Source organism: Ruegeria sp. BHSA123, assembly GCF_059613425.1.
In genome coordinates, this window is the sequence record NZ_JBXWSL010000022.1 from 1 (window position 1) to 45,989 (window position 45,989).

Here is a 45,989-nt window from a genome sequence, read left to right on the forward strand (position 1 = left end):
ACCGGTGATCATGTTCTTGACGTAGTCGGCGTGGCCGGGGCAGTCGACATGCGCATAGTGGCGCGCGTCGGTCTCGTATTCCACATGCGCGGTCGAGATGGTGATGCCGCGGGCTTTCTCTTCCGGCGCGCCGTCAATCTGGTCATACGCCTTGAAGTCACCAAAATACTTGGTGATCGCTGCGGTCAGCGTCGTCTTACCATGGTCAACATGCCCAATCGTGCCGATGTTGACGTGCGGTTTTGTACGCTCAAACTTTTCCTTTGCCATGATGGCCTCCTTTTTCTGTAATGAAGGGAGCCCCGGAACGGCGCTCCCTCAAATCGTCGCTTATGCGTATTTCGCCTGGATCTCGTCCGAGATGTTCTGCGGAACCGGATCGTAGTGGTCGAACTGCATGGTGAACTGGGCACGGCCCGACGACATCGAACGCAGGGTGTTGATGTAGCCGAACATGTTCGCCAGCGGAACAAACGCGTCGATCGCGATTGCGTTGCCGCGGGATTCCTGACCCGACACCTGGCCCCGACGCGAAGTCAGGTCACCGATGATACCGCCGGTGTATTCTTCCGGGGTGATCACTTCGACCTTCATGATCGGTTCCAGCAGCTTCGCGCCAGCTTTGCGCATGCCTTCACGCATACACATACGGGCCGCGATTTCGAATGCCAGAACGCTCGAGTCGACGTCGTGGAACTTACCGTCCAGCAGGGCAACCTTGAAGTCGATCACCGGGAAGCCAGCCAGAGGGCCGCTGTCCATGACCGAGTTGATGCCTTTTTCAACACCGGGGATGTATTCCTTCGGAACGGCACCACCAACGATGCGGCTTTCGAACGAGTAACCTTCGCCTGCCTCGGTGGGCTGGATCTCCAGCTTGACTTCAGCGAACTGACCCGAACCACCCGACTGTTTCTTGTGGGTGTAGGTGTGTTCGACCGGCATCGAGATGGTTTCACGATAAGCCACCTGAGGCGCACCGATGTTGGCTTCGACCTTGAACTCGCGCTTGAGACGGTCCACCAGGATGTCCAGGTGAAGTTCGCCCATGCCCTTCATGATGGTCTGACCCGATTCCAGGTCGGTTTCCACGCGGAAGGACGGGTCTTCGGCGGCCAGACGGGCCAGACCCTGAGACATCTTTTCCTGGTCGCCCTTGGTTTTGGGCTCGACCGCGATCTCGATCACCGGATCGGGGAAGGTCATGGTTTCCAGAACCACCGGATCCTTCGGATCGCAGAGGGTGTCACCGGTGGTGGTGTCTTTCAGACCCGCCAGCGCGATGATGTCGCCTGCAAACGCTTCTTCGATCTCTTCCCGGTTGTTGGAGTGCATCATCATCATGCGACCGATGCGCTCTTTCTTGCCTTTGGTCGAGTTCAGGATCGAGTCGCCCTTCTGCATGGTGCCCGAGTAAACGCGGGTGAAGGTCAGCGAACCGACGAAGGGGTCGTTCATGATTTTGAACGCCAGACCCGAGAAGGCCATGTCGTCATCGGCACGACGTGCGATGTTACGAACTTCTTCCTCGTCGCCGGGTTTGAAGCCCATGTAATCAACAACGTCCAGCGGGCTGGGCAGGTAGTCGATCACAGCGTTGAGCAGCGGCTGAACGCCTTTGTTCTTGAACGCCGAGCCACCCAGAACCGGAACGAAATGCAGCGCCAGCGTGCCTTTGCGCAGCAGTTTGCGCAGGGTCGGAACGTCGGGCTCTTCGCCTTCCAGATAGGCCATCATCGCGTCGTCGTCTTCTTCGACGGCCGCTTCGATCATCTTGCCGCGCCATTCGTCAGCCATGTCTTTCAGGCTGTCACGGATCGGAGCTTTGACCCAGCTTGCACCAAGGTCTTCGCCCTGCCACAGCCACTCTTCCATGGTGACGAGGTCAACCAGGCCTTCCAGCTCGGTTTCGGCACCGATCGGAATACCAACCGGAACAGCACGTGCGCCGGTGCGGTCTTCGATCATGCGAACGCAGTTGAAGAAGTCTGCGCCGATCTTGTCCATCTTGTTGACGAAAACCATACGCGGAACCTTGTAGCGGTCAGCCTGACGCCACACGGTTTCGGTCTGGGGTTCAACACCGGCGTTTGCGTCCAGAACGCAGACGGCACCGTCGAGAACCGCCAGCGAGCGTTCAACTTCGATGGTGAAGTCAACGTGGCCGGGGGTGTCGATGATGTTCAGGCGGTGCTTAGGCGTGTCAGCATTCTGACCGTCTTCGGTGCGTTCCCAGAAGGTGGTAGTTGCAGCCGAAGTGATGGTGATGCCGCGTTCCTGCTCCTGCTCCATCCAGTCCATGGTGGCTGCACCATCGTGCACCTCACCGATGTTGTGGGATTTACCAGTGTAATACAGGATACGCTCCGAGCAGGTGGTCTTACCTGCGTCGATGTGCGCCATGATACCGAAGTTACGGTATAGTTCGAGCGGATATTCGCGTGCCATTTGGATAAGCCTCTGGGATTACCAACGGTAATGGCTGAAGGCTTTGTTCGCCTCGGCCATCTTGTGGGTGTCTTCGCGCTTCTTCACGGCGGTACCGCGGGACTGTACAGCGTCCAGCAGCTCACCGGCGAGGCGTTCTTCCATGGTGTTTTCATTGCGGCCGCGCGCAGCGGTGATCAGCCAGCGGATGGCCAGTGCTTCGCGGCGCTCGGGGCGGACTTCGACCGGAACCTGATAGGTTGCACCACCAACCCGGCGCGAGCGAACCTCGACCGACGGTTTGATGTTGTCGAGTGCTTCGTGGAACACTTCGACGGGCGCGCGCTTGATCTTGCTTTCGACGCGGTCAAAGGCGTTGTAGACGATGCGCTCGGCGACCGACTTCTTGCCGTCGATCATCAGGTTGTTCATGAATTTGGTCAGAACCTTATCGCCAAACTTGGCGTCAGGCAGGACTTCGCGTTTTTCGGCGGCGTGACGACGTGACATATCAGCCTCTCCTTCTTACTTGGGACGCTTCGCGCCGTATTTCGAACGGCGTTGCTTACGGTCTTTGACGCCCTGAGTATCCAGAACACCGCGCAGGATGTGGTAACGCACACCGGGAAGGTCTTTCACACGGCCGCCACGGATCAGAACAACCGAGTGTTCCTGAAGGTTGTGGCTTTCACCGGGGATGTACGAGATGACCTCGAACCCGTTGGTCAGGCGCACTTTGGCAACCTTACGCATAGCCGAGTTCGGTTTCTTCGGTGTGGTGGTGTAAACACGTGTGCAGACGCCGCGTTTCTGCGGGCACTGCTCCAGGTGCATGGACTTCGAGCGTTTTACTTTGGGCTGCCGCGGTTTGCGGATCAGCTGTTGAATAGTTGGCATTCCGGTTTCTTCCCCGTTTGCAACACACATGACATGCACGCAACTGGCGTGCGGCTAACTTCGCTGCGCTGATGCGTCCACAAGCGCAAAACCCACGAGCGTTCCCATTCCGAGGTGAACGTCGCGGTTGTTTCTCAGAGGGCGCGAACTGCAAAATTGTCCGGGCCTTGACCAGCTCATTACTGGAATCGGCTATGGGGCGGCCCCCGGCACCGAGATGACGCGCGTAATAGGGGGAGTCGGCCCGAGTGTCAACAGCACGATACCGGTTGCCCGGAAATTGGCTGATCCGGGCCGTGCCTATATGGGTGCGCAGGCTCAACCGGGTTCATAAAACCGCCCTGCACCAGAAGCGCCAATGTTAAGCTGAACCCGAAACCGGAGGCCGGGTTTCGCCTTCGGATGACCAGTGTTCAGAGCTTTGTCACGCAGGTTCACGCCGCTTCCCGACGCGCGCGTTCCCGGAACAGCGTAAACAGTCCGGCGGCCACGATCAGTGTCGCACCCAGCATGGTCAGGCCGTCGGGCCATTCATCGAATACGGCCCAGCCCAACCCCAGGGCCCAGATCAGGCTGGAATAGCGAAACGGCGCGATGAACCCGACATCGCCCTGACGCATGACCATGACGCTGAACAGATAGCCCATCAGGACGAACACGGCCGCCGCTGCAACCAAAGAACCCGCAGCGCCGGAAACCGGAACCCATCCTTCGAACACCGAAGCAATCGCGGCGGCCACCGTGATGGAAAGAGACGTCGCCAGTGTCACCACCATTGAAGGAACTTGGGGCGACATGCGTCGCGTCACCAGATCGCGAACCGTGATCGAAGCCACTGCGATCAGCGCGTAGATGGAATACAGGCTGAAGCCGTCAGGACCGGGTCTGACGATCAGAACCATGCCGCCAAAACCAATGGCAATCGCCAATATGCGCCGCCAGCCGACCTGTTCGGAAAAGACCAGCGCCGCGCCCAGCGTCACGGTCAGGGGCAGCGCCTGCAGAATGGCCGTCACATTGGCAAGCGGCATGTTCTTGAGCGCTGTCAGGAAAAAGAAGGTGGCCGACAGTTCGGTCAGGCTGCGCAGCGCAACCAGCCACCGGTCGTGGTTTGAGAAATTGAGGTGCAGCGCCCCCAGATAGCGGGCAAGACCGTAGACAAGGAAAACGGCCAGTACGCCCCGCATGGCCACCAGTTGGAACAAAGGCAGTTCCCGAAGCGCGACCTTGACCAAAGTGTCGTTCAGGGTGAAGGCCGCCATGCTGCCCATCATCAGCAAGGCACCTTTGGTGTTTGGGTTCATGTCAGATATGGCCCTGCGCAAAGTGATCGGGCCATTGGCCCAATCGGACAGCCGCCTGTCAACGCATCAAATCAGATCAACGCAAGAATTGCGCTCTGACGCGTGCGGAGCGTGTCGAAACCGCCCGCTGTGCCCGTATCAAAGACCGGATACCCGACCGCCTCCGATACCTTCCACAGCCACCCCGGCGCTGAGCGTGTGCGTTGCAATCAACCCACCGGACATGTCCAGAACGCCAAGCTGGTTGCCGTTCTGAAGCGCAACATAAAGCTCGCGGCGTTTGGAGTTGATGCCAAGGCCAAAGCGTTCGATCTGCACCGCTGCGCCGACCGATGGATTGGTCGCGCGGATCGTCCTTAGAACCGTGCCGTTCAAATCCACCTCGGCGATCAGGCGATTGCGGATGAACAGCACATAAAGCGTGCCGGTCGTTTCATCAAAGGCCAGCCCGCCAATCGGCCCCTGTGGCTGGCTGAGGGTTATGTTGCGCACGAATTGCCCGTCGCGGGTCAGTTCCGCGATCATCACCCCGTTCGGATGGTCGAGGAACAGATGCCCATCGCCTCCCCGAATGGCCAGCCCGCATTCTTTTATGGGGAACTCGTCAGGTGTGATGCCACCGCATCCGGCCGGAACCCGCTGTGCCGCAAAGGTACGCAGGACACGGCCATTTCGGTCAAGCTCCTGTAGCTGGGTACCGGGAAGATTGCGCAGAAAGATCCGCCTTCTCGGCTCATCATAAGCCAGCCCGACGATCGAGCCGGATATCGGGATCAGGCGCGTCGTGCCGTTCGGGATCACGATCTCGCGCGATGGCTGGCCCGGCGGCATCCCTACATAGGCATAATCCGTGCAGGCGGCCATCAGGCCCAGACCGAAAACCGAAAATACGCGCGACAGCTTTGTGACAGCTCTCATCATCCACCCCCGTCACCTGTGTGAATTCAAGGCGGATGGTAGCACAGTTTAGGCTAAATCAGAAAAACCCTGCTGTTATTGCAGGTCTCATACAGCAAGCGCGATATGCCAGTGGTCTGTAACTGCCCTAAGTGTGGCGCGCGTTTCAACCCTGCAAAAACAAAAGGCCCCGCGAAATCGCGGGGCCTTCCTTAACTTGTCAATCGGGCGATTACTCGCGGCTTTCGGGTGTTTCCACCAGAACATCCAGCTCATCCCCGACCAGATCATCATCCATGATCGGCGCAGCCAGGGCAGCGGCCGCTTCGGCCTCTTCCCGGCGGGCTTCGATCACCACATTGTCGCGCGACTGCGCGATGTGGCGGACGGCCTGTGTGGCCCCACCTGTACCGGCAGGGATCAGGCGACCAACGATGACGTTCTCTTTCAAACCAACCAGCTTGTCCTTTTTGCCCTGCACGGACGCTTCGGTCAGTACGCGGGTGGTTTCCTGGAACGACGCGGCCGAGATGAACGAACGCGTTTGCAGCGAGGCCTTGGTGATCCCCAGAAGGATCGGCTCGCCCTGTGCCGGACGACCACCGCGAGCGATGGTCTTTTCGTTGGCTGCGTCGAACTCCTGCTTGTCGACATGTTCGCCTTTCAGCAGGGTGGTGTCGCCTGAATCCAGGATCTCCCACTTCTGCAGCATCTGGCGCACGATGACTTCGATGTGCTTGTCGTTGATCTTCACGCCTTGCAGACGATACACATCCTGCACTTCGTCGATCATGTAGTTCGCCAGCGCCTCGACACCCATGATGGACAGGATGTCATGCGGAGCCGGGTTACCGTCCATGATGTAGTCGCCCTTCTGTACGAAGTCGCCTTCGACAACAGGGATGTGCTTGCCCTTGGGTACCATGTACTCGATGGGCTCCAGTGACTCGTCAGCCGGTTCGATGGTGATGCGGCGCTTGTTCTTGTAGTCGCGGCCAAAGCGCACGTAACCATCGGCTTCTGCGATGATCGCGTGATCTTTCGGACGGCGGGCTTCGAACAGTTCGGCCACACGCGGCAGACCACCGGTGATGTCCTTGGTCTTGGCACCTTCACGCGGAATACGCGCAACAACGTCACCGGCTTCGATCTTCTGGCCATCTTCGACCGACAGGATCGCATCCACCGACATCGGATAGTGAACCGGGTTGCCCGCATCGTTGCGGACCGGTTCGCCATCGTCACCGACCAGAATGATCTCGGGCTTCAGGTCGCTGCCACGGGGGGCCGCGCGCCAGTCAATCACGATCTTCTGGGTCATGCCTGTTGCTTCGTCGGTCTCGTCACGGACGGCAAGGCCCGAAACCAGGTCGACGTATTTGGTGGTACCGGCTTTCTCGGCGATGATCGGCAGGGTGTAGGGATCCCATTCGAACAGCTTGTCGCCACGGGACACTTTCGCGCCTTCCTTGACGAACAGCTTGGAGCCGTATCCCAGCTTGTGGTTGGCACGCTCTTCGCCGTGATCGTCCTTGATCACCAGCTTCATGTTCCGGCCCATGACGAGGCTTTCGCCTGCGGCATTGACCAGGATCTGCGGGTTCTCGAAGGATACGTTGCCGGCTTGGCTTGCTTCCTGGAACGACTGCTGACCACCTTGCGCAACACCGCCGATGTGGAAAGTCCGCATCGTCAGCTGTGTACCGGGTTCACCGATGGACTGGGCGGCGATGATGCCGACAGCCTCACCCGTGTTCACCATGGTACCGCGAGCAAGGTCACGACCGTAACAGGTGGCACAGACGCCTTCCTCGGACTCGCAGGTCAGAGGCGAGCGGATACGGGTCGACTGAACGCCAGCCTCATCGATGATGTCCGCCATCCGTTCGTCGATCAGCTGACCCGCGGCTACGAGCACCTCTTCCGTGCCCGGACGCAGGATGTCATCGGCAGCCACGCGGCCCAGAATACGCTCGGCCAGAGAGGCGACAACTTCACCGTCGTTGACCGCAGCTTCGGCCGTGATCGCGCGTTCAGTGCCGCAGTCGATCTCGCGAACGATGCAGTCCTGTGCCACGTCCACCAGACGACGGGTCAGGTAACCCGAGTTCGCGGTTTTCAGAGCGGTATCCGACAGACCTTTACGGGCACCGTGGGTCGAGTTGAAGTATTCAAGAACGGTCAGACCTTCCTTGAAGTTCGAGATGATCGGCGTCTCGATGATGTCACCGTTCGGCTTGGCCATCAGGCCCCGCATACCGCCCAGCTGTTTCATCTGAGTGACCGAGCCCCGCGCACCGGAGTGAGCCATCATGTAAACCGAGTTCGGCTCCATGTCCGACCCGTCTTCGGCCTTGGCGACGTTCGAGATGGTGCTCATCATCGCTTCGGTCACGCGGTCGTTACACTTCGACCAGGCATCGACAACCTTGTTGTACTTTTCGCCCTGAGTGATCAGGCCGTCCATGTACTGCTGTTCGAAATCTTTCACCTGATCGCGGGTGTCATCAACGATGCCCCACTTGTCATCAGGAATGACCATGTCGTCCTTGCCGAACGAGATGCCCGCCCTGAACGCTTCTTTGAAGCCCATCGACATGATCTGGTCACAGAAGATAACCGACTCTTTCTGACCGCAGTAGCGGTAGACGGTGTCGATCACCTGCTGCACTTCTTTCTTCCGCAGCAGGCGGTTGACCAGATCGAACGGCGCCTTGTTGTTCATCGGCAGCAGGGCCCCCAGACGCAGACGGCCCGGAGTGGTTTCATAGCGCTTCTGAACTTCGTTGCCTTCTTCGTCGATCTGCGTGATCCGCGCGGTAATTTTGGTGTGCAGATGCACCTCACCCGCGTCCAGCGCGTGCTGAACTTCGTCGATCGAACCAAAGACCTTGCCTTCGCCCGGCATGCCGGCACGTTCCAGCGACACATAGTACAGGCCCAGGATCATGTCCTGCGACGGAACGATAATCGGCGCGCCGTTTGCAGGCGACAGAACGTTGTTCGTCGACATCATCAGAACGCGGGCTTCCAGCTGTGCCTCAAGGCTCAGCGGGACGTGAACGGCCATCTGGTCGCCGTCGAAGTCGGCGTTGAAGGCCGAACAGACCAGGGGGTGCAGCTGAATGGCTTTGCCTTCGATCAGAACCGGTTCGAACGCCTGAATGCCAAGACGGTGCAGCGTCGGCGCACGGTTCAGCATGACAGGGTGTTCGCGGATCACCTCGTCGAGGATATCCCACACTTCGGGACGCTCTTTCTCGACCAGCTTCTTCGCCTGTTTCACGGTCGAAGACAGACCCTTGGCTTCAAGGCGCGAGTAGATGAACGGCTTGAACAGTTCCAGCGCCATCTTCTTGGGCAGGCCACACTGGTGCAGCTTGAGTTCCGGACCAGTCACGATGACCGAACGACCCGAGAAGTCGACGCGTTTCCCCAGAAGGTTCTGACGGAAGCGGCCCTGCTTGCCTTTCAGCATGTCCGACAGCGATTTCAGCGGGCGCTTGTTGGCGCCGGTGATCACGCGGCCACGACGGCCGTTGTCAAACAGAGCGTCCACGGATTCCTGCAACATCCGCTTTTCGTTGCGGACGATGATGTCAGGCGCACGCAGTTCGATCAGACGCTTGAGGCGGTTGTTCCGGTTGATCACGCGTCGATACAGATCGTTCAGATCCGAGGTCGCAAAGCGGCCACCATCCAGCGGAACCAGGGGGCGCAGTTCCGGCGGGATGACCGGGATCACGGTCATGACCATCCATTCGGGACGGTTGCCCGACTCGAGGAAGGATTCAACAACCTTCAGACGCTTGATGATCTTCTTGGGCTTCAGTTCGCCTGTGGCTTCGGCCAGATCAGCGCGCAGCTGCTCGGCTTCGGCTTCCAGATCGATCTGGGCCAGCATCTCACGGATGGCTTCGGCACCGATATTGGCGGTGAACGCGTCCATGCCAAAGGCATCCTGCGCATCCATGTACTCTTCTTCGGTCAGCATCTGGCCGTAGGTCAGGTCGGTCAGACCGGGCTCGATAACGACGTAGTTTTCAAAGTACAGAACGCGTTCCAGATCGCGCAGCGTCATGTCCAGCATCAGACCGATGCGGGACGGCAGCGATTTCAGGAACCAGATGTGTGCAACGGGCGCGGCCAGTTCGATGTGGCCCATACGCTCGCGGCGGACTTTTTGCAGGGTGACTTCCACGCCGCATTTTTCGCAGACAACGCCGCGATACTTCATCCGTTTATATTTGCCGCACAGACATTCGTAATCTTTGATCGGGCCAAAGATACGTGCACAGAACAGACCGTCACGTTCAGGCTTGAACGTCCGGTAGTTGATGGTTTCGGGTTTCTTGATCTCACCATAGGACCAAGACAGGATCCGTTCGGGCGACGCCAGCGAGACTTTGATTTCGTCAAAGACCTTCGGGGGCGTCAGCGGGTTGAACGGGTTGTTGGTGATTTCCTGGTTCATTTTGATACCTCAAATTTTGCGGAAGGGGGGACGGGAGGAAGGGCCGAGGCCCTTACTCCTCAACCTCCGCATCCAGGAGTTCCATATTCAGGCCGAGGCCGCGGACTTCTTTCACCAGAACGTTGAACGATTCCGGTACGCCCGCTTCAAAGTTATCCTCGCCCTTGACGATCGACTCATAGACCTTGGTCCGGCCGGCGACGTCATCCGATTTCACCGTCAGCATCTCTTGCAGGGTGTAGGCGGCGCCGTAAGCTTCCAGAGCCCAGACTTCCATCTCACCAAAGCGCTGGCCACCGAACTGCGCCTTACCACCCAGCGGCTGCTGGGTCACCAGGCTGTACGGCCCGGTCGAACGCGCGTGGATCTTGTCGTCCACCAGGTGGTGCAGTTTCAGCAGGTACTTGATGCCCACGGTGACCGGACGTGCAAATTGCTCACCCGTACGACCGTCGAACAGGATCGACTGACCGCTCTGTGAGAAACCGGCACGCACCAGCGCGTCGTTGACGTCAGCCTCTTTGGCACCGTCAAAGACCGGGGTTGCGATCGGAACACCGCGGGTCACGTTGCCCGCTGCCTCAATCAGCGTCTCCTCGTCCATGCCAGTGATGCCTTCTTCGTAGACATCTTCGCCATAGGCCAGCTTCATCGCCTCGCGCACCGGGGTCAGGTCGCCGGAACGGCGGTATTCACCCAGAGCTTCATCGATGTTCAGACCCAGACCGCGTGCAGCCCAACCCATGTGGGTTTCAAGGATCTGACCAACGTTCATACGCGAAGGCACACCCAACGGGTTCAGACAGAAGTCAACCGGGGTACCATCGGCCAGGAACGGCATGTCTTCCATCGGAACAACCTTGGAGATCACACCTTTGTTCCCGTGACGACCGGCCATCTTGTCGCCCGGCTGCAACTTGCGCTTCACGGCGATGAAGACTTTGACCATCTTCATCACACCCGGCGGCAGGTCGTCGCCACGGCGGACTTTCTCGACCTTATCCTCGAAACGGGCATCCAGAGCGCGCTTTTGCACTTCGTACTGCTCGTTCAGGGCCTCGACGATCTGTGCGTCCTGCTCGTCTTCCAGAGCCAGCTGCCACCATTGACCACGGGTCAGGGTGTCCAGCAGCTCCTCGGTGATCACCGACCCTGCCTTGACACCTTTCGGGCCTTTGACCGCAGTTTTACCCAGGATCAGACCTTGCAGACGCGCATAGATGTTGCGGTCAAGGATCGCCAGCTCGTCGTCCCGGTCACGGGCCAGACGTTCGACTTCCTCACGCTCGATCTGCAGCGCACGCTCGTCTTTCTCGACGCCGTGACGGTTGAAGACGCGCACCTCGACGACCGTACCGTAATCGCCCGGCTTCACGCGCAGCGAGGTGTCGCGCACGTCAGATGCTTTTTCGCCAAAGATGGCGCGCAGCAGCTTTTCTTCCGGGGTCATCGGGCTTTCGCCCTTCGGAGTGATCTTGCCGACCAGAATATCGCCCGGCTCGACATCCGCACCGATGTAAACGATGCCCGCCTCGTCGAGGTTGCGCAGCGCTTCTTCACCGACGTTCGGAATGTCGCGGGTGATCTCTTCCGGGCCCAGCTTGGTGTCACGGGCGGCGACTTCGAATTCCTCGATATGGACCGAGGTAAAGACGTCATCACGCGCGATACGTTCTGAGATCAGGATCGAGTCTTCGTAGTTGTAGCCGTTCCACGGCATGAACGCGACGACCACGTTCTTGCCAAGGGCCAGTTCACCCATATCGGTCGACGGACCGTCGGCAATGACCTCGCCCTTCTGGACGGTGTCACCCACCTTTATCAGCGGACGCTGGTTGATGCAGGTGTTCTGGTTCGAACGCTGGAATTTGCGCAGACGATAGATGTCAACGCCAGCGTCGCCCAGTTCCAGATCCTCGGTGGCGCGGATAACGATACGCTGGGCATCGACCTGGTCGATGATACCGGCGCGTTTCGCCTGGATCGCAGCGCCCGAGTCGATCGCAACCTTTTCCTCGATGCCCGTCCCGACCAGCGGTGCCTCGGCCCGCAGCAGCGGAACCGCCTGACGTTGCATGTTCGAGCCCATCAGAGCGCGGTTGGCGTCGTCATTTTCAAGGAACGGGATCAGCGATGCAGCAACCGAGACCAGCTGCTTCGGCGACACGTCGATCAGGTCCACATTCTCGCGCGGGGCAAGGGTGTAGTCGCCTGCCTGACGGGTCGAAACCAGATCGTTGATGAACTTGCCGTTCTTGTCCAGTGTCGCGTTCGCCTGCGCCACGGTATGACGCATTTCCTCGGTCGCGGACATGTAGTGAACCTCATCAGTCACCTCGGCGTTCTTGACAACGCGGTAAGGTGTTTCGATGAAGCCATACTTGTTCACGCGGGCAAAGGTGGCCAGCGAGTTGATCAGACCAATATTCGGGCCTTCCGGCGTTTCAATCGGGCACATCCGTCCATAGTGGGTCGGGTGCACGTCGCGTACCTCAAAGCCCGCACGTTCACGCGTCAGACCACCGGGGCCAAGCGCCGAGAGACGGCGTTTGTGGGTGACTTCCGACAGCGGGTTGGTCTGGTCCATGAACTGCGACAGCTGCGACGAGCCGAAGAATTCGCGCACAGCAGCAGCAGCCGGTTTCGCGTTGATCAGGTCCTGCGGCATGACGGTGTCGATCTCGACCGACGACATACGCTCTTTGATCGCGCGCTCCATACGCAGCAGACCGACGCGGTACTGGTTTTCCATTAGTTCGCCGACCGAACGCACACGACGGTTGCCGAGGTGGTCGATGTCGTCCACGTCGCCCTTGCCATCGCGCAGTTCGACCAGAGCCTTGACGCAGGCCACGATGTCTTCGCGGCGCAGGGTGCGCAGGGTATCCGGTGCGTCCAGAGCCAGGCGCATGTTCATCTTCACGCGGCCAACAGCGGACAGGTCATACCGCTCGCTGTCGAAGAACAGGGTGTCGAACAGGGCCGACGCCGCTTCGACGGTGGGCGGCTCACCTGGACGCATGACGCGGTAGATATCCATGAGCGCGGTTTCACGGCCCATATTCTTATCTGCGGCCATGGTGTTGCGCATGTAGGGACCAACATTGACGTTGTCGATGTCGAGAACCGGGATATCGGTGATGCCCGCGTCGATCAGTTCCTTCGCGGTACCGCCGATCAGGTCGCCATCCTTGTCATATTCCAGCGTCAGTTCGTCACCGGCTTCGACATAGATCGCGCCGTTTTCTTCGTTGATGATGTCTTTGGCGACAAACTTGCCAACGATGTGATCGAACGGAACCAGCAGTTCGGTGACGGTGCCCTCGTCGATCAGCTTCTTGACCGCGCGCGGGGTGACTTTCTTGCCTGCCTCGGCAATCACCTCACCTGATTTTGCGTCGATCAGGTCATAGGTCGGACGGGTGCCGCGAACACGCTCGGGGAAGAACGGCGTGACCCAGCCCTTCTTCTTTTCCAGCTTGTAGGAAACGGTGTTGTAATACGCGTCCATTATCGCTTCCTGATCCATACCCAGCGCATAAAGCAGGGTTGTCACAGGCAGTTTGCGGCGGCGGTCGATACGGGCGAACACGATATCCTTGGCGTCGAACTCGAAGTCCAGCCAGCTTCCGCGATACGGGATGATGCGGCAGGCAAACAGCAGCTTGCCCGAGGAATGGGTTTTACCCTTGTCGTGATCAAAGAACACGCCGGGCGAACGGTGCATCTGGGAGACGATTACACGCTCGGTGCCGTTGACGACAAAGGTGCCGTTCGGGGTCATCAGGGGCATGTCGCCCATGAAGACATCCTGTTCTTTGATGTCTTTTACCGATTTCGCGCCGGTGTCCTCATCAACATCGAACACGATCAGGCGCAGTGTAACCTTCAGCGGTGCGCTGTAGGTCATGTCGCGCTGCATGCACTCTTCGACATCGTATTTGGGTTTTTCCAGATCGTATTTCACGAACTCCAGAACGGAGGTTTCGTTGAAATCCTTGATCGGGAAAACCGACTGGAACACGCCTTTGATGCCTTCGCCGTCTGTGGGCTGTTCTGCATCGCCGGAGCGCAGGAAAAGATCATAAGAAGATTTCTGTACCTCAATGAGGTTCGGCATCTCCAGCACTTCGCGGATTTTGCCGTAATATTTACGAAGACGTTTCTGGCCAAGGAACGTTTGAGCCATGTCAGATGTCACCTTTCGATGTTCTCAGCGGGCAAAGACACCGTCGGGCCCCGGCATCTTGCACAATCGAGACAACACGTCCGGATCAATTCGTGGCCACCGTCCCGAAGGCGGCCTCCCGATCCGAAAACCGTGTCTTAGAAAACTCCCCATTCTGTGAGGCCCTTTCTAAGACAGGTTCGGCTGGACCCGGATTTCTCCGGATCCAGCCAAAATTTTCGGCGCATCAGCGATGCGCCTGAGACCAGGCTTAGGCCAGCTCGACTTCGGCGCCAGCTGCTTCCAGCTTGGCTTTGACGTCTTCGGCTTCGTCTTTCGACACGCCTTCTTTGATCTTGCCGCCAGCTTCGACCAGTTCCTTGGCTTCTTTCAGGCCCAGACCGGTGATGCCGCGAACTTCTTTGATCACGTTGATTTTCGAAGCGCCGGCGTTCTTCAGAACGACGTCGAATTCGGTTTTTTCTTCCTCAGCTGCGCCACCGGCGTCGCCACCAGCTGCTGCGACCATTACGGCGCCGCCAGCTGCGGGCTCGATGCCGTATTCGTCTTTGAGGATGGTTTTCAGTTCTTGTGCTTCCAGCAGGGTCAGACCCACGATGCTTTCTGCGAGTGCTTTCAGATCAGCCATTTTATCAGCTCTTTCCGTTTACAATGTGTGTTCCAACGTCAGGGTAGGTACCCTACGCAGATCATTCAGTGCCAACCGCTTACGCAGCTTCCGCCTTCTCTTCGATGGTGGAAAGGATGCTTGCGATATTGCTTGCAGGTGCGCCAATCGCGCCAGCGATGTTCGAAGCAGGTGCGCCAATGCAGCCCACGATCGAAGCAATAAGCTCCTCGCGAGACGGCATTTTCGAAACGGCTTCAACGCCTTTGCGGTCCAGAGCGTTCTCGCCCATAGCACCGCCGAGGATTTCAAATTTCTTGTTATCCTTGGCGAAGTCCTCGGCCACCTTGGCTGCTGCCACGGGGTCCTCGGAATAGGTCAGAACGGTCATCCCTGTCAGCAGGTCGGCCATGCTTGCACACGGCTTACCCTCGAGGGCGATTTTGGCGAGCCTGTTCTTGGCAACACGCACGGAGCCACCCGCGTCACGGGCACGTGCGCGAAGGTCCTGCATCTCGGCAACTGTCAGACCGGCGTAGTGAGCAACCACTACGACGCCAGAGCTTTCGAAGATTTGGCCGAGTTCCTCGACCACTTTCTCTTTCTGGGCTCTATCCACAGTTCTCTCCAAGTTAGGGGTGAGATCTCACCCCGGCTCATATTTGCCGCGGCTTGCGCCCCGGCGTTCAGGTCCGTTGTTACGGGATTGGCCAAAATTCGCCCGAGGGTGGGACCCTCAGAATTCTTTGGTCTTACCCGTCTCAGGCAGGGAATTAAGGGGCCATATGGCACCACCCACCGTCTTGGACGAAACAAAATAAAGCGCACGACGAATCGCACGCTTTATTCCGCAGGTCTACTTAGGACAGATGGCCGGGGTTTCCAAGAGGTAAATTGTGATAAATCAAACGCAACAAGGGATGACCAAGACAACAAGATAAAGTGCGCTGACGAGCAATTGATTAGGTCGAATTACAGGGTTGAGCGCAAAATAGTTCGTGACATTGTTCCAACTTCAAGACTATAACCCGACAATTTTTCTCAGAAACAAGACGAAGCAAAAAAAATGTGTAGAATTGCCGCCTATTGCGGACCAAGTATTCCGCTTGAAAACATCGTCATCCGGCCCCAGCATTCATTGCTGGAGCAAAGCCAGCACGCGGCCGAGGCAAAGCTTGCCGTCAATGGCGATGGCTTCGGTATGGCATGGTACGCGGATCAGGATCGTCCCGGCCTGTACAGGGATGTCCTGCCCGCGTGGTCGGATGGTAACCTGGTCGATCTTTGCAGGATGATAAAATCCTCGCTGTTTTTGGCCCATGTCCGCGCGTCGACATTCGGCGAAGTGTCGCGCGCAAACTGCCACCCTTTTACATTTGGCAAATGGTCCTTCATGCACAATGGTCAGATCGGAGAGTTCGGGCGTTTGCGCAGACGGCTAGAATCCTCACTGCCGGACGAGCTTTATGCGGCGCGGCGCGGGTCGACGGATTCAGAGCTTCTGTTTCTGCTGCTGCTGGCCAACGGGCTGGATGATGCGCCGCAGGACGCTGTTGTCGCAACTCTGCGTCAGATCGATGCGCTTGACAGTCATCGGACGCAACCGGATCGCATGGCCGTCGCCTTTTCGGATGGACAGAGCCTGTATGCGTTTCGATATTCCAGCGACCAGCGCAGCCCGTCCCTGTATTTCGGGGAAGGGCTGGACCACGGCGGCAAGGTCATTGCATCCGAACCTCTGGACAAGGGCACAGGAAAATGGACGCCCATTGAAGACCGGAGTTTCTTTACCCTGACCGGCGAAACAGCCAGCCATACCGCGTTGCCGTTCAGCTAATCGAAAACGGGCGGTCCGATTGGACCGCCCGCAACATTGCTTTGGCGTGGATCAGGCTTATTCGCCCGAAGCTTCTGCCACATCAACGGTCACACCGGGGCCCATGGTCGAGCTCAGCGCGATTTTCTTCATGTAGGTGCCTTTGGCGCCCGACGGCTTGGCCCGGGCAACAGCCGAGACGAAGGCGCGAATGTTTTCGGCCAGCTTGGCGTCATCGAACGATGCTTTGCCAACGCCTGCGTGCACAACGCCGCCTTTTTCCGCCTTGAACTGAACTTCACCGCCTTTGGCTGCTTCCACGGCTGCTTTCACATCCATGGTCACGGTGCCAACCTTGGGGTTCGGCATCAGGTTACGGGGGCCCAGAACCTTACCCAGACGACCGACGATCGGCATCATGTCCGGGGTTGCAATGCAACGATCGAATTCGATGGTGCCGCCCTGAATGGTTTCCATCAGGTCTTCTGCGCCAACGATATCCGCGCCTGCTTCTTTCGCTTCGTCAGCCTTCGCGCCACGTGCGAACACAGCAACGCGCATGTCTTTGCCTGTGCCGTTCGGCAGGCCGACAACGCCGCGCACCATCTGGTCTGCGTGACGGGTGTCAACGCCCAGGTTCATTGCGATTTCAATGGTCTCGTCGAATTTCGAAGTTGCATTGGCTTTGACCAGAGCAACAGCTTCGTCCACCGACAGGTTTTCCTTGCCAACGACGGCTTCGCGCGCAGCGCGGGTACGTTTACCGAGTTTTGCCATCTTACTTCACCTCGATGCCCATGGAGCGGGCCGAGCCCAGGATGATCTGCATTGCGCCTTCGATGTCGTTGGCGTTCAGATCTTTCATTTTGGCTTCGGCGATTTCACGAACCTGCTTCGAGGTCACGGTTGCGATCGTTTCACGACCGGGATTCTCCGCTCCACGAGGGCGGTTCCGCTTGCCAACCGGCTTCAGACCAGCTGCTTTTTTCAGGTAATAAGACGCCGGCGGCGTCTTGATGTCCATGGTGAAGGACTTGTCCTGATAGTAGGTGATCACGGTCGGGCACGGCGCGCCGGGCTCCATATCTGCGGTCTTGGCGTTGAACGCCTTGCAGAATTCCATGATGTTGATGCCGCGCTGACCCAGCGCCGGACCAACCGGCGGCGACGGGTTCGCCTGACCTGCAGGAACCTGCAGTTTCATTGTACCAGCAAGCTTCTTGGCCATTTGGTTTTCCTTTCAACTAAGGTGAAACGCGTCTCACCCAGATTATGTTGCGTGGTCCGGCCCGGGATCGCGATCCCGGTAACCTCCCACGAGAGAATCTCGCCCGAAGACGATGGGGCGGCGTTTACAGGGGATCATGGGGGTTGGCAAGTGGCCCGCCATTCAATTCGGGATCACCGAATCGAGTTTCAAATCGATAAACACCGGCGTCGACGCGCCATGGCGGGAAATTGCTGGTCATTCCGGTCAAACCCAGGAAATCCCAGGTGGCCTGTAAAACGAGGTTTCGCGCTATATTAAGGGTTTATTTTGCTTGAAAAAACCGGAGCGAACCCGGCGCCCGACCGACAGACTGCTGTGGCTTCGTTCCTTGCGCCGCATAAATAACCGCGCCATGCTGTGGCTGTGCTATTATCGGGGAAAACAAATTTGTTCGGAGGTTCGTCATGATTATTCGTTTATTAACTATGCTTGTCGCCGCACTGTCTTTTGCGGCGTCCGTTCCCCAGACCGCACGGGCCGATGCGGGCGACTTCATCGGCGGCGCTGTCGTTGGCGGGGTCGTCGGATACGCGATCGGCAAGGACCAGCAAAAGAAAAAGTCCCGGTCTTCAAGCCAGACCTACCGGTCAGGCATTCCGTCCACCTCGCAAGGGGCGCAGACACAGACCGCGCTCAACTATTTCGGCTATAATGCCGGGCGTGTCGATGGGCAGGTCGGGCATGGGACCCGGTCGGCGATCGAACGCTATCAGGTGTCCATGGGCTATCCTGTGAATGGCTATGACTTCCAGCCCTATCAGTATGACTTTCTGATGCAGGCCTATTACTGGGCGACAAGCGGTGGGCAGGCGGCAACCCAGCTTTCGGGTCAACCGCTTTTGATGGCCTATCGGCAACAGGTGCAAACCGGCTCTGCCTTGGCGGCGGCGCCTCAGACCCAGGCCCCGGCCATCCCGGTTATCACGCCTCAACAGGCCGAACCCGCAACAAGCGCCGCTGAAGCTACGACAGCCAGCCTGCCGAGCCTGTTTTCCGGCGGTACCGGAGGCCCATCGTTAGCCAATCGGTGCAGCGGGGTCATGCTGCAAACGTCGACCAATGGCGGCTATACGAACCTGTCGAACATGTCCGATCCTGACTTTGCGCTCAGCGAGCAATTCTGCCTTGCCCGCAGCTATGCGATGGCACAGGGTGAAGAACTGATGCAGGACATCCAGGGCCTTACACCCGATCAGGTCGCAGCCCAGTGCGCCGCCTATGGCGACATGCTGGCACCGCAAGTTGACGCGCTGTCTATCAACTCGAAATCAGAGGCTGAAACCCAGGTGCGCAAGCTTGCCTTGGATTCGGGTCTAAGCCCTGCTGATCTTGCCGCGACCAGCAAGGTCTGCCTTGCGATGGGATATCGTCAGGACAACATGGATACCGCGGTTGGCTCCGCGCTGATGCTGGTTGCCATGGGTGAACCCGCATACGGAGAACTGGTCGGTCACCACCTGCGCGAAGGCTTTGGTGTCCAGGCGCGCCGCGACCTTGCGATGCAGTGGTATGATGCAAGCCTTTCGGCGCTGGATTCCGGGTCGCAGGCGGTTTTCCTGCCATCCCAGACCGACCGCCCGCAGCTTTTGCGCGCAGCCATGGTTCAGTCGCAGTAAGCCCATTTGAAAACTGTATCGGCCCGTGTAGGGCTGAAACTGAAAACGCCGCGATGCTTTGACATCGCGGCGTTTCGAATTTCTCTGGCAGAACGCTTAGCTTTGCTTGGTGACCTGCGTGAAGTCCAGCTCGACCGGGGTTTCGCGGCCAAAAATCGACACCGAAACCTTCAGCTTTTGCGCTTCGTCGTCCACGCCTTCGACCATGCCGTCGAAATCCTCGAACGGGCCGTCGTTGACCTTGACCTTTTCGCCGATCTCGAAGGTGATCATCAGCTTGGGCGCTTCTTCGCCTTCCTGAACGCGGTTGAGGATCTGGTTCACCTCGGCGTCGCGCATCGGCATCGGGCGACCCTGCGGACCCAGAAAACCGGTGACGCGGTTGATCGAGTTGATCAGATGATAGCCCTGATCCGACATTTCCATATGCACCAGCACGTAACCCGGCATAAAGCGGCGTTCGGTGGTGACCTTCTTGCCCCGGCGCACTTCGATCACCTCTTCGGTGGGCACCAGAACTTCGTCGATATCGTTCTCAAGGCCCTGTTCAGCCACCGACGTGCGGATCTGCTCTGCGATCTTCTTTTCGAAATTCGAAAGAACGCTGACCGAGTACCACCGTTTCGCCATGAACCTGTCGTCCTTGTTTGTCTTCGGGGCATCACATCTTGCGGACACACCCGTCATTTAAATCCTGTCACGTCATCCGGAATAAAAAGCGGCGCGCGGCCCGAATCGCCACACGCCCATTCCGAATATGCGTCACCTACTCTGACATCGCGCGAGGTGCAAGGGGCAGTCGTATTTGCCCCCGCCTGAACCGGCTTAGCCGAAAGCGCCCAGAACCAGCTGAAGGCCGCCCCGGATACCCAGATCGACCAAAGCAAAAAACACAGCTGTCAGCGCCGCCATGATGAAGACCATGACCGTGGTCAACAGCACTTCGCGCCGGGTCGGCCAGACGACCTTGGAAACTTCGGCACGGACTTGCTGAATGAACTGGATCGGGTTGGTGGTGGCCATTTGGCGTGTTCTCTCTGCTTGCGGATGGGCCGGACATAGCCGGGCATTGCGGCAATTTCAAGGGCGCTTGGATGAACTCTGCGCATATCGGGCGATTGGTCAGGGTTTGGGTTTGTCGTCCCACTCGTCACTCAGGATGCGGCGCGCGTCGCCATCGGGGTCTTCGTACTGATTGGAACGAACGGTATAGATAAAGGCGACCAGACCAACGCCCCCCAGAAACAGGGATATCGGGATCAGATAGGCAAGCACTTCCATCAGGGTTACCTCAGCCGCAATGCGTTCAGCGATACGGTAATTGACGAGGTCGACATCGCCAAGGCCGCGATCAGCGGTGTTGCCAGTCCGATCACGGCCAGCGGAACGGCAATCACGTTGTAAACGGTTGCGATCTGGAAGTTCTCGCGGATGCGACGGGTGGCCTTGATGGCCGTATCGCAGGCATCCGCAATGGGCAGAAGGTCATTGCCCAGAAGAACGATGTCCGAGGCAACCCGCGCCGCATCCAACGCCGAGGCCGGAGAGATCGACACATGTGCCGCCGCCAATGCAGCCGTGTCGTTCAGGCCGTCCCCCACCATCAGAACTTTGCGGCCCTGATCCCTGAGGTCCTGAATGCGCTGTGCCTTGTCCTGCGGCAAAGCCTCGGCGACCCAATCCGTTATTCCCAGCTTCTCGGCCAAAGATTGCACGGCGCCCTTCGAATCCCCCGAGATCAATAGCACATGCTTGCCTGACGCCCGCAACGCTTCCACCGCCTCGGCCGCGCCTGGGCGCAACGCGTCCGAGAAGCGGAACGCCAAGGGCGCATCGTCGCCAATTGCAAGCCAGGCAGACGTTTCCGCGCCCTGCTGTGCGCCGAGCCATGCGGCCCGGCCCAAACGAACGCGTTGACCGCGGTATTCCCCTTGGGTGCCGTATCCCGGCACTTCGGTTATGTCCCGAACATTTGCAGGCTTGATCCCGGCCTGTCGCGCGGCTTTGGCCAATGAAACGGACAAGGGATGCGCAGAGGCCTCGGTCAGGGCCAGCGCAACCTCGACCTGCGCGCGGGCGTGATCGCCAAGATTGACCAGTTCCGGCGCACCCGAGGTCAGCGTGCCCGTCTTGTCGAACACCACGGTGTCGGTCTCGGACAACCGTTCGAGCGCGGTTGCGTGCTTGATCAGCATACCCTTGCGGAACAATCGGCCCGAGGCAGCGGTGGTCACTGCCGGAACAGCCAGACCCAAGGCGCAGGGACAGGTGATGATCAGAACCGCCGCGGCGATGTTCAGAGCGGTGCGCAAATCGCCCGAATAGATGTACCACCCCACAAAGCTGAGCGCCGAAAGGATGTGGACACCGGGCGCATAAAGCTTGGCGGCCTTGTCGGCCAGCGAGGTATAGCGGGACCGCCCCGATTCAGCGATGGCCACCAGATCCGCCATCCGGTGCAGCGACGTATCCTGACCCACTGCTGTGGCGCGCAGGGTTAGTGGACCTGTCAGGTTGACCTCGCCCGCGCTGACCAGCTGGCCGGCTTCGGCAAACACCGGCAGGGTTTCCCCCGTCAACAGCGAACGGTCCAGTTCGGATTGGCCAGACACAATCTGACCGTCCACCGGCATTCGGCCACCGGGGCGCACAAGGATCAGATCACCAACCTTCAGATCGGCCACCGCAACTTCGGCCTCTAGCCCGTCCACGATGCGGATGGCGCGCGGCACTTCCAGAGCGGTAAGCTCTTCTGCCGCGGATCGGGCTGCGGCGCGGGTGCGGTAGTCCAGATATCGGCCCGCCAGCAGGAAGAATGTCAGGGTCAGCGCGGCATCGAAATAGGCATGCTCTCCGCTCAGTGCGGTCTCCCACAGGGATGTGACCAGCGCCAGCAGGATCGCCAGCGTGATCGGCACATCCATGTTCAGCCGCCGCACCCGCAGGGCGCTCCAAGCGTTGGCAAAGAACGGTTGCGCCGAAAAGGCAATGGCGGGCAGCGCGATTGCAGCGGAAATCCAGTGGAACATGTCGCGCGTCGCGTCTGTTGCGCCGGACCAGACCGACACCGACAACAGCATCACGTTCATGGAAGCAAACCCGGCGACGGCCAGTCGCATCAGCAGGTCACGTCCCGCCTTGTCCGCCTGTGTTGCCGACAAAGCGCCGGTGTCAAGCTCGTGCGCTTCGAAACCTGCCCGTTCAAGCACCGGGATCAGATCGGCCGCTCGGGTTTCCGGCGCGGCTTTGATCATCGCCCGTTTCAGAGTCAGGTTGACCCGCGCGTCTTCGACACCGGGATGGGCGTTCAGTTCACGTTCGACCGTCGTGATACAGGCCGAGCAGTGGATGCCCGGCAAGGACAAGGCAATCTGCACATCTTCCGGAATCGGGCGCGCGGGTTCTGCTGGTGCTGCCAGACACCCCGGGCAGGCCGCCGTACCGGATGAAAGCTGCGCCGTCATCGGCTACCCTTTCACATACAGCGGAACGCGCTGCGAAAACTCGGCACCATTGCCGTCACGCGCGACCAGCCGGATATTCCAGTTGCCCTTGCCCAGCGTGGCCGGAGTGGCATAGGCCGCGCCGTCAAAGGTGAAATCCGGTGCGAAATCGTCCCGCACATGGGTTGCGCGGCCAACCACCGCCTGCAATTCGCTGACCTGAACCGGTGCGCCGGTCGCGTCCGTAATATGCAGGATCAGAAGACCACCTTTGGTTTCTGCCCGAACCGTCCAGCCCAATGCCTGCTGCTCTTTCAGGCGATCGTTGAACTCCTGGCTGGCAACGTAGGAATTCTTGACCTCCAGCCCCGGAAACGTCTTCACCGCATTATAAGCCAGCACGAGGTTCACCGCGATGATCACGCCAAAGGCACCGACAAACACCGCCAAAGCGTGCTTTCCGGTGAATTTACGTTCGGCCATGATCAGTTCCCCCGTCCGTTGAACGTAGTGTCTTTGTAAGCACGTTCGCCGCTGCTGAGGTCTTCGACCCAGATCCGCACTGGCGTCGCTTCTGCTGCCGCCGGACCGCTGTCACGGGATGCCACGATATATACACGGGTCAATTGTGCCGTATCCGCCGTGACATTCACAGTATCTATCTTGGTTCCCTCAATTTCCAATCGCATCGACGGATCGCCCGCCAGAGACAATTTGAACAGGCGGTCCTCACCGTGCTTGTTGCGCAGCCTGACGTCATAGGTGTTTCGAATGGTGCCATCCGACAGGGTGACAAAGGTCGGGTTCCGCACGGGTGCTACGGTCAGATCGATGTCAGAGCGAATGAACAGGGCGAACAGCAGCGCAACCCCCACCAGTGACCACAACGAGGTGTACAGGATCGTACGGGGCCGGAAGATGTGTTTCCAGACATTCTTGGGCGGTTGTCCCGAGCGTTCGCGCGGCTCGTCGCTGAGCGCCATATAATCGATCAGCCCGCGCGGTTTGCCGATCTTGGCCATCATGTCGTCACACGCGTCGATACACAGGGCACAGGTGATACATTCAAGCTGCTGGCCATCGCGGATATCGATTCCGACAGGGCAGACATTCACGCAGGCCATGCAGTCGATACAATCCCCCAACTCGGAATCAGCTGTCCGCTTGCCTTTGCCGCGCGGCTCACCACGCCATTCGCGGTATCCCACGACCAGCGTGTCTTCATCCATCATCGCGGCCTGAATGCGCGGCCAAGGACACGCGTAGATACAAATCTGTTCGCGGGCGAACCCGCCGAAAAAGAAGGTCGTGCCAGTCAGAACCAGCATCGTCGTGTAAGCGACGGGATGCGCGTTGCCCGTCACAAGATCGCGGAGCAACGTCGGCGCATCCGCAAAATAAAACACCCAGGCACCGCCGGTGGCCAGGCCGATCAGGAACCAGGTCATCCATTTCGTCAACCGGAGCCGAGCCTTGCGGAAATCCAGCTTTTCCTGACGATGCAGGCGCAATCGGGCGTTTCTGTCGCCTTCGATCCAGCGCTCGACCAGAATGAAAAGGTCAGTCCAGACCGTTTGCGGGCAGGCATACCCGCACCAGACCCGCCCCAGCGCAGATGTGAATAGAAACAGACCCAGCCCCGCCATGATCAGCAGGCCCGCCACGAAATAGAATTCGTGCGGCCAGATTTCGATCCAGAAGAAATAGAAGCGCCGGTTTGCCAAATCCAGCAGGACGGCCTGATCCGGCAAGCTGGGGCCGCGATCCCATCTGATCCAGGGCGTTACATAGTAAATGCCCAGTGTCACGATAAGGATGATCCATTTCAGGTTCCGAAATGGCCCAGAAACGCGCCTTGGAAAGATCGGTTCTCGTGCGGCGTATAGGCTGGGGGTGGGGTTGGAATCGCTCACAGGCTGGCTCCGGTACTGGCTCTTCTGAGTGTGTGTTCTTCCAGATCACGCGCATAGCAACTTTGACATGGGTCAAAACGCGCATCGTACAGACACCTTTTATCACATTTCCCGTGCCTGACGCCTCAACCACGTCACAAAAGTTCTGACAGCTGGTCTAAGTGGCGAATTTGGCGTCACAATATGGTATCCGCGCGTATCCGGCTCTGCATAAAGCTCAACGATGCGACCGGCCTTGATGTCAGGCTCGACGAAATGTCGCACCGTGACAGTGACCCCCTGCCCGGCCCGCAGACCGTCCAGTACCAGGTTTCCCGGCAGCTCGGTCCGGCCCGCACCGCGTTCAGGACCGGCACCATGTTCGGCCAGCCAGGTCGTCGCCTCGGTGGTGCCGATTTCCTCGAGCCAGGGCAGTTGGGCCAACTCGGTCGGCGTCCATGACGTCTTTTCACCCAGCAGTTTCGGAGCGGCGACGATGACCACCGGCGACTGCAACAGCATCTCTGATTGCACACCGGTCCAACCGCCGGGGCCGTACCGAATGGCAATGTCGATCCCACCCGGTCGCAGTTCAACAACTTCGGCAGTGGGATCGAGGATCAGGTTCACCTCGGGATGGGTTTCGCGAAAAGCCGGTAGACGCGGCATCAGCCAAGAGGCCGCAAAAGAGGATGTCAGCGACACGTGGACCGGGCGGTCCTGACCAGACCGCACCAAATCCCCCACTGCCGCCTCGATCGCGCCAAACCCAAGTTGCAGGGCTCGGGCCAGATGTTCACCATCGGCGGTTAGGGTCAGGGCCTTGCCTGTTCGATCAAGCAAGGCAGCACCCAGATGGTTCTCAAGTACGCGCAACTGCTGGCTAATCGCCGCATGGCTTACGTTCAACGCAGCACCAGCTTCGACGACATTGCGTTTTTCAGCAAATGCCGCAAACGCCCTCAGCGCGGCCAATGGGGGAAGCGACAACCAATTCATATGTAACCCTGACTTACACTATGGAATGGTATTTGAGTCGCATTCAGCACTTCAAAGGTCAATCTTTATTGCAGAGATACCCTTGCAGAGGAGACCAACCATGCTGACCGTTTTTGCCAGATCTTTCATGACCGCAACCCGGATCAATGCGCCGCATATTCGCGATGTGCCAAAACCGGGTCGCCACAAACGCCGTTGGCTGCCGGAAGGTCATTGGTGGATTAAAAACCCGCGCGAGGTGGATCCGAACAACTTTTGACGCAGGTAACAGTAAACCTGAATCTGGACCACAGGTTTAAGTGGCCTTATTGTGGGAAAAAAGCACCGGCTGTTCAGGAAACGCGCGAACAGATGGAACAGCCGGTGCCCCAGCCTTCGGGCGGCGAACCGCCCGAAGGTGTTCTTTAGATCTTACTGACCGCCGCCCAACTGGTGGACATAGGCAGATACGGCGCGAATCTGCGCCTCGGTCAGGCGGGTATCCCAGTTCGGCATGACACCAAAGCGGCTGTAAGTTACGGTTTCCGTCAGCATTTCTTCACTGCCACCGTAAAGCCAGATCGCGTCAGTCAGGTTCGGCGCACCCTGGAAGATATCGCCTGTGCCATCCTCGCCGTGGCAGGCCGCACAGTTGTCTTCGAAGACAACTTTACCTGCCTGCGCTGCCGCATCGTCGGTCTGGGCATTGCTCAGCGACATGACGTACTGGACCACCTGCGTGATTTCCTCATGTTCGAGGATTTCGCCAAATGCCGGCATCTCGGAATAGCGCGCATCGGCGCTTTCTTCGTTCCGGATACCGTAGCTGACGGTGTAAACGATATCGTCCAGCGTTCCGCCCCACAGCCAGGCATCATCCAACAGGTTCGGGAAACCCGGCGCACCCTGCGCACCCGAACCATGGCATTGTGCGCACCAGGTCCGGAACACCGCACCTCCCGAGTTCACGGCATATTGCTGCAGTTCTGCATCCTTGGCGATGTCTTCCAGCGAAGTTTCCACCAGCTTGGCGTTCCAGGGCGCGTTTGCCTCTTCGAAGGCAACCATGTCCTGCTGAACGTTTTCTCGGGTTGACCATCCCAGCACACCGGCTGTCGCGCCGTGGACCAAGGGCCAGGCCGGAAACATGATCGTATAGATCACGCCCCAGAAGATGGTGGCGTAGAAGGTCCATAGCCACCAGCGCGGCATAGGATTGTCGAATTCCTCAATCCCGTCCCAGCTGTGCCCGGTTGTATTTGGATCGCCCGGCTGTTTATCAGGTGTCTTGCTCATTGCCGCGCCTCCTTGGGTGTGGCGGGTTTGTCTTGATGCCGGAAGGGGATGTTGGCAGTGTCCTTGTATTCCTTGCTGGCACCGGGGCGGAAAACCCAGATCACGATGCCAACGAAGAAGGCAAACAACACAAGCAGCATCCAGCTATCCGCGAACTGTCGAAGAAGTGTGTATTCTTCCATCCCACCCTCCTGTTAACGGCTTGCATCCGGGGTAAAGGTCGAGAAATCGACCAGCGTACCCAGCATTTGCAGATAGGCGATCAGCGCGTCGGCTTCGGTCAGTTCAGGCTGACCATCGAAGTTGCGTACGTTGACCTTGTCACCGTACCGCTCCAGCAGACCGTCGTAGTCACTGTCCGGGTCGGCCTGCGCGCTGAAATCGGCAACCGCGTTTTCCAGCATCTCGTCGGTATAAGGGGTGCCGACAACCGCATTGGTCGCCATGATGTCACCGATATACTTGCCGTCGATCTTGCGATGTTCGAGGAAGCCGTATTTGGGCATCACCGATTCAGGCACCACAGACTGAGGGTCGCGCAGGTGGTCCATCTGCCACTGATCCGAATAGCGGCCACCGACACGCGCCAGATCAGGTCCGGTACGCTTTGATCCCCACTGGAACGGGTGGTCATACATCGATTCAGCCGCCAGCGAGTAGTGGCCATAACGTTCGACCTCGTCCCGCATCGGGCGGATCATCTGGCTGTGGCAGACATAGCAGCCTTCGCGGATGTAAATCTCACGCCCTGCCATTTCGAGAGGGGTGTAAGGGCGCATGCCCTCCACCTTCTCGATGGTGTTCTCAAGATAGAACAGCGGGGTGATCTGCACCAGGCCACCGATGGTCACGACCAGAAAGCTGAAGATCAGCAGGAGGGTCGCGTTGGTCTCGAGGATCTTATGTTTGTCGAGAATTGCCATTGCTCCGGCCCTCCCTCTATTCAGCAGGGACCGCGACGGTCAGGCTGGCCTCTTTGGCCGGCGCTTTCCGCACAGTCATCCACAGGTTGTAGCACATGATCACGGCGCCAGCGACGAACAGAACGCCACCCAGAGCACGCACCACATACATCGGGAACTTGGCGGCCACGGTGTCAGCGAACGAGTTCACCAGGAAGCCATTTGCATCCACTTCACGCCACATCAGGCCTTCCATGATACCGGTGACCCACATCGACGCGGCATAAAGCACGATGCCGATCGTGGCGAGCCAGAAGTGCCAGCTGACCATCTGCAGCGAGTACAGACGCTCGCGCTTCCAAAGCACGGGCACCAGGAAGTACAGCGCGCCAAAGGTAATCATGCCGTTCCAGCCCAGCGCGCCTGAATGCACGTGACCAATGGTCCAGTCGGTGTAGTGGCTGAGGCTGTTCACAGCACGGATCGACATCATCGGACCTTCAAAGGTGGACATGCCGTAGAAGCCGACCGAGATGACCATCATGCGGATCACCGGATCGGTGCGCAGCTTGTCCCAGGCACCCGACAGCGTCATCAGACCGTTGATCATACCGCCCCAGGACGGCATCCACAGGATCACCGAGAACACCATACCCAGCGTCGACGCCCAGTCAGGCAGCGCGGTATAGTGCAGGTGGTGTGGACCGGCCCAGATATACAGGAAGATCAGCGCCCAGAAGTGGATGATCGACAGCTTGTACGAAAACACCGGACGCTCGGCCTGTTTCGGGATGAAATAGTACATCATGCCAAGGAAACCCGCAGTCAGGAAGAAGCCCACAGCGTTGTGGCCATACCACCACTGGATCATGGCATCCTGCACGCCTGACCAGACGATGACCGATTTCGAACCCCAGATGCTGACCGGGATGGTCATGTTGTTGACCAGATGCAGCATGGCAACGGTGACGATAAAGGCCAGATAGAACCAGTTGGCCACATAGATGTGGGGTTCTTTCCGCTTGATGATCGTACCCAGGTAGACCGCCAGATAGGCGACCCAAACAATGGTCAGCCACAGATCGACATACCATTCAGGTTCGGCATATTCCTTGGACTGCGTTCCGCCCAGCACATAGCCGGTTGCGGCCAGAACGATGAACAGCTGGTAGCCCCAGAACACGAACCACGCGAGGTTGCCGCCCCAAAGCCGCGCTGCGCTGGTACGCTGAACCACATAGAACGAGGTTGCGATCAATGCGTTACCGCCAAAGGCAAAAATGACCGCCGAAGTGTGCAACGGACGCAGACGACCAAAATTCAGATAACCCTGCGCCCATTCGAAGTTCAGTACCGGAAACGCCAGCTGAAACGCGATAAACGTCCCGGCGAGGAACCCGATCACGCCCCAAAAGGCAGTTGCGATCACGCCATAGCGGATCACGCCATCCATGTATTCGCCCGAGCGGTCGATCTGAATATCTGGCTCGTCAGTGTTTCGAAGCGTCCAGATGAACAGGCCACCGGCGATGAGCATCACCAGCAGCGCATGTACCTGATACGCCAAATCGCGTGCATAATTGGTTCCGATCGCTGCAAACAGCGCGATCAGACCAAGCACGATCAGCTTGATGTAATTCGACATATTGCGTCCCTTTGCCATGCTCCGCGCGCTTTTGATTCTTATGACGCGCGAAACCCATTTGACTGGCTGCCGTTCTGAAGCACGGCCACCTTCATTGCTTTGATCTGTATCAAGACAGTCCAGCGTTTTCTATGACACGCATGGTAGTAGAAAAGGGCTAACAGGTCACATGAGACCAATTGCCCGAAAAATGAGGTCAAAATGGCGTACAAATCTCTTCTCACAGTCATGACCGAAACGCAGACTGCACAGGCTGCTTTGGCGCAGATTGTGGCCCTGGCCGAGGCTCAGGATGCCCATGCCGAAGTCCTGTGTCTGGGCGTCGATCGCAGTCAGACAGGTTACTATTATGCGGGTGCCAATGCTTTGATCGTTCAGGAAACGCTGAACCGGGCCAATGCCGAGGCACAGGATTTGCTGGCCTTTGCCAATGACTATCTCGGCAAATCCGGCGTGCGTTGGTCCGCCGAACACGGCGTTGCACAAATTGCCGATATCGGGCGCCACGTCGCGCACCGGGCCCGGTTTTCCGACCTTGTGATCCTGCCACATCCGTATGGTGAAGGTCGGGGGGCCGAGGCCGAGCCCATTATCGAAGCGGCCATGTTCGAAGGACATTGCCCTGTTCTTGTGGTTCCCGACAGCGGCGCGCCGTTGAAAGCGCCGGGCAACATCATGATCGCCTGGAACGAAAGCGTCGAGGCCATGTGCGCCATCCGGCGGGCCCTGCCCTTCCTCAAACGGGCCGAGATCGTCCGTATTGTGGTAATTGACCCACCACAGCATGGGCCGGACCGGTCGGACCCGGGTGGGATGCTGTCCCAGATGCTGGCCCGTCATGGTGTCAAATGCGAGATCGATGTGCTCAGCAAGACCATGACCCGCGTCTCGGATATCCTTAATCGCCACGCGACGGATACCGAATCGGACATGATTGTGATGGGCGCTTATGGCCACTCCCGCTTTCGCGAAGCCATTCTGGGCGGGGCGACCCGGAACATGCTGGAACAATCCTCGGTTCCGGTGTTCTTGGCGCACTGACCTAAACAAGCAAAAAGCCGCCTCGACAGGCGGCTTTTTTCACCCCCGACGAATGAGGCCGATCAGGAACAAAAGGATCACGGCCCCAATTGTTGCGAAAAGGATCGACGACAACAGGCCCCCGCCAACAGAAAATCCTAGCGCCGGAAAGATCATGCCCGACAGGAACGCACCGACGATGCCGACGATAATGTTGCCGATCAGGCCGAACCCACGGCCCTCCATGATCTTTCCCGACAGCCATCCGGCGATTGCGCCAATGAACAGCATTGCCAACAGACTGCTGAACCCCATGCCACACTCCTATGTTAGTTCGTGAACCGACCGGATGGTCGCGGTAAGCGAGTTCTGCCGAGCGAAAGACCGGTCATACCAGAAACCCGCCATCGGAATCGTCGCCTGCTTCTTCCATGAGCCGGCCAAGATCGGGGATGGTCACGTGACGTTTGCCTTCCAGCAAGATCAAACCGTCCTTCTTCAGAGCTGAGATCTGGCGGCTGACCGTCTCAAGCGTAAGTCCCAGATAATCCGCCATGGCCTCTCGGGTCAGGGGCAGATCGAACACGATCGGTCCCGACAGGCCCTTTTGACCAATCGACGCATCCCGGCGGGCAATGATCGATATCAGGCTGGCGATTTTTTCGCGCGCTGTCTTGCGACCCAGAACCAGCATCCATTCACGGGCAGCATCAAGCTCGTCCAACGTCATCTGTAGCAGGCGATGCGCGATGTGTGGCGTTTCGTTCATCAGCTCTTCAAATGGTTTCTTGCGGAAACAGCACATCACGACATCCGTTGTCGCCTGCACATCGTAAGGCGCAATGTCGCGCCCCGGGCGACCGACGAAATCGCTGGGCAAGAGAAGACCAACCATCTGGGTGCGCCCGTCTTCCATCGTTTGTGTCAGCGACGCGATTCCCGCGACGACTGAACCGACGAAATTCATCTGGTCGCCCGACCAGATGATGGTCTGACCCGCTTCGAAACTGCGGTAATACTTAATGGCATCAAGCGCTTCCAGTTCGTCAGCGTCACAGCGGGCGCAGACCGCGCGATGTCGTATCGGGCAGTCTGCGCAATTTGAATGTTCGAACTGTGCTTTTATTGTCATCTGCGTTTCCACTTGATCTCCGTCAAAGCACCTAAGTCGCCTGCCCCCTAAGGGTATCGTCATGATAGTGAAACCACAATTGGCAAAGCTTGGACTTTTTGACGCGAAAGTACCGCGTTACACAAGCTATCCCACAGCGCCCCATTTCAACAATGACGTGGGGGCGGACATGTTTGGCGACTGGATTTCGGGAATCGAGCCCGGCAGCGCCATATCCCTTTATATCCACGTCCCGTTCTGCCGCAGGCTGTGCTGGTTCTGCGCCTGCAGGACGCAAGGCACACAAACCGACAATCCGGTGATTGCATATGTGGATGTTCTGAAAGCCGAGCTGGACCTGCTGGCGGCGCGCCTGCCCGCGGATGTGGTGCTGTCGCGCCTGCACTGGGGCGGCGGTACGCCAACGTTGCTGAACGCCCAGCTGATGCGTGATCTGGCACAGCACATTCTGGGGATCGTCCCCATGGGGCCGGACGCCGAGTTTTCGGTTGAAATCGATCCGAACGAGATTGACGAGGCGCGTCTGGATGCGCTGGCAGAGGCAGGCATGAACCGCGCCTCGATTGGAGTGCAGGATTTCGACGATGAAATCCAGAAAACCATTGGCCGCATTCAAAGCTACGATACAACGCGCGACGCGATCGACATGATCCGCGCACGTGGCATTGCCAGCCTGAACGCGGATATCCTTTACGGGCTGCCCCATCAGACCAAGGCCCGGATGACGGAAAGCGTGCAGAAGCTTTTGTCGCTCAGCCCGGACCGCGTGGCGCTTTATGGGTACGCCCATGTGCCGTGGATGGCCAAACGGCAGCAGCTGATCCCGTCGGACGCACTGCCAACGCCCGAACAACGGCTGGAACTGTTCGACACCGCCCGCCGCCTGTTCCTGTGGGACAACTACGCCGAGATCGGCATCGACCATTTTGCCACGCAGGATGACGGGCTGACCCAGGCCCTGCGCGCGGGTCGTCTGAAGCGGAACTTCCAGGGTTATACCGACGATCAGGCCGATGTGTTGATCGGTGTCGGGGCCAGCTCGATCTCGCGCTTTCCACAAGGCTATGCGCAGAATGCCCCGGCCACATCCGCCCATACAAAAGCCATCCGCAACGGGCAGTTTTCGACATCCCGCGGGCACCTGTTCAAAGGTCAGGATATTCTGCGCGCCCGTCTGATCGAAGCGCTGATGTGCGATTTCCGGATCGATTCGGCTGAAATCCTGCGCGATCACGATATCTCGGCCGCAGCGCTGAACGAGATGTATCGTGCCGCCAACGCCTCATTCGACGGGCTGCTGCAAATCAGCGAGGAAGGGCTGTTCATCCCCCCCGAGGCGAGGGCGCTGACCCGGATGGTTGCCCGCAGCTTCGACGCATACGACCTCAGCAAAGCCGGGCACAGCTCGGCGATCTGACCTTTTTTTCGGGCAACATTCAGCCCGTTGAGTACAAAACACATCGGGGGCTTGACGCACGCCTGCGGTTTTTTCCACACTCAAGCTGTGGGGTGATGTTTCGCCCTGCGGCCTGAGGCGGGCAAATTACAGACAGTCCTAGCTGACGCGACTGCGTCGGACGGCCCTTTTCGTGCAGCCATTCTGCAACCTGAAAGAGGGACAACACTCATGCGCGTATTCACCGTCCTCGGGCCCAGCCAGTCGGGCAAATCTACCCTGGTCGAGGCCATCAGCCGCCTCGACGGGCGCCCGACCACATTCGATGTTTCCGGAACCGTGCACTTGCACGGTTTTTCTTACCTGGACGAGCCCTGGTGCGCGATCGACGTGGATGGGGGTGGCGATTCCCTCGCGTATGTCGGCCCAGCCATGGCGATCTCGGATGCTGCCGTTATCGTGGTACCGCCCGATCCAAATGCCGCCGTGCTGTGTGCGCCGTATCTTCGGCTGGTGGAAGAGGCAGGCATTCCCTGTTTTCTTTTCATCAACCGCATGGACAACCCCAATGGCCGCATCCGCGACATCATCGCGGCGCTGCAAACCTACTGCACGCACCACATCGCCCTGCGTCAGGTTCCGATCCGCGAGGGCGACACGATCATCGGCGCGGTCGATCTGATCTCGGAACGGGCGTGGAAGTATCAGGAGGGCCAGCCGTCGGCCCTGATAGAGCTGCCCAAATCTGTCGAGGATCGCGAGCAGGAAGCCCGGACCGAGTTGCTTGAGACACTTTCCGATTTCGATGACCACCTGCTGGAACAGTTGATTGAAGACAAACAGCCCCCAAGCGATGAGGTTTATGAGCTGGCCGCGCAGGTTTTGCAGAATCATCAGTTGATCCCAGCCTGTCTGGGCGCCGCAAGCCACGGCAACGGGCTGACGCGCCTGATGAAAGCGCTGCGTCATGAGGCCCCCGAGTTTGATATCGCCGCCGGACGAGACGAGGCCGCCGAAAACGCCCGTGCCATCGCGGGCTTTGCGGATGTCAAAAAGCATATCGGAAAGATCATCGTTCTGCGCGGCCTTGGGGACGGGGTAAAAGCCCATGAGGCGTTGGGCGGTGAAACGGTCGGCAACCTGACAACACTGGACGCCAAGACCCAGATCGCCGCGCTGGAGGCCGGGCAGATCGGACTGGCGGTCAAATCCGATCACCTCAACCCCGGATACATTTATGACAGTTCCTCCGCGACAGAGTTGCCGGAATGGGCGTCTTCTCATCCGGTTGCGCATCGTCAAGTCGTCTCGCCCGCGCATGAGCGGGACGATGTGCGCCTGTCAAACGCCCTGAGCCGTCTGGCCGAAATCGATCCGGGCCTGCATCTGCAACAGGATGAGATGAGCGGCCATTCGATTCTGGGCTCGCAAGGTCCGCAACATATGCGGCGCGTGACCGCCAAGCTGGCAGAGGATTTCGGGATCGAGATCGAGGCGGAACAGGTGGAAACCGCCTATCGCGAAACCATCCGCGCAACGGTTGAGCATCGCCATCGCCATCGCAAGCAATCCGGCGGCGCGGGGCAATTCGCGGATGTGGTAATATCGGTCGCGCCATTGCCGCGCGGATCGGGGTTCCAGTTCGATGAGGTGGTCAAGGGCGGCGCCGTTCCCAAGAACTACATCCCGTCTGTGGAACACGGAGCCAAGGACGCATTGGAACAAGGCCCCGAAGGCTTTCCCGTAGTTGATGTCAAAGTGACCCTGAGCGATGGCAAACACCACAATGTGGACAGTTCGGATTATGCCTTCCGGACCGCAGGCAAGAACGCCGTGCGCGAGGCATTGCCGCAAGCCAAACCTGTGGTCCTGCAACCGATCCTGAGCGCCGAGATACACTTACCCTCGGCCTTTGTGGGCGATCTCGTACCAACGATCAGCACCCTTCAGGGGCAGGTTCTGGGATTTGAGGGCAACCCGAATGCAACGGGCTGGGAGATATTCAACGCCCAGTTGCCCGCCGTTGCCGAGGACGAGCTGCACCGCACCCTTGCCAGTGCCACACGTGGAACTGGGTGGGTCAAGCTGAGCTTTGATCACTATGAAGAACTGCGCGGGCCTGTGCCCCAGTCATCGGCGCGAGAAAAAGCCAGCGCCTGACTCGCGACACCGGGCGGGCTGTTCTCAGCCCGCCGCTGCGATCAATTCGCGGGTATAGTCGGTCTGGGCGTTTTCGAACAAATCCTCTGCCGCGCCCATTTCGACCACATCGCCGTTTCGCATGACGATCACGTTGTGCGACATGGCACGGACCACTTTCAGGTCATGGCTGATGAACAGATAGGCCAGCCCGTATTTCTGTTGCAGATTGCGAAGCAGATCGACGATCTGAACCTGAACGGTCATATCCAGCGCACTGGTCGGCTCGTCCAGAACCAGCAGTTTGGGACGCAGAACCATCGCGCGCGCAATGGCGATGCGCTGACGCTGACCGCCAGAAAACTCGTGCGGGTATCGATCCATCGTCGCCGGATCAAGCCCCACTTCGGTCATCACCTCGGCCACAAGTTCGCGTGGCGCGCGGTCCGGGTCGACTTTGTGAATGGCCAGACCTTCCGCAATGATCTGCTGGCAGGTCATCCGCGGGCTGAGGCTGCCAAACGGGTCCTGAAACACGATCTGCATGTCCTTGCGCAACCGGCGCAGTTCCCGCGTGGACCATTTGCGCACGTCCTGATCGCGAAAGGTGATGCCACCCTCGGACGCGATCAGCCGCATCATGGCCAGCGCCAGCGTGGTCTTGCCTGACCCGCTTTCGCCAACAATCCCCAACGTCTCACCCGCGCGCACGCTAAGGGTCGCGTCGTTCACCGCTTTCACATATCCGACCGTTCGCTTCAGAAACCCGCGCTGGATCGGAAACCAGACCTTAAGGTGGTCGGTGCGTGCGACCTCTTCCGCATCTGAGGCAACGGGTTCAGGCCGACCCGACGGCTCCGCCGCCAGAAGTTTGCGGGTATAGGGGTGCTGCGGGTTTTCGAATATCTCGGCCGTCACGCCGGTTTCGACAATCTCGCCGTCTTTCATCACACAGACCCGGTCGGCGATGCGGCGCACGATGCCCAGATCATGGGTGATAAACAGCATCCCCATGTTTTCCGATTTCTGCAATTCAGCCAGCAGTTCGAGGATCTGCGCCTGAATGGTCACATCCAGAGCCGTTGTCGGCTCATCCGCGATCAGGATGTCCGGTTTGTTGGCAAGGGCCATTGCGATCATCACCCGTTGCCGCTGACCGCCCGACAACTGATGCGGATAGCTGTCCAGCCGGTCTTGAGGATCGCGGATACCGACCTTGGTCAGCAACTCGACAATCCTGTCCCGCGCCACATCGCCCGCCACACCCTGATGCAGGGCCAGCGATTCAGCCATCTGTTTCTGGATCGTGTGCAACGGGTTCAGCGAGGTCATCGGCTCCTGAAAGATAAAGCTGATGTCGTTGCCCCGCACATCCATCAGACGCTGTTCCGAGGCGCCAATCATCTCTTGCCCGTCATAGGTGACCGAGCCGTCGACCAACGCGCTGTCGCCCAGCAGGGAAACGGTCGATAACGCCGTCACGGATTTTCCTGATCCGGATTCGCCCACCAGCGCGACGGTTTCACCCCGGTCCACAGTGAAGGACACGCCTTTGACCGCCGCGTTGACCTGCCCATCCTGACGGAACGAGACCTTGAGGTTTTTCACATCCAGCAAGCTCATGAGAAGGTCTTTCTGGGATCAAACGCATCGCGAACGCCTTCGAAGATGAAGACCAGCAGCGACAGCATAATGGCAAAGGTGAAGAAGGCGGTGAAGGCCAGCCACGGGGCCTGAAGGTTCTGCTTGGCCTGCAAGGTCAGCTCTCCCAGCGAGGGGGCCGAGGACGGCAGACCAAAGCCCAGATAATCCAGCGAAGCCAGCCCGCCGATGGTTCCGGTGACGATGAACGGCATGAAGGTCAGCGTGGCCACCATCGCATTGGGCAGCATATGACGGAACATGATCGTCATGTTGCCAACACCCAGCGCCCGCGCGGCGCGCACATATTCAAGGTTCCGCGCCCGCAGGAACTCGGCGCGCACCACGCCAACCAGCCCGGTCCAACTGAACAGGATCATCAGCGCGACCAGCAACCAGAAACTTCGCCCCAGCACCGCAAACATGATGATGATGACGTAAAGCGACGGGGTTGCGGACCAGATTTCGATGATCCGCTGAAAGATCAGGTCCAGCCACCCACCAAAGAACCCTTGTATGGCCCCGGCGAAAATCCCGATCAGGCTTGCCGCGCCCGTCACAAGCAGCGTGAACAGGATCGACAAACGAAAGCCGTAAATCACGCGGGCCAGCACGTCGCGCTTGGTATCATCGGTACCCAGCAGATTCTGGCCGTTGGGCGGCAGGGGCGCCGCGCCGGGGCGGTCCACCGAGGTATTGAAGGAATAGGGGATCAACGGCCAGAGCGACCAGCCGCGTTCAAAACCCTCAGCCTGGAACGTTCCGGCGTCGATCTGTTCGATGATGCCTTCGGGATCATCGAAACAGTCTTCCAATCCACCGCTGTCGATCAGGCACTGAACTTCGGGGTCTCGATAGATCGCTTCGGTCTGGAAATCGCCGCCAAATTCGGTTTCGGCGTAGAAGTTGAAGATCGGCGTAAAGTACTCTCCCCGATATTTCACAAGGATGGGTTTGTCGTTGGCGATAAACTCGGCAAAGAGCGACAGGCCAAACAGGATCGAGAAGATGATCAGCGACCAGAAGGCCCGTCTGTTGCGGCGGAAGTTGCTCCAGCGGCGCTGGTTCAGCGGGGACAAAGCCATTTACCCCTCCCGCTTTTCGAAATCGATGCGCGGGTCGACCAGCACATACATCAGGTCGCTGATGATGCCGACGACCAGCCCCATCAGACCGAAGATGAACAGCGTGCCGAAGATCACCGGATAATCGCGCGCAACGGCAGCCTCGAACCCTAATCGGCCCAGACCATCCAGCGAAAAGATCGTCTCGATAATGATCGACCCCCCGAAGAACACACCGATGAACACGGCCGGGAACCCTGCGATCACGATCAGCATCGCGTTTCGGAAGACATGATTATAGAGCACCTTGCGCTCGCTCAACCCTTTGGCGCGGGCAGTCATGACGTACTGTTTCTTGATCTCGTCCAGAAACGAGTTCTTGGTCAGCAAGGTCAGCGTCGCAAAGGCCGAGATCGTCAACGCAATCGTCGGCAGCGCTATGTGCCAGAAATAATCCGTGATCTTGCCAAAGAAACTCAGGCTGTCCCAATTGTCCGACGTCAGACCGCGCAGCGGGAAGATTTGCCAATATGATCCGCCAGCGAAGAGCACCAGCAGCAGGATCGCAAACAAAAAGCCCGGAATGGCATAGGCCACAATAATCGCCCCGCTTGTCCAGGTATCGAATTGCGATCCATCCTTGACCGCCTTTCGAATACCCAGCGGGATCGAGACCAGATAGGCAATCAGGGTCGACCACAGCCCCAGCGAGATCGAGACCGGCATCTTTTCAAGCACCAGATCGATCACGCTGATCGAGCGGAAATAACTCTCGCCAAAATCAAACGTCAGATAGTTGCCCATCATATTCAGGAACCGTTCCAGCGGGGGCTTGTCGAAGCCGAATTCTTTTTCCAGCTCGGCAATAAACTCGGGCGGAAGGCCGCGTGCGCCGACATATTTGTCGTCGAAGACACCGCCCGCCGGTTCGGAACCCGCTCCGGCGTCGCCCCCCCCGGCAAACCCGGCGAATACGTCACCTTGACCTTCGATTTGCGCGATGATCTGTTCGACCGGCCCACCAGGTACGAACTGGACCAGCGTGAAGTTGACGATCATGATACCCAGAAGAGTCGGAATGATCAGCAATAAGCGTCTTAGAATATAGGCGCCCATGTTATCGCAGCGCGCCTTTCGCTTTCAACGCAGCCTGTTTTTCCGGATTGATCCACCACAAATCCAGATAACCCAGCGAATAGGGCGGCAGGTTTTCCGGGTATTCGTACATATCGTAATATGCTGTCCAGTATTCTGCGATGTACCCCACGGGGATTACGAAAAACTCGTACCTCAAGGCGCGATCCAAAGCCATTAACGCCGTGTCCTGATCGGCCTGATTGTCAGTTTCAAAGGACGCCTCGATGATCGCGTCGACCAAGGGGCTGGCCAGACCTGCCGGATTGAACAGGCTAAAAGCCGCTTCTTCCGATCCGTACATCTGGCTCAGACCGCCCCCGGTAGACAAAAACGACCCGTAGCGCGTGGAATAGACCATGTCATAATCCCGCTCGCGGCTGCGCAACGTGTATTGCGCCGGGTCAACTTTCTCGGTCGAGGCATCCACACCGATGGATTGCAGGTTTTGGACATAGGTTTCGATCATCGTTGCGGTCGAGGTCGGCAGGTTTGAAGGATATGGAATATTCACCTTCAAAGTCTGCCCTTCGGTATTGCGGCGAATATTGCCTTCGCCGACGGACCAGCCTGCCTCGTCCAATAACCTGGCAGCTTTGCGCAGGTTTTGTCGGTCATTCAGGCGTGCAGGGTTTGATTCGTGCGCCACTACAGCGGGTTCCGTCAGGACATCTTCGGGAACGACGCCGCCCAACGCCTGCAGGAACGCCAGCTCAGCCCCTTCGGGCAGGCCTTGCGCCTCGATCGGGGTTCCTTGCGTGAAAGAATTCCGCGGCGTGTTCAGGCCGAACAACAATGACTCGTTCGTCCATTCGAAATTGAAGGCCAAGGCCAGGGCCTTGCGGACATTCTTGTCGGCGAATTGCGGTTTCCCAAGGTTGAAGACAAAGCCCGAAGGTGTCGGCGGGCTGCCATCTGCGATCTCATCCCGAATAACGGTGCCTTCATCCAGCTTCGGGAAATCATACCCGGTCGCCCAAAGCTTGGGATCACTTTCAATCCGAAATGTATATTCACCCGCCTTGAAACCTTCGAACGCTGCCGTCTGATCGGCGAAATACTCGACCCGAATTGTATCGAAGTTGTTGCGTCCGACATTGAAAGGCAGGTCCTTGCCCCAATAATCGTCCCGGCGTTTGTAAACGATGCGGCGATTGATGTCGTAGCTGTCGAGCTTGTAGGGGCCAGAGCCCACCGCCACTTCCAGCCGTGGTTCATCCAGGCGCCGTGTCTCATCTGCCTCAAACCATGCTTTTGAGAAAACAGGAGTTGAGCCGACGGTTTCGATCAGGCTGCGGCGAGTGACTTCGGGATTGAATGTAAATTTTACGGTATGGTCATCCAACGCCTCGGCTCCTGTCACCATACGGCCAACGGCCTGCGCGTAAGATGGCAGGCCCTGTTCGATGAACAAACGGTGGCTGTAGACAACATCTTCCGCCGTGACAGGCGTGCCATCCCAAAAAGTTGCTTCGGGGCGCAAATGGAAAATGACGTAATTGCGCCCTTCGTCATATTCCAGACTTTCCGCAACTACGCCGTAATACTGCCCGACACTGTCTTCGGCACTTTCAAACAGACGGTCATATTGCAATGTGGTCAGCGCACCGGCACGCCCCTTTCGCGAATAGGGGTTGAGGGAATCGAACGTTCCCGAAGCTGCCAGCGAAAGCTCGCCGCCTTTGGGGGCGTCGGGATTCACATAATTCAGATGCGCATAGTCCGCCGGGTAATCCAGATTTCCGAAATACGAATACCCGTGGCTGCGGGTGACCCCCTCATCCAGCGCCTGGGCTGTATGCGGAGCAATCAGCGCGGCACAGAGCCCCAAAATGCCAACCCATGGCCTTACCTCGAGATCACGTGCAGCAGGCATCAGGGATTTCATGTGGCTCATCCTCTCGGTCATTGTCACCGTCAATGTCGTAACCGCTAGCTAAAGTGCCAGCACGTGCAGATTCAAGTTTAGAATGCGTGAGCACTTTGTGAAGGTTTCTTCAGACAAAAAAGCCGCTGCGTTGCGGCAGCGGCTTTGAATGGTTCTGATCGCTCAGGCAATCAGTTGCCGATTGTCTGCAGATAGGCAATCACGTCGGCGCGATCCTGCGGCTTTTTCAGGCCGGCAAAGCTCATCGAAGTGCCCGAGATATAATTGCCCGGCTTGGTCAGGAAGGCATCCAGCGCTTCGGGTGTCCAGTTGCCGCCATGCGCCTGCATACTGGCCGAGTACCCGGTGAAACCGTTGGCCGAGGCGACCGGGCGATTAACCACACCGTACAGGTAGGGGCCGGTGCCGTTTGCGCCGTCTTCCAGCTTGTGGCACGCGGTGCATTTGCGGAACACTTTTGCGCCGCTCTCGACGTCTGCGGCGGCCAGCAGGTCTTCGAAGACCACTTCTTCACCGTCGGCGCTTTCGCCCGAGCTTTCGGTTTCGATAATGTAGGCGGCCTCAGCCGAGCCATGGCCACCGGAAGAATAGAGGACATCTGCCCCCCACTTGGCCAGAAGCAGCACCAGGAATGTGCCGAACAGGCCTGCGGCGGCCTTGGTTACTGTCATCGTGTCGAACATTGATCGCGAGTCCATTTCAGCTGTCTGGGCAGCTGTCTAAGGCTTCCCCTTGCGAGAGGCAAGGTATAGACACCGCGACGAAACGACCAAATCGCGAACTTGTTGCATGGAATCGACCAAATGACCAATCGCATTGCCTTTCAGGGGGAACCCGGCGCCTACAGTCACGAGGCTTGCCGCAACGCTCGGCCAGATATGGAAGCCCTGCCCTGCCGCACTTTCGAGGATGTGATCGAATCGGTCCGCTCGGGTGCTGCGGATCTGGCAATGCTTCCGGTCGAGAACACGACCTATGGACGGGTGGCCGATATTCACCGGCTGTTACCTCACAGCGGGCTGCATATCATCGATGAGGCCTTTGTCCGTGTGCACATCAACCTTCTTGCCGTACCGGGTGCAAAACTGGAAGACATCACCGAGGCGCATTCGCATCTGGTACTGCTGCCGCAATGCGCGGGCTTTCTGAAGGAACACGGCATTCGCGGCCGCGTCAGCCCCGATAACGCCCGCGCCGCCCGCGAAGTGGCTGAGGAAGGCAATCCGCATTCAGCCGCGCTGGCCAGCGAGCTGGCCGCTGAGATCTATAACCTGAACGTTCTGGCCCGCCATATCGAGGATAATGACGACAACACGACCCGCTTTCTTGTCATGTCGCGCGAAACGGATTTGTCCCGCCGGGGCGATCATGGGATGATCACCAGCTTTGTGTTTCAGGTCCGCAACATCCCCGCCGCGCTTTACAAAGCGATGGGCGGGTTTGCCACCAATGGGATCAACATGACCAAGCTGGAAAGCTATATGGTCGACGGCTCCTTCACCGCGACGCAGTTTTACGCGGATATTGTCGGGCATCCCGAAGACCGCAACGTGCAGCTGGCCATGGACGAGCTTGAGCATTTCACGACCAATGTCGAGGTTCTGGGCGTCTATCCGGCAGCACATCCGCGCGGATAATCACGGTTCGCCATGGCATTCCTTTGAGCTTGTTTCGTTGTTGCCCATTTTTTCGAAGCTGTTTGCAATGCCGGTGGCCCCCCATGTCTCGTGCCGCTGCGCCTGGAATCGTCGCTCTCTAGCGGTTAATCCGGTAGACCTTTGACACAGACCCATCTTGTGTGCGGTACGTCCGGAAACCCATGGCTTCGTAATAGGCCAGACCTTCAGTATTGCCTGCGCCAATTGTTGCATCGATAGCAGGGAGACCGCGCGCAAGGGCCGCGTCCAGAGTGTGCGCGAAAAGTGCGCGCCCGATCCCAAGCAGGGCGGCTGATGGTCGGATATGGGTTCCAATCACGCCCCACCCCACTGACACGCCGTAGGGGTTGTTTTCGACCGCATCTTTCAGGGATTGGAACCCGAGCACGTGACCATTCGGGTCCGTGGCGATTGTACATCGTAATTGATCCGGGTGGCGAATATAGTGCCTTAGGGCAAAATCGACATCGTGGGCTTTGCGCCGCTTGCCAGCCAGGACCAGATCGTGAAGGACGCCAGCGACCCCTTCGGCATCGGTTTCGGATGCGGGTTTAAAACTCAGGTGGTCCGATCCCTTCACACCTGCAGTGCGATCTTGTGTCTTACCCGCCATGCAGGTGCCTCTGCTCCAACTCGCGTGCGAATTCGCTGAGACGCACCTGAAACCGCTTGCGAAACCTCGACTGCCCCAGCTTCATGGATTGCAACAGCAACCGTGCCGGCAGGGACTTGGCGGCCAGGGACATCTCGATGCTCAGGCGTGTCCGGCGCGGGGACAGGGCCAGAAAATCCACGGTCGTGAACCCGGTAATGCCCTTGCTGGCAGCGTCAAATCGCATTTGCGAAGGCCTGTCGAAATCAGTCATAACCACTGACATCTGACGCGGCTTTCCGCGCAGTTTGAACTCCGTATTCCACTCGGTTCCGGCAGTCACCGCTGCGCCACCGCCCAAACGGCGCACATCGATGCCGCGGCGCATTGCCATACGCTCGAACCGTTCGAAATCCGACACCATGTCGAATACCGATTGGATGGGGGCTTCGATATCTTCGCGCGCTGAAAACTGCATACTGACCTTTGCTGTCGTAATTACTGAGCCAATGTTTCCTCAGTCCAGAGTATCTGCAAGCCAGTTCTGAAGCAGAAAATGAGCGACTGCCCCCTTGCGCGCTGGCAATAGCCTAGGATGATCGCCTGCAAAGGCCTGCATCATTTCGGATTTGCTGACCCACATCGCCTCTTCTATTTCGACCGGATCGATCACGATGTCGCGTGACAACGCCTCACCTGCACACCCAAACATCAATGAGGCCGGAAACGGCCAGGGCTGGCTGGACAGGTACGAAACCGCACCCACCGGCACGCCCGCCTCTTCCATCACTTCGCGGCGCACTGCTGCCTCAAGCGTTTCGCCGGGCTCAACAAATCCCGCCAGCAAGGAGAACATCCCGTCAGGCCAGCCCGGAGACCGGCCCATCAGCACGCTGTCACCATGCGTGATCAACATGATCACAACCGGATCGGTGCGCGGAAAGTGCTGCCCGCCACAGGATGGGCAACTGCGCTGCCATCCCCCTTGCGACACCTCGCTGGCGGCACCGCATCGTGCGCAATAGCGATGTGTTTCATGCCAGCCGATTATTGCCTTAGACGTGGCCGCCAGTTCCGCGTCGCGTGCCGACAGCCGTGTCATGATCCGGCGCAGTTCGGCAAACACGTGGCCTTGCGGTAAATCCGGGTGTTGTTGTTCGGACTTGTCCACGAAGGCGCCCAGACTGGTCAGATCCAGCCCCTCGGCTGCCCATGCGGAAATATCAACGGCAAACACGGGGGCGCTGTCAGCGCTCAGACCCAAAAACACCGGGGATTCAATGACGCCACCGGGACCACTGCTGATCAGCGGATGCGTCATCGGGATCAAGGCAAGCTGGTCCAGCCCCTCACCCTGTACCAGCAGCTTTCCACGCCACAGCAAGACACAGCGGGCGGCCGGGTTGTGCATCGCCTCGGCCAGCTTGTCCGCATCTCCGCGATACTGCGCCGCCCGATCAAGGCCCGAACCCCCGAAGGTTACCTGCTCTGCGTTTTTCATTGGATTTCCTTTTGGTCTTGCGCACAGGGCTGCCACGTCTCGGCCCGTGTTGCAATGGCTATTCAGGGATAGAAAATCCACCTCCCTGCCGCTGAAAAGCCGCATGGTGGCCTCGGAAAAATCATTTAGAGTGAATTTTGATGGATTTAATCAATACCCACATTCAATAGCAGAATACTCAAAGTGAAGATCCCCTCCTCGACGCAGGTACAGCCCATTGGTGACATTGGGAAAATTCGCATTCTGGCCACAACCGACCTGCATATGAACCTGACCGGTTTTGACTATTACACCGACACGCCAGACCAGACGGTTGGATTGACGCGCACCGCCAGCCTGATCCGCGCTGCCCGGCAAGAGGCCGAACGCGCGCTGGTGCTGATGTTTGACAACGGGGATTCGTTGCAGGGAACCCCAATGAGCGATTGGGCCGCCAAAAGTGGCACTGCCCATCCGATGATGACGGCGTTCGAAGCCCTGGATTATGACGCGATCGGGCTGGGCAACCATGATTTCGGGTTCGGGCTGGCGACATTGGGCAACATCCTGACGCAAGCCCCCTGCCCAGTTATTTGTAGCAACCTGTATCGCACGCGCGGACCTCAGCCCTGGCAGCGGCACATCGTTTTGGACCGCACCGTGTCTTTGAACGGTGAAGACATTCCCGTTCGCATCGGCATCTTCTCGGTTCTTCCGCCGCAAACGGCCTGTTGGGAGGCGCATAATCTGGATGACGATATCGTCGTCGAGGATATCCTGCTTGCGGCTAAATCCCGGACGCAGACATTGCGCGACGAGGGTTGTGATATCATCGTGGCGCTTGCCCATTCCGGCCTTGGGGGCAGCGAGCCGGTAGCGGGGATGGAAAACGCCGTGATACCCTTGGCCGCGATCAAAGGCATCGATGCCGTTGTGGCCGGGCACACCCACCTGACACTTCCAGGAGAGAGCCACGCCAATACCCCGATGGTCGATCACCTGACGGGGCTGGTACATGGGACGCCCGTTGTCATGCCGGGATCAGCGGGCTCTTACCTGGGGGTTATCGATTTGGCCGTGACCGCCGGGCCGGACGGCAAAGTGCGAATCCGGGATAGCCGCGTCGAACTGCGCCCGGTTATCAGCAACGGCACAGCCGTCGGGGAAGACCGTGAAATTGCGGGTCTGTGTG

General features: G+C 58.6%; 41 protein-coding genes. 8 read left to right on the top strand and 33 right to left on the bottom strand.

The annotated features are described in order from the left end of the window. From AC2FNC_RS12470 to rplJ, 10 genes are all read right to left on the bottom strand, one after another. The coding region (locus AC2FNC_RS12470) for a GTP-binding protein (RefSeq protein ID WP_496715494.1) at positions 1-270 on the bottom strand (270 nt) is incomplete at its 3' end. A gap of 60 nt (positions 271-330) precedes the next feature. Next, on the bottom strand, positions 331-2,448 hold the full coding sequence (gene fusA, locus AC2FNC_RS12475; protein WP_480474062.1) for an elongation factor G: 2,118 nt from the start codon (positions 2,446-2,448) through the stop codon (positions 331-333). Between the two features lie 18 nt (positions 2,449-2,466). Further along, positions 2,467-2,937: a 30S ribosomal protein S7 gene (gene rpsG, locus AC2FNC_RS12480; RefSeq protein WP_093964348.1), complete on the bottom strand. Its 471-nt coding sequence runs from the start codon at positions 2,935-2,937 to the stop codon at positions 2,467-2,469. Between the two features lie 15 nt (positions 2,938-2,952). Next, complete coding sequence (rpsL, locus tag AC2FNC_RS12485; protein WP_005621086.1) at positions 2,953-3,324, bottom strand: 30S ribosomal protein S12; 372 nt, start codon at positions 3,322-3,324, stop codon at positions 2,953-2,955. Positions 3,325-3,758: 434 nt separating this feature from the next. Continuing rightward, the gene (locus AC2FNC_RS12490) at positions 3,759-4,628 is read right to left on the bottom strand and encodes a DMT family transporter (RefSeq protein ID WP_480520910.1); all 870 of its coding nucleotides are present in this window, start codon (positions 4,626-4,628) and stop codon (positions 3,759-3,761) included. A gap of 138 nt (positions 4,629-4,766) precedes the next feature. Then, positions 4,767-5,546, bottom strand: coding sequence for a hypothetical protein (locus AC2FNC_RS12495; RefSeq protein WP_496715496.1), 780 nt, complete (start codon positions 5,544-5,546; stop codon positions 4,767-4,769). Positions 5,547-5,757: 211 nt separating this feature from the next. Then, positions 5,758-9,999 (bottom strand): DNA-directed RNA polymerase subunit beta', encoded by a 4,242-nt coding sequence (rpoC, locus tag AC2FNC_RS12500; protein WP_480474064.1) that lies wholly within the window; start codon positions 9,997-9,999, stop codon positions 5,758-5,760. Between the two features lie 52 nt (positions 10,000-10,051). Next, positions 10,052-14,188 carry a DNA-directed RNA polymerase subunit beta gene (gene rpoB / locus AC2FNC_RS12505; protein WP_496715498.1) on the bottom strand — a complete coding sequence of 1,379 codons (4,137 nt, stop codon included), beginning with the start codon at positions 14,186-14,188 and terminating at the stop codon, positions 10,052-10,054. A gap of 250 nt (positions 14,189-14,438) precedes the next feature. Next, a complete protein-coding gene (gene rplL / locus AC2FNC_RS12510; protein WP_209507787.1) occupies positions 14,439-14,816 on the bottom strand; it encodes a 50S ribosomal protein L7/L12 in 378 nt (125 codons plus the stop codon). A 79-nt stretch (positions 14,817-14,895) separates the two neighbouring features. Further along, positions 14,896-15,414, bottom strand: coding sequence for a 50S ribosomal protein L10 (gene rplJ, locus AC2FNC_RS12515; protein WP_209507785.1), 519 nt, complete (start codon positions 15,412-15,414; stop codon positions 14,896-14,898). Positions 15,415-15,861: 447 nt separating this feature from the next. Between rplJ and AC2FNC_RS12520 the strand changes: the two genes are divergently transcribed. Continuing rightward, entirely contained in the window at positions 15,862-16,632 is a 771-nt protein-coding gene (locus tag AC2FNC_RS12520) for a class II glutamine amidotransferase (RefSeq protein WP_480520914.1), read from the top strand. Between the two features lie 57 nt (positions 16,633-16,689). Here the strand turns inward: AC2FNC_RS12520 and rplA are convergent, their stop codons facing one another. Beyond that, positions 16,690-17,388, bottom strand: coding sequence for a 50S ribosomal protein L1 (gene rplA / locus AC2FNC_RS12525; RefSeq protein ID WP_496715501.1), 699 nt, complete (start codon positions 17,386-17,388; stop codon positions 16,690-16,692). A gap of 1 nt (position 17,389) precedes the next feature. After that, a complete protein-coding gene (gene rplK, locus AC2FNC_RS12530) occupies positions 17,390-17,839 on the bottom strand; it encodes a 50S ribosomal protein L11 (RefSeq protein WP_480474069.1) in 450 nt (149 codons plus the stop codon). Positions 17,840-18,285: 446 nt separating this feature from the next. Between rplK and AC2FNC_RS12535 the strand changes: the two genes are divergently transcribed. Beyond that, positions 18,286-19,497, top strand: a complete 1,212-nt coding sequence (locus AC2FNC_RS12535; protein ID WP_496715502.1) for a peptidoglycan-binding domain-containing protein — start codon at positions 18,286-18,288, stop codon at positions 19,495-19,497. Between the two features lie 96 nt (positions 19,498-19,593). On the opposite strand, the gene nusG is transcribed toward AC2FNC_RS12535, so the two are convergent. From nusG to AC2FNC_RS12570, 7 genes are all read right to left on the bottom strand, one after another. Then, on the bottom strand, positions 19,594-20,127 hold the full coding sequence (nusG, locus tag AC2FNC_RS12540; protein WP_209507773.1) for a transcription termination/antitermination protein NusG: 534 nt from the start codon (positions 20,125-20,127) through the stop codon (positions 19,594-19,596). Positions 20,128-20,322: 195 nt separating this feature from the next. Beyond that, positions 20,323-20,520, bottom strand: a complete 198-nt coding sequence (gene secE, locus AC2FNC_RS12545; RefSeq protein WP_480474071.1) for a preprotein translocase subunit SecE — start codon at positions 20,518-20,520, stop codon at positions 20,323-20,325. Positions 20,521-20,619: 99 nt separating this feature from the next. Beyond that, positions 20,620-20,778, bottom strand: a complete 159-nt coding sequence (gene ccoS, locus AC2FNC_RS12550) for a cbb3-type cytochrome oxidase assembly protein CcoS (RefSeq protein WP_209507770.1) — start codon at positions 20,776-20,778, stop codon at positions 20,620-20,622. Between the two features lie 5 nt (positions 20,779-20,783). After that, positions 20,784-22,961, bottom strand: a complete 2,178-nt coding sequence (locus AC2FNC_RS12555) for a heavy metal translocating P-type ATPase (RefSeq protein WP_480623692.1) — start codon at positions 22,959-22,961, stop codon at positions 20,784-20,786. A 3-nt stretch (positions 22,962-22,964) separates the two neighbouring features. Further along, positions 22,965-23,423: a FixH family protein gene (locus tag AC2FNC_RS12560; protein WP_480520916.1), complete on the bottom strand. Its 459-nt coding sequence runs from the start codon at positions 23,421-23,423 to the stop codon at positions 22,965-22,967. 2 nt (positions 23,424-23,425) lie between these two features. Beyond that, positions 23,426-24,853 (bottom strand): cytochrome c oxidase accessory protein CcoG, encoded by a 1,428-nt coding sequence (ccoG, locus tag AC2FNC_RS12565; protein WP_480520918.1) that lies wholly within the window; start codon positions 24,851-24,853, stop codon positions 23,426-23,428. A gap of 102 nt (positions 24,854-24,955) precedes the next feature. Then, positions 24,956-25,831: a LysR family transcriptional regulator gene (locus AC2FNC_RS12570; RefSeq protein WP_480520920.1), complete on the bottom strand. Its 876-nt coding sequence runs from the start codon at positions 25,829-25,831 to the stop codon at positions 24,956-24,958. A gap of 100 nt (positions 25,832-25,931) precedes the next feature. On the opposite strand from AC2FNC_RS12570, the gene AC2FNC_RS12575 reads away from it, so the two are divergent. After that, the gene (locus tag AC2FNC_RS12575; protein ID WP_480474077.1) at positions 25,932-26,090 is read left to right on the top strand and encodes a hypothetical protein; all 159 of its coding nucleotides are present in this window, start codon (positions 25,932-25,934) and stop codon (positions 26,088-26,090) included. A 152-nt stretch (positions 26,091-26,242) separates the two neighbouring features. Here the strand turns inward: AC2FNC_RS12575 and ccoP are convergent, their stop codons facing one another. From ccoP to ccoN, 4 genes are read right to left on the bottom strand one after another with little or no spacing between them, the layout of a single operon-like run. Next, the gene (ccoP, locus tag AC2FNC_RS12580; RefSeq protein WP_480474078.1) at positions 26,243-27,106 is read right to left on the bottom strand and encodes a cytochrome-c oxidase, cbb3-type subunit III; all 864 of its coding nucleotides are present in this window, start codon (positions 27,104-27,106) and stop codon (positions 26,243-26,245) included. Then, positions 27,103-27,288, bottom strand: a complete 186-nt coding sequence (locus tag AC2FNC_RS12585; RefSeq protein WP_209507756.1) for a cbb3-type cytochrome c oxidase subunit 3 — start codon at positions 27,286-27,288, stop codon at positions 27,103-27,105. Before AC2FNC_RS12585 ends, ccoP begins: the two co-directional genes overlap by 4 nt. 12 nt (positions 27,289-27,300) lie before the next feature. Next, positions 27,301-28,029, bottom strand: coding sequence for a cytochrome-c oxidase, cbb3-type subunit II (gene ccoO, locus AC2FNC_RS12590; RefSeq protein WP_480474079.1), 729 nt, complete (start codon positions 28,027-28,029; stop codon positions 27,301-27,303). A 16-nt stretch (positions 28,030-28,045) separates the two neighbouring features. Next, positions 28,046-29,653, bottom strand: a complete 1,608-nt coding sequence (gene ccoN, locus AC2FNC_RS12595; protein ID WP_480520922.1) for a cytochrome-c oxidase, cbb3-type subunit I — start codon at positions 29,651-29,653, stop codon at positions 28,046-28,048. Between the two features lie 201 nt (positions 29,654-29,854). Here ccoN and AC2FNC_RS12600 point away from each other — a divergent pair, with 201 nt between their 5' ends. After that, complete coding sequence (locus AC2FNC_RS12600; protein ID WP_480495960.1) at positions 29,855-30,694, top strand: universal stress protein; 840 nt, start codon at positions 29,855-29,857, stop codon at positions 30,692-30,694. A 39-nt stretch (positions 30,695-30,733) separates the two neighbouring features. Here the strand turns inward: AC2FNC_RS12600 and AC2FNC_RS12605 are convergent, their stop codons facing one another. Both AC2FNC_RS12605 and fnrL read right to left on the bottom strand, forming a co-directional pair. Then, complete coding sequence (locus tag AC2FNC_RS12605) at positions 30,734-30,988, bottom strand: GlsB/YeaQ/YmgE family stress response membrane protein (RefSeq protein ID WP_209507747.1); 255 nt, start codon at positions 30,986-30,988, stop codon at positions 30,734-30,736. Between the two features lie 73 nt (positions 30,989-31,061). Beyond that, positions 31,062-31,805 (bottom strand): transcriptional regulator FnrL, encoded by a 744-nt coding sequence (fnrL, locus tag AC2FNC_RS12610; RefSeq protein ID WP_496715504.1) that lies wholly within the window; start codon positions 31,803-31,805, stop codon positions 31,062-31,064. Between the two features lie 61 nt (positions 31,806-31,866). Here fnrL and hemN point away from each other — a divergent pair, with 61 nt between their 5' ends. Together hemN and AC2FNC_RS12620 are read left to right on the top strand one after the other, a co-directional pair. Next, complete coding sequence (hemN, locus tag AC2FNC_RS12615) at positions 31,867-33,222, top strand: oxygen-independent coproporphyrinogen III oxidase (protein ID WP_480555826.1); 1,356 nt, start codon at positions 31,867-31,869, stop codon at positions 33,220-33,222. Positions 33,223-33,432: 210 nt separating this feature from the next. Then, positions 33,433-35,361: an elongation factor G gene (locus tag AC2FNC_RS12620; RefSeq protein WP_480474084.1), complete on the top strand. Its 1,929-nt coding sequence runs from the start codon at positions 33,433-33,435 to the stop codon at positions 35,359-35,361. Positions 35,362-35,385: 24 nt separating this feature from the next. Here AC2FNC_RS12620 and AC2FNC_RS12625 read toward each other — a convergent pair whose 3' ends face one another. The 5 genes from AC2FNC_RS12625 to AC2FNC_RS12645 form a co-directional block, all read right to left on the bottom strand. Next, positions 35,386-36,963, bottom strand: coding sequence for an ABC transporter ATP-binding protein (locus AC2FNC_RS12625; RefSeq protein ID WP_480474085.1), 1,578 nt, complete (start codon positions 36,961-36,963; stop codon positions 35,386-35,388). Next, on the bottom strand, positions 36,960-38,066 hold the full coding sequence (locus AC2FNC_RS12630) for an ABC transporter permease (protein WP_480520930.1): 1,107 nt from the start codon (positions 38,064-38,066) through the stop codon (positions 36,960-36,962). Before AC2FNC_RS12630 ends, AC2FNC_RS12625 begins: the two co-directional genes overlap by 4 nt. Then, complete coding sequence (locus AC2FNC_RS12635) at positions 38,067-39,161, bottom strand: microcin C ABC transporter permease YejB (RefSeq protein ID WP_480495962.1); 1,095 nt, start codon at positions 39,159-39,161, stop codon at positions 38,067-38,069. Position 39,162: 1 nt separating this feature from the next. Beyond that, positions 39,163-41,067 carry an extracellular solute-binding protein gene (locus tag AC2FNC_RS12640; RefSeq protein WP_480555825.1) on the bottom strand — a complete coding sequence of 635 codons (1,905 nt, stop codon included), beginning with the start codon at positions 41,065-41,067 and terminating at the stop codon, positions 39,163-39,165. Positions 41,068-41,237: 170 nt separating this feature from the next. Next, positions 41,238-41,750: a c-type cytochrome gene (locus AC2FNC_RS12645; protein WP_480555832.1), complete on the bottom strand. Its 513-nt coding sequence runs from the start codon at positions 41,748-41,750 to the stop codon at positions 41,238-41,240. A gap of 120 nt (positions 41,751-41,870) precedes the next feature. On the opposite strand from AC2FNC_RS12645, the gene AC2FNC_RS12650 reads away from it, so the two are divergent. Continuing rightward, a complete protein-coding gene (locus AC2FNC_RS12650; RefSeq protein WP_480495966.1) occupies positions 41,871-42,704 on the top strand; it encodes a prephenate dehydratase in 834 nt (277 codons plus the stop codon). Positions 42,705-42,822: 118 nt separating this feature from the next. Here AC2FNC_RS12650 and AC2FNC_RS12655 read toward each other — a convergent pair whose 3' ends face one another. The 3 genes from AC2FNC_RS12655 to nudC are packed head-to-tail and all read right to left on the bottom strand — an operon-like array spanning position 42,823 to position 44,818. After that, the gene (locus tag AC2FNC_RS12655) at positions 42,823-43,338 is read right to left on the bottom strand and encodes a GNAT family N-acetyltransferase (RefSeq protein ID WP_496715505.1); all 516 of its coding nucleotides are present in this window, start codon (positions 43,336-43,338) and stop codon (positions 42,823-42,825) included. Further along, positions 43,328-43,795, bottom strand: a complete 468-nt coding sequence (locus AC2FNC_RS12660; protein WP_480520938.1) for an SRPBCC family protein — start codon at positions 43,793-43,795, stop codon at positions 43,328-43,330. The genes AC2FNC_RS12655 and AC2FNC_RS12660 overlap by 11 nt, the downstream gene beginning before the upstream one ends. Before the next feature lie 39 nt (positions 43,796-43,834). Next, positions 43,835-44,818 (bottom strand): NAD(+) diphosphatase, encoded by a 984-nt coding sequence (gene nudC, locus AC2FNC_RS12665; protein ID WP_496715506.1) that lies wholly within the window; start codon positions 44,816-44,818, stop codon positions 43,835-43,837. A 183-nt stretch (positions 44,819-45,001) separates the two neighbouring features. Between nudC and AC2FNC_RS12670 the strand changes: the two genes are divergently transcribed. Then, positions 45,002-45,989: metallophosphoesterase (locus AC2FNC_RS12670; protein WP_496715508.1), on the top strand; the 988-nt coding region annotated here is incomplete at its 3' end.

Coding starts and splice junctions, on each gene's coding strand:
- fusA (WP_480474062.1), bottom strand. CDS start 2,448: ATGGCACGCGAATATCCGCTCGAACTATACCGTAACTTCGGTATCATG.
- rpsG (WP_093964348.1), bottom strand. CDS start 2,937: ATGTCACGTCGTCACGCCGCCGAAAAACGCGAAGTCCTGCCTGACGCC.
- rpsL (WP_005621086.1), bottom strand. CDS start 3,324: ATGCCAACTATTCAACAGCTGATCCGCAAACCGCGGCAGCCCAAAGTA.
- AC2FNC_RS12490 (WP_480520910.1), bottom strand. CDS start 4,628: ATGAACCCAAACACCAAAGGTGCCTTGCTGATGATGGGCAGCATGGCG.
- AC2FNC_RS12495 (WP_496715496.1), bottom strand. CDS start 5,546: ATGAGAGCTGTCACAAAGCTGTCGCGCGTATTTTCGGTTTTCGGTCTG.
- rpoC (WP_480474064.1), bottom strand. CDS start 9,999: ATGAACCAGGAAATCACCAACAACCCGTTCAACCCGCTGACGCCCCCG.
- rpoB (WP_496715498.1), bottom strand. CDS start 14,188: ATGGCTCAAACGTTCCTTGGCCAGAAACGTCTTCGTAAATATTACGGC.
- rplL (WP_209507787.1), bottom strand. CDS start 14,816: ATGGCTGATCTGAAAGCACTCGCAGAAAGCATCGTGGGTCTGACCCTG.
- AC2FNC_RS12520 (WP_480520914.1), top strand. CDS start 15,862: ATGTGTAGAATTGCCGCCTATTGCGGACCAAGTATTCCGCTTGAAAAC.
- rplA (WP_496715501.1), bottom strand. CDS start 17,388: ATGGCAAAACTCGGTAAACGTACCCGCGCTGCGCGCGAAGCCGTCGTT.
- rplK (WP_480474069.1), bottom strand. CDS start 17,839: ATGGCCAAGAAGCTTGCTGGTACAATGAAACTGCAGGTTCCTGCAGGT.
- AC2FNC_RS12535 (WP_496715502.1), top strand. CDS start 18,286: ATGATTATTCGTTTATTAACTATGCTTGTCGCCGCACTGTCTTTTGCG.
- nusG (WP_209507773.1), bottom strand. CDS start 20,127: ATGGCGAAACGGTGGTACTCGGTCAGCGTTCTTTCGAATTTCGAAAAG.
- secE (WP_480474071.1), bottom strand. CDS start 20,520: ATGGCCACCACCAACCCGATCCAGTTCATTCAGCAAGTCCGTGCCGAA.
- ccoS (WP_209507770.1), bottom strand. CDS start 20,778: ATGGAAGTGCTTGCCTATCTGATCCCGATATCCCTGTTTCTGGGGGGC.
- AC2FNC_RS12555 (WP_480623692.1), bottom strand. CDS start 22,961: ATGACGGCGCAGCTTTCATCCGGTACGGCGGCCTGCCCGGGGTGTCTG.
- AC2FNC_RS12560 (WP_480520916.1), bottom strand. CDS start 23,423: ATGGCCGAACGTAAATTCACCGGAAAGCACGCTTTGGCGGTGTTTGTC.
- AC2FNC_RS12570 (WP_480520920.1), bottom strand. CDS start 25,831: ATGAATTGGTTGTCGCTTCCCCCATTGGCCGCGCTGAGGGCGTTTGCG.
- AC2FNC_RS12575 (WP_480474077.1), top strand. CDS start 25,932: ATGCTGACCGTTTTTGCCAGATCTTTCATGACCGCAACCCGGATCAAT.
- ccoP (WP_480474078.1), bottom strand. CDS start 27,106: ATGAGCAAGACACCTGATAAACAGCCGGGCGATCCAAATACAACCGGG.
- AC2FNC_RS12585 (WP_209507756.1), bottom strand. CDS start 27,288: ATGGAAGAATACACACTTCTTCGACAGTTCGCGGATAGCTGGATGCTG.
- ccoO (WP_480474079.1), bottom strand. CDS start 28,029: ATGGCAATTCTCGACAAACATAAGATCCTCGAGACCAACGCGACCCTC.
- ccoN (WP_480520922.1), bottom strand. CDS start 29,653: ATGTCGAATTACATCAAGCTGATCGTGCTTGGTCTGATCGCGCTGTTT.
- AC2FNC_RS12600 (WP_480495960.1), top strand. CDS start 29,855: ATGGCGTACAAATCTCTTCTCACAGTCATGACCGAAACGCAGACTGCA.
- AC2FNC_RS12605 (WP_209507747.1), bottom strand. CDS start 30,988: ATGGGGTTCAGCAGTCTGTTGGCAATGCTGTTCATTGGCGCAATCGCC.
- fnrL (WP_496715504.1), bottom strand. CDS start 31,805: ATGACAATAAAAGCACAGTTCGAACATTCAAATTGCGCAGACTGCCCG.
- hemN (WP_480555826.1), top strand. CDS start 31,867: ATGATAGTGAAACCACAATTGGCAAAGCTTGGACTTTTTGACGCGAAA.
- AC2FNC_RS12620 (WP_480474084.1), top strand. CDS start 33,433: ATGCGCGTATTCACCGTCCTCGGGCCCAGCCAGTCGGGCAAATCTACC.
- AC2FNC_RS12625 (WP_480474085.1), bottom strand. CDS start 36,963: ATGAGCTTGCTGGATGTGAAAAACCTCAAGGTCTCGTTCCGTCAGGAT.
- AC2FNC_RS12630 (WP_480520930.1), bottom strand. CDS start 38,066: ATGGCTTTGTCCCCGCTGAACCAGCGCCGCTGGAGCAACTTCCGCCGC.
- AC2FNC_RS12635 (WP_480495962.1), bottom strand. CDS start 39,161: ATGGGCGCCTATATTCTAAGACGCTTATTGCTGATCATTCCGACTCTT.
- AC2FNC_RS12640 (WP_480555825.1), bottom strand. CDS start 41,067: ATGAAATCCCTGATGCCTGCTGCACGTGATCTCGAGGTAAGGCCATGG.
- AC2FNC_RS12645 (WP_480555832.1), bottom strand. CDS start 41,750: ATGTTCGACACGATGACAGTAACCAAGGCCGCCGCAGGCCTGTTCGGC.
- AC2FNC_RS12650 (WP_480495966.1), top strand. CDS start 41,871: ATGACCAATCGCATTGCCTTTCAGGGGGAACCCGGCGCCTACAGTCAC.
- AC2FNC_RS12655 (WP_496715505.1), bottom strand. CDS start 43,338: ATGGCGGGTAAGACACAAGATCGCACTGCAGGTGTGAAGGGATCGGAC.
- AC2FNC_RS12660 (WP_480520938.1), bottom strand. CDS start 43,795: ATGCAGTTTTCAGCGCGCGAAGATATCGAAGCCCCCATCCAATCGGTA.
- nudC (WP_496715506.1), bottom strand. CDS start 44,818: ATGAAAAACGCAGAGCAGGTAACCTTCGGGGGTTCGGGCCTTGATCGG.